This is a genomic window from Mesorhizobium sp. M1312 (genome assembly GCF_040318115.1).
In the GTDB taxonomy this organism is placed as follows: Bacteria; Pseudomonadota; Alphaproteobacteria; order Rhizobiales; family Rhizobiaceae; genus Mesorhizobium.
On record NZ_JAMYLQ010000005.1, the window covers coordinates 168,420 to 224,707 of the forward strand.

Annotated in this window: 51 protein-coding genes, 1 tRNA gene and 3 pseudogenes (2 of these 55 cut by a window edge); 26 read left to right on the forward strand and 29 right to left on the reverse strand. The window is 62.8% G+C overall.

Features of this window, described 5'->3' with window-relative positions; translation table 11 throughout:
- The 4 genes from NKH36_RS09190 to NKH36_RS09205 form a co-directional block, all read right to left on the reverse strand.
- On the reverse strand, positions 1–299 hold the 5' portion of the coding sequence (locus NKH36_RS09190; RefSeq protein WP_352961340.1) for a GNAT family N-acetyltransferase. 271 nt of this gene lie to the left of the window's left edge; only the first 299 of its 570 coding nucleotides appear in the window; the start codon lies at positions 297–299; its stop codon lies beyond the left edge, outside the window.
- A gap of 115 nt (positions 300–414) precedes the next feature.
- Entirely contained in the window at positions 415–1,194 is a 780-nt protein-coding gene (locus tag NKH36_RS09195) for a Bax inhibitor-1/YccA family protein (RefSeq protein ID WP_352961342.1), read from the reverse strand.
- A 241-nt stretch (positions 1,195–1,435) separates the two neighbouring features.
- Complete coding sequence (locus tag NKH36_RS09200) at positions 1,436–3,934, reverse strand: ABC transporter permease (RefSeq protein ID WP_352961532.1); 2,499 nt, start codon at positions 3,932–3,934, stop codon at positions 1,436–1,438.
- Between the two features lie 223 nt (positions 3,935–4,157).
- A complete protein-coding gene (locus NKH36_RS09205; RefSeq protein ID WP_352961344.1) occupies positions 4,158–4,853 on the reverse strand; it encodes an ABC transporter ATP-binding protein in 696 nt (231 codons plus the stop codon).
- 84 nt (positions 4,854–4,937) lie between these two features.
- Here NKH36_RS09205 and NKH36_RS09210 point away from each other — a divergent pair, with 84 nt between their 5' ends.
- Positions 4,938–5,582 (forward strand): arylesterase, encoded by a 645-nt coding sequence (locus NKH36_RS09210; protein ID WP_352961346.1) that lies wholly within the window; start codon positions 4,938–4,940, stop codon positions 5,580–5,582.
- Between the two features lie 139 nt (positions 5,583–5,721).
- Complete coding sequence (thpR, locus tag NKH36_RS09215) at positions 5,722–6,318, forward strand: RNA 2',3'-cyclic phosphodiesterase (protein ID WP_352961348.1); 597 nt, start codon at positions 5,722–5,724, stop codon at positions 6,316–6,318.
- Here the strand turns inward: thpR and NKH36_RS09220 are convergent.
- A complete protein-coding gene (locus tag NKH36_RS09220; RefSeq protein WP_352961350.1) occupies positions 6,222–6,740 on the reverse strand; it encodes a low molecular weight protein-tyrosine-phosphatase in 519 nt (172 codons plus the stop codon). The two genes, thpR and NKH36_RS09220, sit on opposite strands and share 97 nt — an antisense overlap.
- 52 nt (positions 6,741–6,792) lie before the next feature.
- Between NKH36_RS09220 and NKH36_RS09225 the strand changes: the two genes are divergently transcribed.
- From NKH36_RS09225 to NKH36_RS09245, 5 genes are all read left to right on the forward strand, one after another.
- The gene (locus NKH36_RS09225; RefSeq protein WP_352961352.1) at positions 6,793–7,089 is read left to right on the forward strand and encodes a 4a-hydroxytetrahydrobiopterin dehydratase; all 297 of its coding nucleotides are present in this window, start codon (positions 6,793–6,795) and stop codon (positions 7,087–7,089) included.
- Between the two features lie 165 nt (positions 7,090–7,254).
- Complete coding sequence (locus tag NKH36_RS09230; protein WP_352961354.1) at positions 7,255–7,617, forward strand: YkvA family protein; 363 nt, start codon at positions 7,255–7,257, stop codon at positions 7,615–7,617.
- 234 nt (positions 7,618–7,851) lie between these two features.
- Positions 7,852–8,355 (forward strand): invasion associated locus B family protein, encoded by a 504-nt coding sequence (locus tag NKH36_RS09235; RefSeq protein WP_135934121.1) that lies wholly within the window; start codon positions 7,852–7,854, stop codon positions 8,353–8,355.
- Positions 8,356–8,552: 197 nt separating this feature from the next.
- Positions 8,553–9,788: a dual-specificity RNA methyltransferase RlmN gene (gene rlmN, locus NKH36_RS09240; RefSeq protein WP_352961356.1), complete on the forward strand. Its 1,236-nt coding sequence runs from the start codon at positions 8,553–8,555 to the stop codon at positions 9,786–9,788.
- A complete protein-coding gene (locus NKH36_RS09245) occupies positions 9,785–10,264 on the forward strand; it encodes a hypothetical protein (protein ID WP_352961358.1) in 480 nt (159 codons plus the stop codon). The genes rlmN and NKH36_RS09245 overlap by 4 nt, the downstream gene beginning before the upstream one ends.
- On the opposite strand, the gene NKH36_RS09250 is transcribed toward NKH36_RS09245, so the two are convergent.
- Entirely contained in the window at positions 10,236–10,877 is a 642-nt protein-coding gene (locus NKH36_RS09250; protein WP_352961360.1) for a LysE family translocator, read from the reverse strand. The two genes, NKH36_RS09245 and NKH36_RS09250, sit on opposite strands and share 29 nt — an antisense overlap.
- A 184-nt stretch (positions 10,878–11,061) precedes the next feature.
- Here NKH36_RS09250 and NKH36_RS09255 point away from each other — a divergent pair, with 184 nt between their 5' ends.
- The 3 genes and pseudogenes from NKH36_RS09255 (at position 11,062) to leuB (ending at position 14,738) form a co-directional block, all read left to right on the forward strand.
- Positions 11,062–12,285 carry an argininosuccinate synthase gene (locus NKH36_RS09255; protein ID WP_352961362.1) on the forward strand — a complete coding sequence of 408 codons (1,224 nt, stop codon included), beginning with the start codon at positions 11,062–11,064 and terminating at the stop codon, positions 12,283–12,285.
- Between the two features lie 695 nt (positions 12,286–12,980).
- Positions 12,981–13,363: pseudogene (locus tag NKH36_RS09260) on the forward strand (RidA family protein).
- A 271-nt stretch (positions 13,364–13,634) separates the two neighbouring features.
- Positions 13,635–14,738, forward strand: a complete 1,104-nt coding sequence (gene leuB, locus NKH36_RS09265) for a 3-isopropylmalate dehydrogenase (protein ID WP_352961364.1) — start codon at positions 13,635–13,637, stop codon at positions 14,736–14,738.
- Positions 14,739–14,782: 44 nt separating this feature from the next.
- Here leuB and NKH36_RS09270 read toward each other — a convergent pair whose 3' ends face one another.
- A complete protein-coding gene (locus NKH36_RS09270) occupies positions 14,783–15,469 on the reverse strand; it encodes a DUF805 domain-containing protein (RefSeq protein ID WP_352961366.1) in 687 nt (228 codons plus the stop codon).
- A 435-nt stretch (positions 15,470–15,904) separates the two neighbouring features.
- Positions 15,905–17,764 (reverse strand): DEAD/DEAH box helicase, encoded by a 1,860-nt coding sequence (locus tag NKH36_RS09275; protein WP_352961368.1) that lies wholly within the window; start codon positions 17,762–17,764, stop codon positions 15,905–15,907.
- Positions 17,765–18,214: 450 nt separating this feature from the next.
- Here NKH36_RS09275 and NKH36_RS09280 point away from each other — a divergent pair, with 450 nt between their 5' ends.
- On the forward strand, positions 18,215–19,249 hold the full coding sequence (locus NKH36_RS09280; protein WP_292512599.1) for an aspartate-semialdehyde dehydrogenase: 1,035 nt from the start codon (positions 18,215–18,217) through the stop codon (positions 19,247–19,249).
- A gap of 187 nt (positions 19,250–19,436) precedes the next feature.
- Here the strand turns inward: NKH36_RS09280 and NKH36_RS09285 are convergent, their stop codons facing one another.
- Positions 19,437–19,844: an ACT domain-containing protein gene (locus NKH36_RS09285; RefSeq protein ID WP_352961370.1), complete on the reverse strand. Its 408-nt coding sequence runs from the start codon at positions 19,842–19,844 to the stop codon at positions 19,437–19,439.
- Positions 19,845–20,001: 157 nt separating this feature from the next.
- On the opposite strand from NKH36_RS09285, the gene NKH36_RS09290 reads away from it, so the two are divergent.
- The 3 genes from NKH36_RS09290 to NKH36_RS09300 all read left to right on the forward strand — a co-directional run bounded on the left by NKH36_RS09290 (position 20,002) and on the right by NKH36_RS09300 (position 21,859).
- Entirely contained in the window at positions 20,002–20,907 is a 906-nt protein-coding gene (locus tag NKH36_RS09290) for a bestrophin family protein (RefSeq protein ID WP_352961372.1), read from the forward strand.
- A 122-nt stretch (positions 20,908–21,029) separates the two neighbouring features.
- Positions 21,030–21,437 carry a DoxX family protein gene (locus NKH36_RS09295; RefSeq protein ID WP_352961374.1) on the forward strand — a complete coding sequence of 136 codons (408 nt, stop codon included), beginning with the start codon at positions 21,030–21,032 and terminating at the stop codon, positions 21,435–21,437.
- 158 nt (positions 21,438–21,595) lie between these two features.
- On the forward strand, positions 21,596–21,859 hold the full coding sequence (locus tag NKH36_RS09300) for a YMGG-like glycine zipper-containing protein (RefSeq protein ID WP_352961376.1): 264 nt from the start codon (positions 21,596–21,598) through the stop codon (positions 21,857–21,859).
- A 78-nt stretch (positions 21,860–21,937) separates the two neighbouring features.
- Here the strand turns inward: NKH36_RS09300 and rpsP are convergent, their stop codons facing one another.
- From rpsP to NKH36_RS09340, 8 genes and pseudogenes are all read right to left on the reverse strand, one after another.
- Positions 21,938–22,339, reverse strand: a complete 402-nt coding sequence (gene rpsP / locus NKH36_RS09305) for a 30S ribosomal protein S16 (protein WP_352961378.1) — start codon at positions 22,337–22,339, stop codon at positions 21,938–21,940.
- A gap of 44 nt (positions 22,340–22,383) precedes the next feature.
- Entirely contained in the window at positions 22,384–22,710 is a 327-nt protein-coding gene (locus NKH36_RS09310; RefSeq protein WP_352961380.1) for a chorismate mutase, read from the reverse strand.
- Between the two features lie 7 nt (positions 22,711–22,717).
- Complete coding sequence (ffh, locus tag NKH36_RS09315; RefSeq protein WP_352961382.1) at positions 22,718–24,355, reverse strand: signal recognition particle protein; 1,638 nt, start codon at positions 24,353–24,355, stop codon at positions 22,718–22,720.
- A gap of 341 nt (positions 24,356–24,696) precedes the next feature.
- Positions 24,697–25,662: a CPBP family intramembrane glutamic endopeptidase gene (locus tag NKH36_RS09320; RefSeq protein ID WP_352961384.1), complete on the reverse strand. Its 966-nt coding sequence runs from the start codon at positions 25,660–25,662 to the stop codon at positions 24,697–24,699.
- Positions 25,663–25,866: 204 nt separating this feature from the next.
- Entirely contained in the window at positions 25,867–26,466 is a 600-nt protein-coding gene (locus NKH36_RS09325; protein ID WP_352961386.1) for a DUF1236 domain-containing protein, read from the reverse strand.
- Positions 26,467–26,529: 63 nt separating this feature from the next.
- Complete coding sequence (locus NKH36_RS09330) at positions 26,530–27,621, reverse strand: zinc-binding metallopeptidase family protein (protein ID WP_352961388.1); 1,092 nt, start codon at positions 27,619–27,621, stop codon at positions 26,530–26,532.
- An 85-nt stretch (positions 27,622–27,706) separates the two neighbouring features.
- Positions 27,707–28,387 carry a flavin monoamine oxidase family protein gene (locus tag NKH36_RS09335; protein WP_352961390.1) on the reverse strand — a complete coding sequence of 227 codons (681 nt, stop codon included), beginning with the start codon at positions 28,385–28,387 and terminating at the stop codon, positions 27,707–27,709.
- A 335-nt stretch (positions 28,388–28,722) separates the two neighbouring features.
- Positions 28,723–28,950 (reverse strand): annotated as a pseudogene (locus NKH36_RS09340) (FAD-dependent oxidoreductase); the annotation flags it as partial.
- A 260-nt stretch (positions 28,951–29,210) separates the two neighbouring features.
- Here NKH36_RS09340 and NKH36_RS09345 point away from each other — a divergent pair.
- Entirely contained in the window at positions 29,211–30,005 is a 795-nt protein-coding gene (locus NKH36_RS09345; protein ID WP_352961392.1) for a lytic murein transglycosylase, read from the forward strand.
- Positions 30,006–30,122: 117 nt separating this feature from the next.
- Here NKH36_RS09345 and NKH36_RS09350 read toward each other — a convergent pair whose 3' ends face one another.
- Both NKH36_RS09350 and leuD read right to left on the reverse strand, forming a co-directional pair.
- Complete coding sequence (locus NKH36_RS09350) at positions 30,123–31,049, reverse strand: Ivy family c-type lysozyme inhibitor (RefSeq protein ID WP_352961394.1); 927 nt, start codon at positions 31,047–31,049, stop codon at positions 30,123–30,125.
- Between the two features lie 60 nt (positions 31,050–31,109).
- Positions 31,110–31,715: a 3-isopropylmalate dehydratase small subunit gene (gene leuD / locus NKH36_RS09355; RefSeq protein WP_352961396.1), complete on the reverse strand. Its 606-nt coding sequence runs from the start codon at positions 31,713–31,715 to the stop codon at positions 31,110–31,112.
- A gap of 153 nt (positions 31,716–31,868) precedes the next feature.
- On the opposite strand from leuD, the gene NKH36_RS09360 reads away from it, so the two are divergent.
- On the forward strand, positions 31,869–32,294 hold the full coding sequence (locus tag NKH36_RS09360) for a GNAT family N-acetyltransferase (RefSeq protein WP_352961398.1): 426 nt from the start codon (positions 31,869–31,871) through the stop codon (positions 32,292–32,294).
- Between the two features lie 139 nt (positions 32,295–32,433).
- A complete protein-coding gene (locus NKH36_RS09365; RefSeq protein WP_352961400.1) occupies positions 32,434–33,243 on the forward strand; it encodes a DUF72 domain-containing protein in 810 nt (269 codons plus the stop codon).
- Here the strand turns inward: NKH36_RS09365 and NKH36_RS09370 are convergent.
- The 4 genes and pseudogenes from NKH36_RS09370 to NKH36_RS09390 form a co-directional block, all read right to left on the reverse strand.
- The gene (locus NKH36_RS09370) at positions 33,162–34,328 is read right to left on the reverse strand and encodes an NAD(P)/FAD-dependent oxidoreductase (protein WP_352961402.1); all 1,167 of its coding nucleotides are present in this window, start codon (positions 34,326–34,328) and stop codon (positions 33,162–33,164) included. The genes NKH36_RS09365 and NKH36_RS09370 overlap by 82 nt on opposite strands.
- A gap of 64 nt (positions 34,329–34,392) precedes the next feature.
- Complete coding sequence (locus NKH36_RS09375) at positions 34,393–35,889, reverse strand: ATP-binding protein (RefSeq protein ID WP_352961535.1); 1,497 nt, start codon at positions 35,887–35,889, stop codon at positions 34,393–34,395.
- A gap of 59 nt (positions 35,890–35,948) precedes the next feature.
- Positions 35,949–36,644, reverse strand: a complete 696-nt coding sequence (locus tag NKH36_RS09380; protein ID WP_352961404.1) for a response regulator — start codon at positions 36,642–36,644, stop codon at positions 35,949–35,951.
- 3 nt (positions 36,645–36,647) lie between these two features.
- Positions 36,648–38,197: pseudogene (locus NKH36_RS09390) on the reverse strand (DUF4153 domain-containing protein).
- A gap of 298 nt (positions 38,198–38,495) precedes the next feature.
- Here NKH36_RS09390 and NKH36_RS09395 point away from each other — a divergent pair.
- Entirely contained in the window at positions 38,496–39,374 is an 879-nt protein-coding gene (locus tag NKH36_RS09395; protein WP_352961410.1) for an HpcH/HpaI aldolase/citrate lyase family protein, read from the forward strand.
- Positions 39,375–39,400: 26 nt separating this feature from the next.
- The gene (locus NKH36_RS09400; protein WP_292164902.1) at positions 39,401–39,607 is read left to right on the forward strand and encodes a DUF1737 domain-containing protein; all 207 of its coding nucleotides are present in this window, start codon (positions 39,401–39,403) and stop codon (positions 39,605–39,607) included.
- A gap of 296 nt (positions 39,608–39,903) precedes the next feature.
- Here NKH36_RS09400 and NKH36_RS09405 read toward each other — a convergent pair whose 3' ends face one another.
- Complete coding sequence (locus tag NKH36_RS09405) at positions 39,904–40,326, reverse strand: metallopeptidase family protein (protein ID WP_352961412.1); 423 nt, start codon at positions 40,324–40,326, stop codon at positions 39,904–39,906.
- Positions 40,327–40,501: 175 nt separating this feature from the next.
- On the opposite strand from NKH36_RS09405, the gene NKH36_RS09410 reads away from it, so the two are divergent.
- From NKH36_RS09410 to NKH36_RS09420, 3 genes are read left to right on the forward strand one after another with little or no spacing between them, the layout of a single operon-like run.
- Entirely contained in the window at positions 40,502–41,527 is a 1,026-nt protein-coding gene (locus NKH36_RS09410; RefSeq protein ID WP_352961414.1) for an ImuA family protein, read from the forward strand.
- Complete coding sequence (locus NKH36_RS09415; protein ID WP_352961416.1) at positions 41,469–42,950, forward strand: DUF6504 family protein; 1,482 nt, start codon at positions 41,469–41,471, stop codon at positions 42,948–42,950. The genes NKH36_RS09410 and NKH36_RS09415 overlap by 59 nt, the downstream gene beginning before the upstream one ends.
- Positions 42,947–46,234, forward strand: coding sequence for an error-prone DNA polymerase (locus NKH36_RS09420; RefSeq protein WP_352961418.1), 3,288 nt, complete (start codon positions 42,947–42,949; stop codon positions 46,232–46,234). Before NKH36_RS09415 ends, NKH36_RS09420 begins: the two co-directional genes overlap by 4 nt.
- A 39-nt stretch (positions 46,235–46,273) precedes the next feature.
- Here the strand turns inward: NKH36_RS09420 and NKH36_RS09425 are convergent, their stop codons facing one another.
- The 4 genes from NKH36_RS09425 to NKH36_RS09440 form a co-directional block, all read right to left on the reverse strand.
- Entirely contained in the window at positions 46,274–46,513 is a 240-nt protein-coding gene (locus NKH36_RS09425) for a Trm112 family protein (protein ID WP_352961420.1), read from the reverse strand.
- Between the two features lie 285 nt (positions 46,514–46,798).
- A complete protein-coding gene (locus NKH36_RS09430; protein ID WP_352961422.1) occupies positions 46,799–47,470 on the reverse strand; it encodes an LON peptidase substrate-binding domain-containing protein in 672 nt (223 codons plus the stop codon).
- Between the two features lie 153 nt (positions 47,471–47,623).
- Entirely contained in the window at positions 47,624–48,625 is a 1,002-nt protein-coding gene (gene trxA, locus NKH36_RS09435; RefSeq protein ID WP_352961424.1) for a thioredoxin, read from the reverse strand.
- Positions 48,626–48,719: 94 nt separating this feature from the next.
- Positions 48,720–49,217, reverse strand: coding sequence for a prolyl-tRNA synthetase associated domain-containing protein (locus tag NKH36_RS09440; protein ID WP_352961426.1), 498 nt, complete (start codon positions 49,215–49,217; stop codon positions 48,720–48,722).
- A 233-nt stretch (positions 49,218–49,450) separates the two neighbouring features.
- On the opposite strand from NKH36_RS09440, the gene NKH36_RS09445 reads away from it, so the two are divergent.
- The 3 genes from NKH36_RS09445 (at position 49,451) to NKH36_RS09455 (ending at position 52,501) form a co-directional block, all read left to right on the forward strand.
- Positions 49,451–49,525: transfer RNA gene (locus tag NKH36_RS09445), tRNA-Gly, on the forward strand.
- A 109-nt stretch (positions 49,526–49,634) separates the two neighbouring features.
- Positions 49,635–51,767, forward strand: coding sequence for a choice-of-anchor X domain-containing protein (locus NKH36_RS09450; RefSeq protein WP_352961428.1), 2,133 nt, complete (start codon positions 49,635–49,637; stop codon positions 51,765–51,767).
- 281 nt (positions 51,768–52,048) lie between these two features.
- Entirely contained in the window at positions 52,049–52,501 is a 453-nt protein-coding gene (locus NKH36_RS09455) for a hypothetical protein (RefSeq protein ID WP_352961430.1), read from the forward strand.
- A gap of 153 nt (positions 52,502–52,654) precedes the next feature.
- Here NKH36_RS09455 and NKH36_RS09460 read toward each other — a convergent pair whose 3' ends face one another.
- Complete coding sequence (locus tag NKH36_RS09460; RefSeq protein ID WP_352961432.1) at positions 52,655–55,120, reverse strand: adenylate/guanylate cyclase domain-containing protein; 2,466 nt, start codon at positions 55,118–55,120, stop codon at positions 52,655–52,657.
- Between the two features lie 74 nt (positions 55,121–55,194).
- Between NKH36_RS09460 and NKH36_RS09465 the strand changes: the two genes are divergently transcribed.
- Positions 55,195–56,288, forward strand: the 5' portion of a protein-coding gene (locus NKH36_RS09465) for a YcaO-like family protein (protein WP_352961434.1). The gene runs 160 nt beyond the window's last position; 1,094 of the gene's 1,254 nt are visible here — the first part of the coding sequence; it begins with the start codon at positions 55,195–55,197; the stop codon falls past the right edge of the window.

The window sequence follows — 56,288 nt, forward strand, 5'->3', positions numbered from 1 at the left end:
CCGATGCCATGGCCCTTGGCCTCGGGCGCGACATAGACAGAGTCCTCGACGACAAACCGGTACGCAGGCCGCGCCCGGAAGGGGCCGGCATAGGCATAGCCGAGCACAATGCCGTCTTTTTCCGCCACCAGATAGGGAAAGCCGCCCGCCATCAAACTGTCGAAGCGTTGGCCCATCTCGGCGCGATCAGGCGGCTCCATTTCGTAGCTCGCCGTGCCATGGGTCACCGCATCGGCATAGATATCCGTGATCCGATCGAGATCGGCCGAAGACGCAGGCCGTATCGTGATGCTGCTCATAATTTATGCAAGTCGTTCATCTGCCTTCCATCACAGCAAAGGTCGGCACAAAAGGAAAGGGCGGCCTTTGGGCCGCCCTTTCCAAAATCGCTGGTCCAGAGACGCAGGGACCGTTTTAACGGCGGTCGCCCATGAACTGCAGCAGGAACATGAACAGGTTGATGAAGTCGAGATAGAGCCTCAGAGCACCCATGATCGCCTTGCGGCCGGCGACATCAGTCTCGTCGCCCTCGAAATACATCTCCTTGATGTTCTGCGTATCGTAGGCGGTGAGGCCTGCGAAGATCAGCACGCCGATCGCCGAAACGGCGAAGGAAAGCGCCGACGACTGCAGGAAGATGTTGATCACCATCGCGATGATCAGACCAACCAGGCCCATGATCAGGAACGAACCGAACCCGGAAAGGTCACGCCTGGTCGTGTAGCCGTAGAGCGACAGCCCGCCAAAGGCGGCGGCGGTGGCGAAGAAGGTCTGCGAGATACTGGCGGTGGTGTAGACCAGGAAGATCGACGACAGCGACAGGCCGACGAGGCCGGCATAGACCCAGAACGTCGTCTGCGCAGCCGAAACGCTCATCGACTGGACACGGAACGACAGGAACATCACCGCTGCCAGCGGGGCAAAGATCACCAGCCATTTCAGCGGCGAGCCGAAGATCGCGTAGCCGAAGGAGGTCAACATGTCGCCATTCGGCAGCGTGGCGACCGCCGAAGCCGGATCGGTGGTGGTGGCCAGCATGATCGTTCCGACCGCGGCGAGGCCGGTGATGAGGAGGCCAAGCCCCATCAGATTGTAGACCTTGATCATATAGGCGCGCAGGCCCTGGTCGATAGCAGCATCGACGCCGGCGCCGGGCACGGCACGCGTCTGATAATTGCGAACGGGTTCAGCCATGGAAATCCTCATATTGCTTCTGCCCCGTCCGGTGTCCGGCCCATTTGGACCGCGGCGCCGCTGGCGGGGCTCCAGCATGCCTGCAGCGAAATATGATGGTTATTGGCGTCAAGAACAAGACCGTAACCGAGCGTAATGCTTCGTGAAGACCCGAAAATCCGCATTTATCGGCCTTCCGAAGCCCAACATTAACAAGATTTAACCGAATCTTGGTCGCGTTGAGCCTGGATATGCTTGCAGATCAAAGGTTGCGCAGCACCGGCGCCGCCTTGTGACCCAGCACCCGCCAGGTGCCGGCGAGGCCAATTCCGACCGTGACCACCAGCGCAAAGACGATGGTTGCCACCGCCACATCAGGCATGAAATGCGATGGCAGCGTCATCACGCGCGCGACAACGAACCACGCGGCAACCCCGCCTGCCGCCAGCGCGAACATCGCAGTGGCGAGGCCGATCAGCATGTATTCCAGCGAAAAGGCCGCGATCAGCGTTTTCCTGGTGGCGCCCAGCGTCTTCAGCACCACCGCGTCGTGGATCCGGGCCCGATTGCCGGCAGCCAGTGCGCCGGCCAGCACCAGCACCGAGGCGATCAGCGCCACGCCGGCCGCGGCCCTGATCGCGGTGCCGAGTTGCGCCACCAGCCGGTTGACGATGTCGAGCGCGTCCTTGACCCTGACTGTCGTCACCGCGGGAAAGGCACGGGTGACGGCGTTGAGAAGCCGGGCATCGTCGGCCGGCGACGCGCCCTTTTCGGTCAGCGTCGCCAGCCAGCTATGCGGCGCGCCGGCAAATGTGCTGGGCGAGAACACCATGACGAAGTTGATGCCCATGGTCTCCCATTCGACCTGGCGGAAGTTGGCGATCTTCGCCGTCACGTTGCGGCCAAGCACGTTGACGCTGATGGTGTCGCCGAGTTTCAGCCCGATCTCTTTGCCTTCCTCGGCCGAAAACGACACCAGCGGCTCGCCGGCATAATTGTCCGGCCACCATGTCCCTTCGGTCAGCGTCGCATTCGCGGGAATGCTGGCCTCGTAGGTCAGCCCGCGATCGCCGCGCAGCACCCAGGCTCCTTCCGGCGCAACCCTGACCTTGTCGACGTCGACGCCGTTCAGCGCCATCACCCGGCCGCGCAGCATCGGCACCTTGACCAGCGTGCCCTGCGGCGCTTGCCTGCTGACCAGCGCGGAGAACGCATCGACATCGCTGCTCTGGATATCGACGAAGAAGAAGTTCGGCGCCCGTTCCGGCAGGCTGCCGGAAATCTGCCGCCTGAGATTGCCGTCGATCAGCGCCAGCGTCACCAGAAGTGTCAATCCCAGTCCCAGCGACAGCACCACCGACGGCGTCAACGCACCTGGCCGATGAATGTTGCCGATGGCTAGCCGAAGCGCCGTCGAGCCAACGCGCGGGCTTCTTTTGGCGGCCCACTGCACCAGCGCGCCGACGATGCGCAGCACCAGGAAAGCGAAAATGGTGGCGCCGACGAAGATCGAGGCGATATAGCGGTCGCCGGAAAACAGAATGGCCAGCGCCGCCAGGAGCAGCGTGATGCCGAGCGCCGCCGCCGTGTAGAGTGGGCGCGGAAAACCGCGGCCCTCAAAACCCATTTCGCGAAACAGCGCCGTCGCCGGCACGTCGCGCGCACGGCCGAGCGGCAGCAAGGCGAAAGCCAGCGTCACCAGCAGCCCGAACAGCGCCGCCATGCCAAGCGCGCCGGGATAGAACCCACCTTCCGCCGGCACCGGAATGACCGACCGGGGTACCGCGCTCGCCGCAAACGGCATCAGCGCGCCAAGCACAAGGCCGAGCGTGATGCCGAGCGCGGCGATCATCAGTATCTGCACCAGGTATACGGTAAAGACGAAACCGCCCGAGGCGCCCAAGCTCTTGAAGGTGGCGATGACGCTGCGCTTGCCGTCGAGATAGGCGCGCACCGCATTGGCGACGCCAACGCCGCCGACCACCAGTGCCGTCAGCCCGACCAGCGTCAGGAACTGCGAGAACCGTTCGATGTTGGAAGACAACGCCGGCGCCGCGTTGCTGCGCGTGCGGATCGACCAGCCGGCCTCGGGAAAATCCTCGGCGGCCTGATCCTGGATCATCTTGATACGCGCTTCGCTGGCGCCGCTGGGCAGCCGGACCTTGTAGGCGTTCTCGACCAGGCTGCCGGGCTGGATCAGGCCGGAAGCGGCAAGTCCGTCCGTCGAGATCATCAGCCGCGGCGCAAAGCCGAAGCCGTCGGATATCGCGTCCGGCTCGTTGATGAGCCTGGCGCGCAGTTCGAATGTGGCGCTGCCGAGCTTCAACCGGTCGCCGACCCCCAGGTTCAGTCGTTCGAACAACAGGTCGGGTGCGGCGGCGCCGAAAACACCGGATTTTTCGCCGAACAATTCCTGCTTCGACAACGCCGGCTCGGTCATCAGCGCGCCATAGAGCGGATAGGCCCCATCGACCGCCTTGGCCTCGACCAGCGCCTGATCGGAACCGTCCTGGAGCCGCGCCATCGAACGCATGTTGGCGCTGTGCGAGACCGTGCCCAGCCGGTCGAGAAAGACGTGCTCGGCTTGCGTCGCAGCGCGCTGATTGAGCTGGAAACGAAGGTCGCCGCCGAGCAGCGACTGGCCTTCGTTGGCGACACCGGCGGTAATCGCCCGGGCCACGGAATTGACGCCGCCGATCGCCGCGACGCCAAGCGCGATGCAGGCAAGGAAGATCAGGAAACCGGACAGCCCGCCGCGCATCTCGCGCAGCGAAAAGCGGAAGGCGAGTGAAAAGGTGCGCGCCCAAGTGCCCCCCTCATCCAGCCGCGGAGCCTGTCCTCGGGCTTGCCGGAGGGAAGACCCGTGGGCGTCCACCTTCTCCCTGAGGGGAGAAGAGGTCGCCAACGCCGGCGCCAGCCTCTTCTCCCCGCCGGGGAGAAGCTGGCCCGAAGGGCCGGATGCGGGGGTCTTGTCAGCCATTGCGCTACGCCGTCACTTTAAGCAACGGCGTGTCCTCGATCCGGCCCGACCGCATCGACACCTGCCGGGAGCAGCGTGCGGCAAGCACCGGATCGTGCGTGACCAGCACCAGCGTCATGCCGCGCTCGGCCGCTTTGGCGAACAGAAGATCGGCGATCTGCCGTCCCGTTGTCTGGTCGAGATTGCCGGTCGGCTCGTCGGCGATCAGGATGCGCGGCGACGGCGCCAGCGCCCGGGCGATCGCCACACGCTGCTGTTCGCCGCCGGACAATTCGCCGGGATAGTGGGTGACGCGGTCGCTCAAGCCCACCGCCTCCAGCTCCCGCGCCGCTACCCCGAACGGATCGGCATGACCGGCAAGTTCCAGCGGCACTGCGACATTTTCAAGCGCCGTCATGTTGGGAATGAGATGAAAGGACTGGAAGACGATGCCAATGTTTCGCCCGCGAAACGACGCGATTTGATCTTCGCTCTTGCCGTTCAGCAATTCGCCGGCAATTCGTACCGTGCCCGAATCGACCCTTTCCAGGCCGGCAAGAACCATGAGCAGCGTCGACTTTCCCGAGCCTGACGGACCGACGATGCCGGTCGCCTCGCCATCAGCCACATCGAGGCTGACACCTTTCAGCACATGAACGGAAGACGCTCCCTCGCCGAGCGTCAGCGATACGTTTTTCAGCGCGATGACGGCTTCTGTCAAAATAAAATCGTCCTATATGGGAGAGGGGAGGCTGGAATTCCGCCTGCCGCCAAAAACGTCCTTTCGTCATATGGGGCCTGCCGCATGGCTTTCAAACACACACTTGCCGCAGTCTTCATCCTTTTCCTTGGAATTTGCGGCGCCATTTCGTCGGCGCGCGCCGAGCCCTTGGAGATCGTCGGTTTCGGCGACAGCCTGATGGCGGGCTTTGGCCTCGGACCAGACGAAGGTTTCACCCAGAAACTTGAGGCAGCACTTCGCGCCAAGGGCCACGATGTGACCGTCGCCAATGCCGGTGTCTCCGGCGATACGTCGAGTGGAGGCCTGTCGCGGCTCGACTGGTCGGTGCCGGACGGCACGCAGCTCGTCATCCTCGAGCTCGGCGCCAACGACATGCTGCGCGGCGTTTCTCCCGCCATCACGCAAAAGAATCTGGACGCCATGCTGGCGAAGCTGAAGCAGCGCAAGATCGCCGTGCTGCTGGCCGGCATGCGCGCCGCACCCAATCTCGGCGCCGACTATCAGAACGGCTTTGACGCGATCTTTCCGGAACTGGCGGAAAAATACGGCGTCCCGCTCTATCCGTTCTTTCTCGACGGCGTCGCCGGCGAGCCCGCCTTCCAACTCGAGGACGGTCTGCACCCGAATGCCAGGGGCATCGACCGGATGGTCGAGCGCATACTGCCGGATGTCGAAAAAGCCATTGCCGTAGTTAAGGGCAACTCTTGAAGGACTGAATTTCGATGAGGGTACGCATTCCCCGGACGATTTGATTTTAGGCCAGGTGCGACCAACAAACCGCTTGCCCCGCTCGATTTTCGATGATTCGCTAGGGACAAGAGTTCGATTCGAGGACAGGAGGCTTACCATGCCGCGTCTTTTCACCGCCCTCGAAATCCCGCGTGACGCCGCCCTTTCGCTGTCCCTGCTCCGGGGCGGCCTGCCCGGGGCCCGCTGGATCGACGTCGAAAACTACCATTTGACGCTGCGCTTCATCGGCGATGTCGAAGGCCATGTCGCCGACGAGATCGCCAACGCGCTCGACCGTGTCCACCGCCCATCCTTCGCGCTGACACTGTCCGGCGTCGGCGCCTTCGGCCAGAAGAAGCCGCACGCGGTGTGGGCCGGCGTCTCCGCCTCGCCCGATCTTTCGGCACTGCAAGCCGAAATCGAGCGCATCTGCCAGCGCCTCGGCATCCCCGCCGATCCGCGCAAGTTCATGCCGCATGTGACCTTGGCGCGCTTACGCAATTCGAGCCCGCTCGATGTCGCCCAGTATCTTTCGGCACGCGGCAATTTTTCGACGCTGCCCTTCCGTGTCAGCCGCTTCGTCCTGATGTCGTCGCGCGATTCGGTCGGCGGCGGACCCTACATCGTCGAGGAGGCCTGGCCGCTGTCGGACGCCGACAGCCGTGCCTCGAGCCGCGTCGCCAGCGCCTCCGACGCTTCGCGGATCATGCGGTAGACCGAGGCAAACGCCTCCGGCCCCTCGTGGTAGGGATCGGGCACGTCGCTCACCCTTCCCTGCGCGAACTCCAGGAACAGATGGACCCGGTCGCGCATGGCGGCGGGCACCAGCGCTTTCAGATCCCGGAGATTCGATCGGTCCATGGCAAGAAGCAGGTCGAAACGCGAGAAATCGTCCGGCGTCAGCTTGCGCGCCTTCTGTCCGGAAATATCGATGCCGTGCCGCTCTGCGATCGACATCGAGCGCGGGTCGGGTGCCGAGCCGGCTTCCCAGTCGCTGGTTCCGGCCGAATCAAGCAGGATATCCCGATCGAGACCGCGCTCCGCCAGGACGGCGCGCAACACGCCTTCGGCCAACGGTGAGCGGCAGATATTGCCGAGACAGACGAAAAGAATGGATTTTATCGGCTTTGCGCTCATCGATCCGGCACTATGCTGAAGACTGCGAATCCAGATAGCACGGGAAACGACTATGACGAGAGAGAAACTGAGCAAGGAGGCGGTCGCCGAGGCGCTGGCCGGGCTCGACGGCTGGTCGCTGGCCAGGGACGGCGGCTCGATCGCGCGCACCTTCACCTTCAGGAATTTTTCCGAAGCCTTCGCCTTCATGACCCGCGTCGCCCTGGCGGCGGAGAAGATGGACCATCACCCCGACTGGTCGAATGTCTACAAGACCGTGAACGTGACGCTGAACACCCATGATGCCGGCGGCCTGACCGCGCTCGATTTCGAACTGGCCAAGACGATAAACCGCTATTTCGGCGGTTGAGCCAATGCATGTCGCCCAAAACCTGCCCTCAGGCTTGACCCGGGTGCGCAGCGGTTGGGATAACGACATGATGAAAAGTCAGCATCTTGCAGCGCGGTTCGGGTTTCACCACATTTCCATCGCGGCCGCGCGTGGAGCCACGCGACGGCCGGCAAGGAGAGACTGATGGCGCAAAAATCCGGTTTTGATTTCTTCGGCTTTGGCGGCAAGCCCGGCGATGCGAGCGAAGTGCGCGAGAAATTCTGGCGCACGGCCAAGAGGGCTGCCCGACAGATCCCGTTCATGGAAGAGTTGGTCGCCGCCTACTACTGCGCCATGGACAAGAAGACGCCATTGCGCGCCAAGGGCATCCTGGTGGCGGCGCTCGGCTATTTCGTGCTGCCGGCTGACGTCATCCCCGACTTCGTCTTGGGACTGGGCTTTACCGACGACATCGCGGTGCTGACCGCCGCGATCACCACCGTCAAAGCCCACATCACAACAGCGCATCGGCGCGCCGCCAAGCAGGCGATTGCCGACAACAGCTGAGCCGGCGATAAGTCAGAAAAGTCAAACTCTTGCCGCTTTCGTGGAATCCAAGTCGCGAAAGGGATGTTGCAACTGCCGCTTTTGGAGCGACGGGCGCAAGATGGCGGCGGTTTCCTGGGTGTATCTCCTTTTCCTGAAGGGAAGTTCACCGTTTGGTAACCCAGATTAAATCAAAATGAAGCGACGGGCAGGACGCCGAGCCGGCCTGCCTCCGCACCATATATGGGAAAAGCGATGCGCGGATTGATTGCTACAATTTCGAGCCTGGTCCTGGTGGCCATGACAGCGCCCGCTCTGGCGCAGTCGGCGACCAAGATCGGCCAGCACAATGCCTGGGGCACTTACAGCTACCAGGCGTCGGGCGGCAAGGTTTGCTACGTGTTGACCGTGCCGACCGACAAGCAGCCGCCGACGCTTGACCATGGCGACATGTTCTTCTTCGTCAGCCAGCGGCCGGGACAGCAGGTGTCCTATGAACCGCAATTCATCGCCGGCTACAATTTCCAGGAAAACTCCAAGGCCACCGTCACCATTGACGGCAAGAGCTTTTCGATGTTCACCCGCGGCAAGTCCGCCTGGGTCGAGAACGCAGCCGAGGAGCCGGTGCTCATCGCCGCGATGAAGTCCGGCAGCGACATGAGGGTGCAGGCGAAATCCGGCCGCGGCAACACCACCACCTATGTCTTTTCGCTGAAAGGCATTTCGGCGGCGCTGTCATCCATCGCCAAGTGCAAATAGCCATAGGCGAAGCGGAGTTTGAGCAAGGGCCGGGCCGCAAGCCCGGCTTTCTGCTTTTTAGAACGCCGCTGGCCGGCACATTGGGCGCGCCTTGTATCGCCGTCACCATGACTCCGCCATCAACCTGTGCTATGCGCCGCGCTTCATTTCCAGCACGATGCTGTAATCGGCCGTAAATCGCTTATATCAGTGCAACAATGACCCTTTCATTTGATCTCACCACTGAGGGCGCCCGTGACGCGTTGCGCGCCCGCGCCACGCCGGCCGAAAAACCGTCGCTGATCGGCCTGACCCGGGCCGAGCTTGGCGCAGCCCTCGTTGCGTCCGGCATCGTGCCGGAGCGCCAGGCCAAGATGCGCGCCCAGCAGCTCTGGCACTGGATGTATGTGCGCGGCGTCTCCGACTTTGCCGGCATGTTTAACATATCCAAGGATTTGCGCGCCGAGCTCGACAAGCATTTCACCGTCGCCAGGCCCGAGATCGTCGAGGAGCAGATTTCCTCCGACGGCACGCGCAAATGGCTGTTTCGCTTTCCGCCGCGCGGCGCCGGCCGGCCGGTCGAGATCGAGACCGTCTACATTCCCGAGGAAGGCCGCGGCACGCTCTGCATCTCGTCGCAGGTCGGCTGCACGCTGACCTGTTCCTTCTGCCACACCGGCACGCAGAAGCTGGTGCGAAACCTGACCGCCGAGGAAATCCTCGCCCAGCTTTTGACCGCCCGCGACCGGCTCGGCGATTTCCCCGACCGCGACACGCCCGACGGCGCCATCGTGCCGGCCGAGGGCCGGAAAGTGTCCAACGTCGTCATGATGGGCATGGGCGAGCCGCTCTACAATTTCGAGGCGGTGAAGAAGGCGCTGCTGATCGCGTCCGACGGCGACGGCTTGTCGCTGTCGAAAAGACGCATCACGCTGTCGACCTCCGGCGTCGTGCCGGAGATCTTCCGCACCGGCGAGGAGATCGGCGTCATGCTGGCGATCTCGCTGCACGCCACCAATGACGATCTGCGCGACCTTTTGGTGCCGATCAACAAGAAATATCCGTTGAAAGAGCTGATCGCCGCCTGCCGCGCCTATCCCGGCCTGTCGAACGCCCGGCGCATCACTTTCGAATATGTGATGCTGAAGGACGTCAACGATTCGATCGAGGACGCCAAGGGGCTGATCAAGCTGCTCAAGGGCATTCCGGCCAAGATCAATCTGATCCCGTTCAACCCTTGGCCAGGCACCAACTACCAGTGCTCTGACTGGGAGACGATCGAGAAATTCGCCGACTACATCAACAAAGCCGGTTATGCCTCGCCGATCCGCACGCCGCGCGGCCGCGATATCCTCGCCGCCTGCGGCCAGCTCAAGTCGGAGTCCGAGCGCATGCGCAAGGTCGACCGGCTGGCGCTGGAAGCGTTGATGATCGCGGGGCACGGCGAGGCGTGACCCGTCTCGTGGCCTATCTCGTCCGCTTCGTCGTCATCCTGATCGGCTATGTCGTCGCCGCGCTGGCCGCCAGCGCGTTCCTCAACATCACGTTCCTGGCCTCTCTGGGGCTGATGACGGACGAGACGCAGCCGGCAGCGCAGGCCTCGCTGTGGTTTTCCGTTCCGTTCGTCGCACTGTTCGTCGCCTATTTCGCCTTCATGCCGGCAGCCATCGCCATCCTCGTCTCCGAGATCTTCGGCCGGCGCGACTGGCTGTCCTATGCGCTGGCCGGTGCTGCGGTCGCCGCGGTTTTCCTCGGCTTCGCCTACCAGACGGCCGATGCCAATTTCGAGATCACCGAGCCGCGCGTCGTCGCTGCCGTGATCGGCTGCGGTATGGTCGGTGGCATTTTTTACTGGCTGAGCGCCGGGCGCTGGGCCGGGAGCTGGCGCGAAATCGGAAACCCTATTTTGCCTGGGCCGTCAGGATCTTGAGCGCGAAGGCCGAAAACACCCCGGCGAACAGATAGTCGACGACGCGCGTCACCCGCGGGCTGGTCTTCATCGCCGTCGAGAACTTTTCTGCTGCAAAGACCATCGGGGCTGTCACCGGGATCGACAGCACCACGAACATTGCGCCGAGGAAGAACAGCTTTCCGGGCGCGTTCGGGTCGTGCGCGGAGACGAACTGCGGCAGGAAGGTCATGAAGAACAGAATGATCTTCGGGTTGAGCAGATTGACACCGAGCCCCGCCGCCCAAGCGCGGAACAGCGAAATCTCAGGCCCGGTCTTCTTCTCTGGTGAAAACGCCGACCCCTTGGTGATCGCCTGCCAGGCCAGGAAAACGAGATAGCCGGCGCCGAAGATCTTCAGGGCCAGGAAGGACATCGGCGAGGCGACGATCAGCGCCGAGATGCCGACCACGACCAGCGTGGTGTGAATCAGCGTGCCGCACAGCGCGCCCGCCATAGAGGCAAAGCCGGTGGCGCGGCCATGGCTCAGCGTGCGCGAGACGAACAGCGTCATGTCGGGACCAGGCGTGATCGCCAGGATCACGGTGGCGATGGCGAACTGGATCAGCGTGGTGGTGTCGGGAATGAAGGACATGGGCGGGCCTCTGGATGAAGAAGGCGCAGCCTATACCGCAAGCGCCTTCTCGGCACCAGCGACTGGCCGGCACCACGGCTGATCCAATATGCCAACAGCGACCGGGGGGCCGTTCGTCCCTTGCGCTAGCCGGAACCGGCGTGATACCTCGCCCGCGAAGAACCCCGTCGCGGAACCGCCCAAAATGTCAAAAGCAAAAGCCGTCAAGAAAGTCGTGCTCGCCTATTCCGGCGGCCTCGACACCTCCATCATCCTGAAATGGCTGCAGACCGAGCTCGGCGCCGAGGTCGTCACCTTCACTGCCGATCTCGGCCAGGGCGGCGAGCTGGAGCCAGCGCGGCGCAAGGCCGAGATGATGGGCATCAAGGACATCCGTATCATGGATGTCCGCGAGGAGTTCGTTTCCGACTTCGTCTTCCCGATGTTCCGCGCCAATGCCGTCTATGAGGGCACCTACCTGCTCGGCACCTCGATCGCGCGGCCGCTGATCTCCAAGCACCTCGTCGAGATCGCCAAAGAAACCGGCGCCGATGCGATCGCCCACGGCGCCACCGGCAAGGGCAACGACCAGGTCCGTTTCGAGCTCTCGGCCTATGCGCTCAACCCCGACATCAAGGTCATCGCGCCGTGGCGCGATTGGTCCTTCAAGTCGCGCACCGACCTGATCAACTTCGCCGAGCAGCACCAGATTCCGGTGCCGAAGGACAAAAAGGGCGACGCGCCGTTTTCGGTCGACGCCAACCTGCTGCACTCGTCTTCCGAAGGCAAAGTGCTGGAAGACCCGTGGAGCGAGCCGCCGGAGTTCGTCCACCAGCGCACCATCTCGCCGATGGACGCGCCGGACAAGGTCACCGAGATCGAAATCGAATTCCTGAAAGGCGATCCGATCGCGCTCGATGGCAAGAAACTGTCGCCGGCGACGATGCTGGCTGCACTCAACGATCTCGGCCGCGACAACGGCATCGGCCGGCTCGACCTTGTCGAGAACCGTTTCGTCGGCATGAAATCGCGCGGTGTCTACGAGACCCCCGGCGGCACCATCCTGATATCAGCCCACCGGGCGATCGAATCGATCACGCTGGATCGCGGTGCGGCCCACCTCAAGGACGAGTTCATGCCGCGCTATGCCGAGCTGATCTACAACGGCTTCTGGTTCGCGCCCGAGCGGCTGATGCTGCAGGCGATGATCGACAAGAGCCAGGAGGATGTCGAAGGCACGGTGCGGCTGAAGCTCTACAAGGGCAACGTCATCGTTACCGGCCGCAAGTCGAAGAAGACGCTCTATTCCGATGCGCTGGTCACCTTCGAGGACGACCGCGGCGCCTACGACCAGAAGGACGCCGAAGGCTTCATCCGCCTCAACGCGCTGAGATTGCGAACGCTGGCGGCGCGCAATCGTAAAAGCTAGCCAGTTTCTCTGTACAGAGGGATTTGGCTCTTTGACTGAGTCAGAGAGGACTATGGGCGGTCGCTGGCGACCGCCTGCCCCAGCCGCCAATCTCCAGCGTCTGCGATTAGCCGTAAGCCCCTGCGCCTTCGTCATCCTAGGGCGAAGCAAGGAGCGAAGCGACGCGGCGCAGACCCTGGGATCCATTCCGTGACTTCAGCCGTAGTATGCTGCGGCTCAGAACGGCGCTTGTATCCACCACTGCGCCAATGGAAGACCAATCCAGAATAGGTCGAGCTTTTTCGCGGAACGGGGTGGTAGCGTTCGGTTCCGCAGGAGCACTGCCGCGAGGTAACGGCATGGATCCAAGGGTCTGCGCCTCGTCGCTTCGCTCCTTGCTTCGCCCTAGGATGACGAAGTGGAGGATGTTTCGGCCAATCTCGAATGTCCTTGCGCCCTGCCATGGAATCGCCGCTGAAAACAATCGACGTTCGCTGTCGCTCGGCTTCCGGGACGAAGACCACTGCGTTGGCCGATGCCTGTTCCGCTGGTGGGCCTTGAGGAGTTCGAGCTGCCTCGCTCGGACCTCGCTGCGATCGAACGCAGGGCCGACATGCCTGCCCATCACGGTTTGCACTGTCGATTCGTCCCGCCTGGCCCCTAGCCGGAAGGCACTTCTTCAGCTCAATATTGCCTAAGGAATATGCGAGGGAACCATGCGAAAACTGATCTCCACCGGCTCGCCCTTCGAGAAGGCCGCCGGTTATTCGCGCGCCGTGGTACAGGGCGACTGGTGTTTCGTTTCCGGGACGACCGGCTACGACTATGCCACCATGTCGATGCCGGAGACGGTCGAGGCGCAGACGCGCAATTGCCTGGCGACGATCGCCAAGGCGTTGCAGGACGGCGGCTTCGAGATGGCCGATGTGGTGCGGCGCATTACTACATCACCGACGCGGCTTTCGTGGACATCGTCTTTCCAATCCTCGGCGAGGCCTTTGGCGACATCAGGCCGGCGGCAACGATGATCGTCTGCCAACTCAACAAGCCGGAAATGAAGATCGAGATCGAAGTGACGGCACTCAAGCGCACGGCCTGAGCGCGGCGGCCGTGCAGAAGCTTGCGCACCGGCGGCAGGACAGCGCCGCCTCTGTCCGGCAGGACTGATGGGGGCGCCAAGGTCGCCAAAGATGCTCTGAACCAAACGCTTGCGCGCCAGCCTCTTGGCGGTTAGCAAGGCCGCGGCTCACGACAGCGCCGCGCGTCCTTTTGGACACGCAATGGAGGCTGTAGCATTTTGGTTCTGCGCATGATCCTTTCCGAAATCGATTCCGATTTCGGGGTCATGCGCCACAATTGGGACGGTTCCGATGGCTTCGAAAAATCTTCTCCTGCTCGCCGGCGACGGCATCGGCCCCGAGGCGATGGCCGAGGTGAAGAAGCTGATATCAGCCATGAACGACAGGCTCGGAAGCGGTTTCGTCACCGATGAGGGGCTGGTTGGCGGCTGCGCCTATGACGCACATGGCGCGGCGATTTCCGATGCCGACATGGCCAAGGCGATGGCTGCCGACGCGGTGCTGTTCGGCGCCGTCGGCGGGCCGAAATGGGATGCGGTGCCTTATGAAGTGCGCCCCGAAGCCGGACTGCTGCGGCTGCGCAAGGATATGGAGTTGTTCGCCAATCTCAGGCCCGCCATTTGCTATCCGGCGCTGGCGGCGTCCTCCTCGCTCAAGCAGGAGGTGGTCGAAGGGCTCGACATTCTGATCGTGCGCGAGCTCACCGGCGGCGTCTATTTCGGCGAGCCCAAGCAGATCATCGATCTCGGCAACGGCCAGAAGCGCGGCATCGACACGCAGGTCTACGACACGTTCGAGATCGAGCGCATCTCGGGCGTTGCCTTCGAGCTGGCGCGGACACGCAAAAATCACGTCACCTCGATGGAAAAGCGCAATGTGATGAAATCCGGCGTGTTGTGGAACGAGGTCGTCACGCAGACCCACAAGGCTAGATATGCCGACGTCAAGCTCGATCACATGTTGGCCGATGCCGGTGGCATGCAGCTGGTGCGCTGGCCCAAGCAGTTCGACGTCATCGTTACCGACAATCTGTTCGGCGACATGCTGTCCGACATCGCCGCCATGCTGACCGGCTCGATCGGCATGCTGCCTTCGGCGTCGCTCGGCGCGCCGGATGCCAAGACGAAAAAGCGCAAGGCGCTCTATGAACCGGTGCATGGCTCGGCGCCCGACATATCAGGCAAGGGCATCGCCAACCCGATCGCCATGATCGCCTCCTTCGCCATGTGCATGCGCTATTCCTTTGGCATGGTGGCTGAAGCCGACCGCCTGGAAAGCGCCATCGCCGCCGTGCTCGATCAGGGCTTGCGCACCAGAGATATCTTGTCCGACAACATGACCGAAGTCGGCACCACTGAGATGGGCGACGCGATCATCGCCAAGTTCCTGGACTGAGCCTGTGGCGGTCGACGTCCGCTGGGCGACGACCGGGGATGCAGCTAGGCCCTGACGCACGCCGGCACCGGGCCCCACTGGTTTACACGAGCCTGCGTCGGGATCAGCGCAAAGACCAGGATGATCAGCCCGCCGATGGTCGGGATAAACACCACCAGAAAAAGCCAGCCGGTCAAGCCGATGTCGTGCAGGCGACGCACGTTCAGTCCGATCCATGGCGGGATCGTCGCCAGCACAAACGCGCCGCAAACACCGACCGTCACTGCCGGCAATTCGTCAAGATGGCCCATGGCGTCGTCGATGAAGAGGCCGACGCCGACGACCACGATCAGTGCGGTCGTCCAGAACAGCAGATAACCCCAATATTCCTTGCGGCGGGCACGGCCGGCGAAATTGAAGTAATTTTCAGTCAGGCCCCGCCAGAAGTAGCTCCACAGACTGGTGGCGCAACAATTTTCAGCGGACCGGCCGAAACGTTGCGGCGCCCCGGGCGCATTCTCGGCTTGAGACGGGACGACGGTTGCGGCGGCCGGCGGACTGGCGGTTTGGGCGCGGATCGGAAAAACGTCGCGTGCCCGTCCGCCAGCCGGCTGGAACTCGATGGCCGCGCCTCTGGCCATCGACGCCTCGCGGCGCAGATCCTCGCGCGCGAAAGTATAGCGGTTGCCGTCGGCTCCGGTAATGAAACCGAAGCCCTGGTCCTCGTCATAGTGAAGCACTTCACCGCGCATGCCTTGCCCCTGTTCCCGCTGCCCAGACTGTTCAAAGTTGCGGCAGACCGCAAGGGTGGGTGTGTGTGTGCGAAATGCAGGTGCTGGCCGCAGGCAGCCTATCCATGCCTTCGTCATCCTAGGGCGGAGCGAACGCGAAGCGGAGCGCAGACCCTAGGATCCATTCCGTGACATTAGCCGAAGAACGCAGCGTTTCGGAATGGAGCTTCCACCGGCTGCGAAGAAGCACCCGATTCTGGTCCGCCGGAGCACTGCCGCAGGGTAACGGCATGGATCCCAGGGTCTCCGCGACGTCGCTTCGCTCCTGCTCCGCCCTAGGATGACGAAGTGAGGATGTCCCGGCCAATCTCCAAGGGTTTGCGATCTGATACGGAACCAGCGGTCGACGTTCACTGTCGTTCGGTTCCAACCCGTCAAGATTACTGTGTCAAGGAACTACCCCGGCCGTTTCTTCGACTTCTTGTGCTTCGCCGGTGCGCCTTCGAACTTCGCCTTCGCTGCCTTCCCTGCCCACGGCTTTGCCTCAAGCGCGGCGGGGCGCTGCTCGGCTGACGGTGCGCGCTTCTCGAATTTCGGCTTGGGCGCCTTCTGGTCGAACGTACGCTTGCCGCGGTGTGGTTTCTTGTCCGGCCGTGGCTCCTGGTAGCCGGCCCGCGACAGGTCGGGCGTGCCATCCAGCCGCTTCACCGCGATATTGTTCTGCAGCTTGCGGTCGGGCCCGATCGCAGCGAGAAAGCGGTCGGCCCAATCGGCGGCGATCTGTACGAAGGTTTCCTCCGGCTGCATCTTGATGGCGCCGATCTCGCGCTTGCTGATGCCGCCAGTCCGGCACAGCATCGGGATCAGCCAGCGCGGCTCGGCATTCTGCCGGCGCCCCACCGACAGCGAAAACCAGACGCTGTCGCCGAAATCGTCGCGGCGGCTTGGCGCCTCGTCGCGACGAGCGGATCTGTCGCCGGAAGGCCGCTCGCCCGACGGCGTGAACGGCGCGACGTCAAGAAGATCCTCGGGCGCCGAGCGGCTGGAGCGGCACAAGCGCACGAACGCGGCGGCCACCTGTTCGGGGCCGTGCTGCTCGAGAAGCGCATTGATGAAGCCGCGCTCCTCTTCCTTCACCGGTTCGCCGAAGGCCGGGTCGGCGAGAATACGCTCGTCATCGCGTCGTATCACGTCGTCGGCCGAAGGCGGGCTTGCCCATGTCGCCGCAAGGCCAGCACTTTGCAGCAGCCGTTCGGTGCGCCTGCGGGCATTGTTGGGCACGATCAGCGCACTGACACCTTTGCGTCCCGCCCGTCCGGTCCGCCCGCTCCGATGCAGAAGCGTGTCCGGATTGGTCGGCAGGTCGGCGTGGATCACCAGTTCGAGATTGGGCAGGTCGATGCCGCGTGCCGCCACGTCGGTGGCGATGCAGACCTTGGCGCGGCCGTCGCGCATCGCCTGCAGCGCGTGGCTGCGCTCGTTCTGGCTCAGTTCGCCAGAGAGCGCCACGACGGAAAAGTTGCGGTTGTTGAAGCGCGCGGTCAGGTGATTGACGGCGGCGCGCGTGTTGCAGAACACCAGTGCGTTCTTCGCCTCGTAGTAGCGCAGCACGTTGATGATGGCGTTTTCCCGATCGGGCTGGGCTACGCTCAGCGCCCGATACTCGATGTCGAGATGCTGCTTCTCCTCGCCCGAGGCCGAGATGCGCACCGCGTCGCGCTGGTAGCCTTTGGCCAGCGTGGCGATGGAGCGCGGCACGGTGGCCGAAAACATCAGCGTGCGGCGCTCGGCAGGGGCGGCGTCGAGGATGAATTCCAGATCCTCGCGAAAGCCAAGATCGAGCATCTCGTCGGCCTCGTCGAGCACCACGGCCTTGAGCGCCGACATGTCGAGCGAATTGCGGGTGATGTGGTCGCGCAGCCGGCCAGGCGTGCCGACGACGATATGGGCGCCGCGCTCCAGCACGCGCCGCTCGGTGCGCATGTCCATGCCGCCGACGCAGGATGCCACGGTGGCCCCGGTCAGCTCGTAGAGCCATTCCAGCTCGCGCGTCACCTGCAGGGCCAATTCCCGCGTCGGCGCCACGGCCAGCGCCAGCGGTGCTGCGGCGTGTGAAAAGCGCTCGGCGCCATTGAGAAGTGTTGGCGCCAGAGCCAGCCCGAAGGCGACGGTCTTGCCGGAGCCGGTCTGCGCCGAAACCAGCGCATCGGCCTGCCCGAGTTCGAGAACCGCCTTCTGCACCGGTGTCAGCTCGACATAGCCGCGTTTTTCCAGCGCCTTTGCCAGCGCGGGGACAATAGCTTCGAAATTGGACATGTGCTTCTTTCGGAATTCGGATTCTTTTATGCCCGGCAATGGGCCACCTGCCGGCGGGCGCCAGGAGCGCCGCGAGCCAGACAATCCTTGCGTTCGTACTTCGCGGCGGCGCCATTGTACAGGGCAAGCCGCCTTGCTCGTCGCGATTGACTCTTTACGCAAACCGCGTAAAAACCGGCACCGAACGGGATAGTTTCGATGCGCGGCCTTTTAATGGCGCTTCTTGCCTTCGACATCCCCGGCCGCAATGCAAATCATTGGGCCGGGAGCGTCGCTGCGTTTCCTCGTTCCAGCACAATCACGTTCTTGGTCAAAACCCGCAAAACGACCGCTAAAACGGTCTGATTCCCTTGGCCTAGCCACCCTCTCCCGGGTCCGGCCCGGGGGTTGAAACCCGCATTGACCGGCGGGTTTTCTCCAAAAACCGAGCGGAGAGGACAGGAGATTTCGATGAGTTTCAAGGTTGCAGTCGTCGGCGCTACGGGCAATGTGGGCCGGGAAATGCTCAACATACTGGAAGAGCGCGGCTTTCCGGTGAGCGAGGTGGTGGCGCTGGCCTCGCGGCGCAGCCAGGGCACGGAAGTGTCGTTCGGCGACCGCACGTTGAAGGTCAAAACGCTGGACCAATATGATTTTTCCGACACCGACATCTGCATCATGTCGGCCGGCGGCAATGTCTCGAAGGAATGGTCGCCGAAGATCGGCAAGCAGGGCTGCGTCGTCATCGATAATTCGTCGGCCTTTCGCTACGACCAGGACGTGCCGCTGATCGTGCCGGAAGTGAACCCGGACGCGATTTCGCTGTTCACGCGCAAGAACATCATCGCCAACCCGAACTGCTCGACGGCGCAACTGGTCGTGGCGCTGAAGCCGCTGCACGACGTCGCCACCATCAAGCGCGTCGTCGTCGCCACCTACCAGTCGGTCTCCGGCGCCGGCAAGGAAGGCATGGACGAGCTGTTCACGCAGACCCGCGCCGTCTTCGTCGCCGACCAGGTCGACGTCAAGAAGTTCACCAAGCGCATCGCCTTCAACGTCATCCCGCATATCGACGTCTTCCTCGACGACGGCTTCACCAAGGAAGAGTGGAAGATGGTGGCCGAGACCAAGAAGATGCTCGACCCCAAAATCAAGCTGACGGCGACCTGCGTGCGGGTCCCGGTGTTCATCGGCCATTCGGAAGCGGTCAACATCGAGTTCGAAAAGCCGATCACCGCCGACGAGGCACGCGAGATTCTGCGCGAAGCGCCGGGCTGCCAGGTTCTCGACAAGCGCGAGGACGGCGGCTACATCACGCCGCTGGACTCCGCCGGCGAGGACGCCACTTTCATCTCGCGCATCCGCGAGGATTCGACCATCGACAACGGCCTGTCGATGTGGATCGTCTCCGACAATCTGCGCAAGGGCGCCGCACTCAACGCGGTGCAGATCGCCGAATTGCTGATCGAGCGCGGGCTGATCCAGCCCAAGAAGAAGGCGGCATAGTTTTCGCTCACGGCCGTATCGCCGCTATCGCGCCTGGCCTCCGCGGGGGCGCCGGAAAACCGGCGGCCCGCAACGCGGGCTCGGCCTTCGGCGGGTTAGCCCCTTCTCCCCGTTTTACGGGGAGAAGGTCCCGGCAGGGGGATGAGGGGCGGCACCGGCGTCTCAGGTAGGTCGCATCGTGCCGGCATCACCTCTGGCTCTCTTCCGCTAATTCCACCAAAATCGCTATCGCCTCTTCCGCCCGGTCGGCCGGGACAAACAGATGGTCGTGGTAGAAGGCCGAGACCGGATTGACGCCCATGCCGGCGGCGGCCAGACGCGTGGTGACGGCGGCGAGGAAGCCGACCGCCTCCAGCGACGAATGGACGTTCAGCGTCACCATCCGGCAGCGGAAGATGGTCTCCAGGCCAGCGGCTTTGGCTTCCTCCTCTAGCGCGATCACCGTCGTCCCCTCGCGCTCGCGAAACAGCATCACCGGCTCGAGTCTGGGCGGTACGGGCGCATCGGGCGGCAGTGTGGCGAAGACATGGATGCCGGGACGCAATTGCGGCGTCATCGTTGCCAGCAGTTTCTTCACATCGGTCTCGCCGGCCATCGATTTGCTCCTGAACGTCTTGTGGATTTTCGATAGCGTGCTCGGCCCCAGGCCGGCAAGACAACATCGCCATGTCGCTGGCGGCTGGGCCTACGCGTCTATTGCATCGCACAATGGAACCGATCAGGATCATTGCCGGTCCGTGAAAGGGGTTTCGATGATCGTTCGCCCGCGCCCGGGATTCTTCCGTCTGTTCTTCATCATGCGCGGCTCCGTGGTGCCGCGCATCCTGCCGCAGATCCTCGGCTTCGGCGTCTATGGCGCACTGGTGGTGCTGGCGGTCACGGCGCTGAAGCTCGACCTCGGCAATGCTGGCCCCGCGCCATTCGCCTTGCTCGGTGTGGCGCTGTCGATCTATCTCGGCTTCCGCAACAACGCCGCCTATGACCGCTGGTGGGAAGCGCGCAAGCTGTGGGGCCAGCTTGTCTTCGACATTCGCAATCTGGCGCGCGCTAGTACCGGGCTGATCGAGGATCGGGTCGAACTGCGCGGCTTGCTGATGGAGGCGATTGCCTTCTGCCACTTCCTGCGCGGCCTGCTTCGGCGGGTCGATGCCACGACCGAAGCACGCGCGTTCATCGGCGAAGGGGCCGAAAGTGCTGCCAAGCTGGCCAACCCGGCTGACGCCATGGTGCGGCGGATGGGCGAGCGAGCCGCGGCGTTGTACAGGGCCGGGGCGATCGATGTGATGGGCTACCGCATCCTCGACGAACGCCTGTCGGAAATCGCGGCAGCGCAAGCCGGCTGCGAGCGCATCATGGGAACACCGCTTCCGTTCGCCTATACGCTGCTCTTGCAGCGCACCGCCTATATCTTCTGCCTGCTGCTGCCGTTTGGGCTCGCCTCGACTGCCGGCTGGGCGACGCCGCTGTTCACGGCGCTGATCGCCTACACCTTCTTCGGCCTCGACGCGCTCTCGGAGGAACTCGAAGACCCGTTCGGCACCGAGGCCAACGACCTCGCCCTCGACGGCCTGTGCCGCGTCTGTGAAATCTCGGTGTTCGAGGCGCTCGGCGAGGCGCCGCCAAAAATGATCCCGGCCGAAAAGTACTATTTTTCCTAAGGTTTGTTCCCGGCTCATCGCAGCGCCGTGCGCTCAAAAGATCGCAGGCGTGTCGGATCGCCGCCTCACGCCGCGTCCTTGGTTCGACCCTGGCGAAGAGGGCTCGAACAACCAGAGGACCAATGACCATGTCTCAAACTGCATCCGTCACGCCGGGCGCGCTGTGGACCGGCCGAGGGCTCAGCGCCCTCATCGTGCTGTTCATGATCTTCGACGGCGTCATCAAGCTGCCGCCGCTCGATGTCGTCACCCAGACCATGGTGCAGCTCGGCTGGCCGGCCGATCCCAATGATTGGCGCATGCTCGGCATCATCGGGCTGGTCTCGACCGCGCTCTATGCGGTGCCGCCCACCTCGGTGCTTGGCGCCATCCTGCTCACCGCCTACCTCGGGGGCGCCATCGCGACGCATATACGTATCGGCAGCCCGCTGTTTTCGCACGCACTGTTCGGCGTCTATCTCGGCTTCATCTTGTGGGGCGGCCTTTTTCTGCGCAATCCCAGGATGCGCGCGCTGATCCTGTTCAACTGATAGCGCCGACTTCAAAAAAGCCGTCGATGGCGGTCGCGTCGCCAGAGAGGAGCACGGTCTGCCGCCCCCTTATTCTTTGACTTTGGATCAAATCGCCCGGTTGCGAGTTAGAAGATGTGGCGGCGAGGACGGAAAAACCCCGGTTGAGAGGAACGACAATGAAGAAACTGGTAGTCCTGATGGTACTAGTAACCTCGCTCGCAGCCTGTTCCCGGACAGAACAGGGCGCCGCGGTCGGTGGGCTAGGGGGCGCTGCTATCGGCGCTGCAGTGGCCGATGACGAAGTTGAAGGTGCGGTGGTTGGTGGTGCTGTCGGCGCCCTCGCCGGCGCACTGATCGGTCGTGCTACCGAACCCGGCCGGTGCCGCTATCGCGGTCGGGATGGGCGCATCTACATCGCCCGCTGCCCTGAAGGCTATTGATCGGCCCTCGTCATAAGCCGGACGAAACAGCAAAACGGCGGACAAAGGCGCCCGCCGTTTCGTAGGGGATAAAAGCGATTATTCGGCGGTCGCGGCTTCCGCCTCGGCCGGCGCGGATGCCGCCGCGGCAACAGCGGCGGCTGCATCGTCCTGCGCCTTCTTCAGAAGAGCGGCGCGTTCCTGCGCCTTCTTGCCGGGCTCGGCCTTCTTCGGGTTGGAGCGGGCCTCACGCTTGGCAAGGCCGGCTTCGTCGAGGAAGCGCAGCACGCGGTCGGTCGGCTGGGCGCCATGCGAGAGCCAATGCTTGACGCGGTCAGCGTCGACCTTAACCCGCTCGCCGTCCTTGGGCAGCAGCGGGTTCCACGAGCCGAGCGACTCGATGAAACGGCCGTCGCGCGGCGAACGGGCGTCTGCGACGACGACGTGGTAATAGGGGCGCTTCTTCGAGCCCGCACGGGCCAGTCGGATTTTCAGTGGCATTTCTTTTCTCCTAAAACTCTGATTTTCGGGTTTACGGCTGGTCCTCAGCCGGTTTTCGTTACGCCGTTGGATGCGGCGATATGCTCGTGATGCCGGATCACTTCACGGACGACGAAGTTCAGGAATTTCTCCGCGAAATCCGGGTCGAGATGGGCGTCCTTCGCCAGTTGGCGAAGGCGGGCGATCTGCTGCTGCTCGCGCGCCGGATCGGCCGGCGGCAGGCCATGCGACGCCTTCAGCTCGCCGACCGCCTTGGTGCAGCGGAAACGCTCGGCCAGCATGTGGATAAGCGCTGCGTCGATGTTGTCGATCGAGGCGCGGTAGTCGACCAGCGCCGCACGTGCGTCGGCCATGTTCTTTTCTTCGTTCATCGCGCCCTCACTTCTTCTTGCCGGGGCCGTTCTTGCCCAGCATTGGCAGACCGCCACCAGATCCCGGCAAACCAGGAAGCTTCATGCCGCCGGGCAGCCCAGGCAGGCCACCGCCACCTGGAAGGCCACCGGGCAGGCCCTTCATGCCACCGAGACCGGCTGCCTGCGCCTGCTTCTGCAAGGCTTCGAGCTGCTTGGGATCCATCTTGGACAGGTCCGGCATGCCGCCGCCCATCATGCCGCCCGGGCCACCCATGCCTCCCATACCCCCTGGCATCATGCCGCCGAGGCCCATCTTCTGGGCCAGGCCGCCCATCATGCCGCGCATCAGGCCACCGCCTTTGCCCTTGCCGCCCATCGCCTTCATCATGTCGGCCATGCCGCGATGCATCTTCAGGAGCTTGTTGATCTCGGCCGCATCGGTGCCGGAGCCGGCGGCGATGCGCTTCTTGCGCGAGTGCTTCAGAATATCGGGGTTGGCGCGCTCGGCCTTGGTCATCGACGAGATGATGGCGAGCTGGCGGCCGAACATCTTGTCGTCGAGACCAGCGGCAGCCATCTGATCCTTCATCTTGCCCATGCCCGGCATCATCCCCATGATGCCGCCCATGCCGCCCATCTTCGACATCTGCTGAAGCTGGCCGGCAAGGTCGTTCAGGTCGAACTTGCCCGACTGCATCTTCTTGGCCATCGCCGCCGCCTGCTCGGCGTCGATGTTTTCGGCAGCCTTTTCGACCAGGCTGATGATGTCGCCCATGCCGAGGATGCGGTCGGCGATGCGCTTGGGATGGAATTCCTCCAGCCCGTCCATTTTCTCGCCGGTACCAATCAGCTTGATCGGCTTGCCGGTGACGGCGCGCATGGAAAGTGCTGCACCACCACGGCCATCACCGTCCATGCGGGTCAGCACCAAACCGGTGATGCCGACGCGCTCATCGAAGCTTTTCGCCAGATTGACTGCGTCCTGGCCGGTCAGCGAATCCGCGACCAAAAGGATTTCGTGGGGCGACGACACCTTCTTGATGTCGGCCATCTCGACCATCAGAGGCTCGTCGATATGGGTGCGACCGGCGGTGTCGAGGATGACGACGTCATGGCCGCCGAGCTTTGCCGCCTGCACGGCGCGGCGGGCGATGTCGACCGGCGTCTGGCCCTCGACGATCGGCAGCGTGGCGACCTTGACCTGCTCGCCGAGCTGACGGAGCTGCTCCTGCGCGGCGGGACGCCGCGTGTCGAGCGAGGCCATCAGGACCTTCTTGTTCTGACGCTCGCTGAGGCGCTTGGCGATCTTGGCCGATGTCGTCGTCTTGCCGGAGCCCTGCAGGCCGACCATCATGATGACGACCGGAGCCGGCGCATTGAGGTCGATGGCGACGCCCTCGGCACCCAACATCTCGACCAGCTCGTCATGGACGATCTTGACGACCATCTGGCCGGGCTTGATCGACTTCAGCACGGCGGCGCCGACGGCCTTCTCGCGCACCTTGTCGGTGAAGGAACGCACAACTTCCAGCGCCACGTCGGCCTCGAGCAGCGCACGGCGCACCTCGCGCAACGCCGCCGCGACATCGGCCTCCGACAGGGCACCGCGGCCGGTGAGGCCGTTCAGGATCGAACCAAGGCGCTCTTGCAGTGATTCAAACATTCTTCTTCCTTTTCCCTGGCACCCGGATGATGCCCGAGAGGTAATGCGTTCACGCTCAGTGTCCAACCCAAAGCCTGTCCAGGCAAAAGCCAGTCCGGGCAAAGGCTCAAAGCCAAAAAGCACCCGGGGGCGCACAGCGCTGCCGGATGTTGGCCTCCAGGATCGATTTACAGCACGTCACCTCAAAGAGGCTTCGGCGTCCCGGTCGGCTTGCTCGGAGGGATACTCGTCGCGGAATTCGCGGCGTGTAGACAGGAAATCGGCCGCCGAGTCAAGGTGCGGACCGAATCCGCTGAACCGGGCCGGTTCGGTTTATGGCAGCACCCCCAGCGTGATGCGCATCAGCTTGGGCCGCCGGGGTGCGAAATATCCGGCTCGACCTTCAGCGGCGAGCGCGGATGCAGCAGCAGCAGAACAGTCAACAGGCTGCAGACGATGCCGGTCGCCGCGATGAGGACGGCATCAAGCGTCGTCCAGCCGGGGCCTTCGAGCGGCTTGGCGTTGAACAGGGCGAAGGAATTGTAGCTTTGCTGGTGCGAAATCAGCAGGAAACCGGTCAGATTGTTGCCGAGATGGGCGCCGAAAGCCGCGGCGAGATTGCCGGTGGCATAGACCATAAGCGTCAGGAGCAGCGCAAAAGCAGCGATCGAGGCCAGCACGCAGGCGTTGATGGCAGCGGTCGAGCTTGGGCTCCAATGCATCGCAGTGAACAGAAGCGCTGGCAGCAATGCCCAGATGACGGGGTTTTGAAACCGGTTGGCCAGGCCCCTGAGAAGATAGCCGCGAAACAGCACCTCTTCGGACGAAGTCTGCAGCAGGGTCAGCGCAGCGATCGGGATCAGAAACAGCAGCCAGGACGACAGGCCGATCGCACCGCGCGCAATGTCGGGCTGCAAGAGATAGAGCAGGATTTCGGAGAGCAGCGATGTGATCAGCACCGCGGCCAATCCCTTGAGGAATCCCGAGCGCGAAACGCGGCGGCTGGTGCCGATCAGCGCCATCAGCGGTTCGCGATGGACCCAGCGCATGGCAGCCCACAGGCCGAGCCAGATTCCGGCAAAGGAGGCGAGCGCGGCGAGGATTCCGGTGGGCGAGGCCATGAAATTCTGCAGCGCCCCTCCTTCTATCGGGGTGCCAGACGATGCCTGCCAGATAACAAAAAGATAGGTGCCGCCGAACAGCACTGCCATGGTTGTCACGACCCAGAACAGGATGACGATCGCCGTTCCGAGCAGGAGCCGCGGCAGGGTCATCTTGGCGTTGGGAGAGCGCCGATAATGCTCGAAGGCGGCAGGGTCTGTTATCACGCGGGTTCCTTGCCTGATGCATCGGGTCGCATGATCTAGAGCATCGGACCCAAAAGTGGAACCGGTTTTGGGAAAATCAGATGCTCGAACAAAAGGCTGGAGCGGCGGGCACGCCGCTCCAGCACGAAGCTCAGGTTAACGATATCGGACCGAGGCGGCCCGCTGTGGGCTCTTGCCGGGCGGCCGCCTGATTGCTTGCTGATGTCAGCGCTCGACGTACATGATGCGTCGGGTGCCGGGATCGACCAGTGCCGGCTGACCGTTCACATAGACATAGCGGTACTCATAGTCCGGAATCTCACGCAACTCGACGGTATCGGGCAAGGTCGCGCCCGTAACCACCTCGCCCTCGAGATAGACCGGGTCGACCCGGTTGGTCTCGATATAGGTGCGGACTTCGGCCGGCGGCCGCCTGATCGGCTCGATCGGCTCGCCAGCGACGATCGCTCCGGTATAGATGTCGGGATCGTCGACGTCGGCGGGCGCTTCGACGATGGTAATGTCTGCGTCGGCCGCGCGCCGGGTCAGGACGACCTCGTTGCCGCCAAAATCGGCCGTCACATAGTCGGAATAGATCCAGCCCTGGCCATTGGCCTCGGCGATGGTGCACCATTTGCTGTTTTGGATGCAGCCATCAAGCGTTGCCGACTGGCCGGCGGCGAGCACGCCAATGACCGGATATTGCGGGCCGGGGCCGGCGCGAATGTTGAGATCTGCGACAGCCGACACGGCGGTATCGGCCAAGGCTGTGCCGGACATCGCGACAAGCGCTCCGGCGACAGCAGGAAACAGTATGCGCTTCATGGTTTCGCTCCGTTTTGATGGTCCCTCGCGAACGAAAACGAAACAAGGCCTTATGCGTTCCGGCTAAAACGCCTCGGCCGGCTCACGTTTTGTTCCGGTTTCTTTCACGTCAGTCAGCAGTTCATGAACGAAGGCCAGCTTCCGTGCGGTCACCTCCGAGATGACGAAGGGATAAAGGTCCGGCAGGCCCATGCAGCGGTTGATCGAGTTGGACGCTTCCGACAGCACCAGCCAGCGGGCCAGGATGTTTTCGAACGGTTCGGGAACGGCGGCAGGTTCCGACGGCGCCGGTTGCAGCTCGCCGCCGGTGTCGCTGCGCGACAGCTCGTTGGCCTCTACCGTTTCCAGTCGGCCGAGCGGGAAATTCAGCGCATGCACCATCTCCAGCGTATCGGTGATGTGCAGATGGTGCGCCCATGTCTCGGCCCAGTCCTCCCAGGGATGAGACGTGGCATAGGCGGAAATGTGGTCCTGCTGCCAGTGGGGCGCAGCACCATTGGCATGGTAGGCCTTCAGCGCCTGCTCGTAATCTGCGCGCTCGTCGCCGAACAATGCGCGGAAGGCGGCAAGCCGTTGCGGGTCGTCGCGGATCAGGCGGTCCCAGTAATAGTGGCCGAGCTCATGGCGGAAATGGCCGAGCAACGTACGGTAGTTCTCGCCCATCTCGACGCGCCGTCTTTCGCGCTCGGCCGAGTCCGCCTCGGCGACATTCAGTGTGATCAAGCCGTTGTCATGGCCGGTCAGGATGCGCGCGCCCCCTGGGCCGCCGATCGGATCGGCGAGAAAGTCGAAGGCGAGGCCGGCCTCGTCGCCGGCGTTCCGCTTGGGCACGACCGGCAGTCCGGCGGCGAGCAGCGAATAGATTGCCCGCTTCTTTGCCGCTTCGACGCGAATCCAGCGACGGCGGTTGCCATCGACCGAAAGGTCCGGGATCAACTGGTTCAGCTCGCAGGCGCCGCAGAAGGCATGGCCAGGTTCCGCCATCCAGTTGCAGGCGCACTCGTCGGCATTTGTGCACTGGAAAACGCCGCCGGCGCCTGACAGCACGAAGCGCGCATGCCCGGGATCGTAGAGCACGGGGCTGGCGCAGTTCAGGCACTGGGCGTTCTCGAAATAGAGGCGGTGGCCGCAATGCGGGCAATCGAAGAGCTTCATCCCAATCTCAAATCATCAGGTCCGGATATAGTGCGGAGCGGCTTATCGCCCAAACGCCTGTCGGCGGCCGGCGTTCCTGCCGTTGCTATTTTGCCGCAAGCTGGGCGGCGACCATTCTCGCCACCGCCTCGCCCGATAGCCTGGCGCCGCCGCAGGTTTGCATCAGCGGACCGGCCAGATGCTCGCCGGCGAAGAAGATTTTTTCCGCCACCGGCTGCATCAGCGTGGCGCGCGCCTGCGAACGGCCGGGGCGGGCCGCAGCATAGGCGCCGCGCACGAACCGCTCGCCGCCCCAATTGGTCATCATGGCGCGACCGACATGTTTTCGCACGTCGCCCCCGAATATGGCGCACAGCCGGTCGACGACGAAGTCGACGCCTGCCGCCTCGCCCGCCGCCGACATTTCCCAGGCGAAATCGCCGCCGACGAAGCCGACCATCAGGTCGAGGTCGAAGGGAAAGCAAAGGAAGTAGATGTCGTGCCTGGCCAGCCGCTCGATCAGCAGGTCGAACGGCTCTAGCCCGAGCCTTGTGCCCCTGATTTCGACCGGCAGCTTGGTCAGCATGCCCATCGGCAGGTCGAATAAGGCAGCGAAGTGCGTGTCGGGCAGCGCCGGCGAGAATTCGATCTCCTCGAAGGCGAGCACCGCCGGCGAAGCGGTGACGATGGCCGCCTTGGCGCGGATGGTGCCGCGATCGGTGACGCAGGCGACGCCAGGCACGTCCCAGAGGATTTTCCGCACCGGCGTCGACAGCTCGACGGGCACGTCGGCGCCGAAACGGGCGACCAGTGCGCCGAACCCTCCTTGGTGAAATAGTTCGGATCGAGATCGGCGGCGGCCTGAAAGTCGCGGATCGATATCTCGTCCTCGTCGGCGCCGAAGTCCATCGGCCCAGCGAAGGTGGCGGCGGCGCGCGGCGCACGGCCCCTGGCGAGCAACGCCGAAAGACGGTCGTCGTCACCAACCTTGACCTCATGCGCCGCCAGAAGCTCGAACAGCCTGATATCGGCCGCCTTCATTGCGGCCTCTTCGTCCTCGCTCGCCTTTCGGTTGCGATAGTAGAGATGGTCGATATTCATGTCGTGATGGTGAAGCGTCCAGCGGGCGGCTTGCGCCTCAGGAAAGTAAGGATTGCGGTCGGTCGCGTGCAGCCAGGCGCAGCCGAGGTCGAAAGGAACGCCGAAATGCTGATCGCTGGTCCAGGCGCGGCCGCCGATACGGTTCATCGCTTCGACCAGCTTGAACGAGAGGCCAGCCGCACGCAGGGTCTTGGCGGCAGAAAGCCCCGCCGAGCCGCCGCCGATGACCACGACGTCAACGTCTTCCATGAATATTCCAGCCCCCGCCACAATAATTACTTGATCTTAAGCAAGTTCTCCGGCATCCGCCAGCGCTGCGGCGAGGATGCGTAAACGAGTTCTTAGCGCATCGACCCGAAAATCGGTTCCGATTCTCGGAAAGCACGATGCGCAGATTGTAAAGTGTTGGAGCGTACTGCGTCCGGCGCACGTCGCTCCAACAGTGACAAGCGGGCGTTTCGCTGGCAAATTCGTATTCGGGACAAGATCCAGGCAATCAGGAGAGCAACATGGCATTTTTTGCCAAGGCAAAGATTTTCGCGGCGGCGGCATCGATGATGCTTGCGGTGGCATCAGGTGCACAGGCCGCCCAGTGCGGCAATACGGGCGCGGGCTTCGAAGCCTGGAAGGCGGAGTTCGCGCAGGAAGCAAAGGCCAGCGGCGTAGGCTCGAAGGGTCTGGCCGCCCTGGCTCGCGCGACCTATGCAACAAAGACGATCGGCGTCGACCGCGCCATCCATAAGGCTTTCAGCGGCTCGGTGGAAGCTTTCATGAAGCGCCGCGGCGCGTCTACCATCATTTCCAAGGGCCGTTCGCTGAAGAAGTCGAACGCCGCCCTGTTCGACAAGATCGAACGGACCTACGGCGTGACGCCGGGTGTGTTGCTCGCCATCTGGGGTATGGAAACCGGCTTCGGTTCCTTCTTGGGCAAGCAGAATACGGTCTCCGCCATTTTAACGCTTGCCTATGATTGCCGCCGCCCGGAGTTCTTCTACCCGCATGCTGTTGCAGCCCTGAAGTTGGTTGATAGCGGCGCTTTGAGCGCCTCGTCGGTCGGTGCCGCGCATGGCGAGATCGGCCACACGCAGTTCCTGCCGGGAAATGTTTTGACATATGGAGTTGGCAACAAAAATCTGCGCGACAAGGCCACTGCGTTGGCTTCCACCGCCAACTTCCTCAGAGGTCATGGTTGGCAGGCCGGCGCGAGCGCGCAGGCGAATATGGGCGCAATTGCCGGCTGGAATTCCGCGAGCGTCTATCAACAGGCCATCGCCCGCATGGCCACGGCGATCGATGGCGATTGATAGAAATCTCTGTTCGACGGAAAGCCCGGCCATGCGCCGGGCTTTTTTGTTGTTGCTCTAAGGTTACGACTGCCGCCGCTCGGCCCCGCCTCGGGAACGAAGGCGCGAAGCAAGAAGCTAATTCGGCGAGCCGAGCGCTCTGTCCATCGCGTCCCTGACCTCGGCGGGCCACGTGTTCACAGCCGGCCAAGCGTCCGGCTCCGGCTTGTCGCCGCGCCTGGCGAAATAGAGCTTGTGGTTGGCCGGGTCGACCGCCATGAAGCCGTCATTGCCGCCGCAATCGTGCGGTACGCAGCCGCTGGCATAGAAGGCGCCTGAGGCGGTTTTCTCGGTGCCGCCGCCGACCAGCAGGCTGGTCGCCATCTCGGGCATCTCCTTGCCGAGCAGCGTCTCGGCTAGCCTGTAGATGGCCTCGTTGTGGAAGGCGTCGACGATGTTGTCGTATTTCGACGGATCGACGTCTTTCCACTCAGTGCCGGGCTCCGGCATATAGGTGAGATTGCCGGAAGTCGTCAGCCCATCCGTCGGCGACCATTGCAGCGCCGGCTTGGAAACGCCGGGCAAAAGATAAGGCACGAAATTGATGGCCCTGTCGGAGATCGCAGCCGGCGGTGCGCCGCATTCATTCTGCTCGACCGTGATGCTCTGGATGGTGCCGCCTTCCGGCTTCCACACGATCACCGTAGCCGGGCCGCACTGGTTGCCGCCATCGCCGACATCGACCAGAGCGACGTTGACCCCGCCAACCTTGACGATCTTGTCGAAGGACACCTCGTAATTGCTGGCCAGCTGCTTGCCGTCATAGGCCAGCACCTTCTCGCCATACTCTTCCTGCTGGGTGATGGTCAGCTGCCCACTCTCGAACGGGACCGGTGCTTGGCTGACATCTTCGCCTAGGGCCGCATTGCTCGACGCGCCCAGGTCGGCGGCGCCGGACGCATCGTCAGCCGGCACGAGCACCATGTCGGTCTGTGCATGCGCGCCGGCCACCGGCATCAGAATCCACGCCAACGCGCAGGCGCACGCAAGAAGCGAACGTGTCATGAATGTCCCTCCGTTCAGCAGCACGAACCCGGCGTGTCGCGGCCGGAGTCATCGTACCGCTCAGGCCCAGGGCCGCAGCTCGGCGTTCTTCTTCTCGAACGAGGCGATGGCGTCGGCCTTCTCCATTGTCAGGCCGATGTCGTCGAGGCCGTTCAAGAGGCAGAGCCGCTTGAAGTCGTCGAGGTCGAACTTGACCACGCCGCCGTCCGGCCCGCGGATTTCCTTGGCTTCGAGGTCGACCGACAGCGTCGCGTTGGAGCCGCGCGAGGCGTCGTCCATCAGCTTCTCCAGATCCTCGGGGCTGACGGTGATCGGCAGGATGCCGTTCTTGAAGCAGTTGTTGTAGAAAATGTCGGCAAATGAGGTCGAGATGACGCAGCGTATGCCGAAATCGAGCAGCGCCCATGGCGCATGTTCGCGCGACGAGCCGCAGCCGAAATTGTCGCCGGCGACCAGGATCTGCGCCTTGCGATAGGCCGGCTTGTTGAGCACGAAGTCGGGGTTTTCCGAACCGTCGTCCTTGTAGCGCATTTCGGCGAACAGCCCGCTGCCGAGCCCGGTGCGCTTGATCGTCTTGAGATAATCCTTGGGGATGATCATGTCGGTATCGACATTGACGATCGGCATCGGCGCGGCAACGCCGGTGAGCTTGGTGAATTTTTCCATGGTCTTTGCCCGTCTTTTCTTCGCTGCGGGGATGTGTTGGCGCCCGGTTTACACAAAGCTGCGGGCAAATAAAAGGCGGCTGTTTTCGGCTGGCCCTGGTCCTGGAGCACAGACCGCTTCAAAGTTGCCGCCCTATGGTGCACCTTGGCCGGCATGACAACACGTCCCAAAATCCTCTACGCCAGCGAACCGGCCCTCGACGCAGCCGAGTTCCGCCGCGTGCTGGTGGAATCCGGCCTCGGCGCGAACCGCCCCGTCGATGACGACGCCCGTTTGAAGACGATGCTTGCCCGCGCCGATCTGGTGTTGACGGCGCGCCTCGCCACAGAGGGCAAGCCGCTGGTCGGTGTTGCCCGCGGTGTCACCGACTTTTCTTGGGTCTGTTATATTTCCGAGCTCGCCGTTTCCGGTGCGGCGCAAGGGCTGGGCATCGGCAAGGGTCTGATGGATGAGGCACGCCGGCAGCTCGGGCCTTCCGTCGCCATAAGCCTGATCTCCATGCCCGACGCCGTCGGCTTCTATGAGCGGATCGGTATGGAACGCATGCCCGACGCCTTCTGGTTCGGCCGCAAGCGCTGACCACTGCCATTATTTCCTGCCGGCCGGAGCCAAGCAGCGGCCGAGGACGCGGAATAGTGGGGACAGGTGAGCGCTGGCCGTATGGTTTCGGCCTAGTAGACTCCCTTGACCTGCGCAGTGCCCTGTCCACATCTTCAGCATGGAAAAGCACCGGTGCTTCATAGGCACGGCCGGCTGGAGCATCCCGTCACGTTACAAGGATCTTTTTCCGGATTCCGGCTCGCACCTTGAGCGTTATGGCGACCGCCTCGGCGCCGTTGAAATCAATTCGTCTTTTTATAAGCCGCATCGCCGCGAAACCTACGAACGCTGGGCTGGTTCGGTGCCGCAAGATTTCCGCTTCTGCGTGAAAGTCCCCAAGGCGGTAACGCATGAGCGTCGGCTCGCTGACTGCGGAGACCTTGTCGAAACTTTCCGGCAACAGGCTGGAGGCCTCGGTCACAAACTTGCAGCGCTGCTGGTGCAGTTGCCGCCGAGCCTACCCTTCGACCCGCACGTCGCCAATGACTTCTTCGATCTGTTGCGAAAGCAGACCGACGTGAAATTAGCCTGCGAACCACGCCATGCCAGTTGGTTCGAGCCGGATGCCGATGCGCTTCTGACCGGCTTCCGTGTAGCGCGCGTCGCAGCCGATCCGGCTCGCGTTCCCGCTGCAGGCACGCCATCCGGCTGGCCGGGCCTCGTCTATTTCCGCCTGCATGGCGCGCCGCGCATCTATTACTCGGACTATGACACCGAAAGCCTGATCGAGATCAGGCAGCGGCTGGATGCCGCGAGTGCGACGGGCGCTGAGGTCTGGTGCATTTTCGACAATACGGTTAAGGGCCACGCGCTCGGCAACGCCCTTGCCGTGACCGCGATGGCGCCTCAAATCACATTCAGCTCCCTGAAAGCCCGGCCTTCGGCGACACGGCTATACCCAAACGCCGTGCAATCCACCGTGCGGTAGCCGCCATGCACGATCAGTTCGGCCAGCGCCTTGCCGACGGCCGGCGCCTGCTGCAGGCCGTGGCCGGAAAAACCGTTGGCGAAGAGGAAATTCCTGACCCGCGGATGCGGGCCGATCACCGCGTTCTGGTCGAGCGTGTTGTAATCGTAATGGCCGGCCCAGGCACGCGTCGGCTTGATCGCTTCGAAGGCCGGAATGCGGGTCGCCAGCACCGGCCAGATCACCTCTTCGAACAGCGGCCAGTCGGGCTCGAAATCGGCTGGGTCGGCAGGGCCGTCGCCCTCTTCCGGCTCGGCGCCGCCGGTGATGTAGACCGAACCTTCCGGCCTGACATAGATGCCGCTCGGATCGACCAGCAGCGGCATGTCATCATATTTCTCGCGCGCCTCGAAGATGAAGACGTTGCGCTTGCGCGGTTCCACCGGCAGCACCAGTCCGGCCATTGCAGAAACCTTGCCGGCATTCGGCCCGGCGGCGTTGACGACGATGCCGGTCTCGAGCCGCTCGCCATTGTCGAGGCTGACGCTGGTAACACGGTCGCCCTGCCGTTCGATGCCAGTCACATCAGCGGTGATGAAATCGATCTTTTTCTCGCGCAGCGCCTTGCGGAACAGCATCAGCATGGCATGCGCGTCGAACCAGCCCTCGCCCGTGCGGCCATAGGCACCGGCGGTGATGCCCTCTGTCGACAGCCATGGAAACCGGCGGACGAGCGCCTCCGCATCCTCAAGCACGATGTCGGCGCCCTCGGCCATCTGCGCCTCGTAGTTGGCCTTGAGAATCGGCAGCCCGTTTTCGCCGGCAAGGATGAGGTAGCCACCTTCGCGAAAGCCGATATCGGCACCCGCCCCGAACTCTTCCGTGAGCCGCCGAAACAGTTTCAGCGTGAACTGCGATAGCCGGATGTTTTCTGGGATGGAAAACTGCTGGCGAATGGAAGCGCAAGATAGCGTCGTCGCCGCATGAGCAAATTGCGGGTCGCGCTCGACCAGCGCGATCGAGCCCGAAAACCCTTCCTTGCGCAGGTAATAAGCGATCGAGGAGCCGACGATGGCTCCGCCGATGATGACGATGTCGTAGCGCACTTTTCCGCCTCTCCAGTTCCAGAGCCTGATCCCGAAAGCCGGTTTTCGGAAATCAGGCTCCAATTCATACAGCCGGCAAGATGATCTCGAAGCGCGTGCCGCGCTCGGAGTCAACCAGGCGGATCGTGCCATCATGCGCTTTCAGGAGGGCCAGCACGATGCCGAGGCCCATGCCGGTGCCGCCTGAATCGCGGCGCGTGGTGAAGAATGGCTCAAAGATGCGGGCCCGGTTGCTGGGCGAAATGCCGGCGCCGTCGTCGCTCAGTTGGACAATCGCCTTGCCGTCCGTACTCGCCGCCGTGATCGAAACGAGTGTCGCGCCATGCCTAGCCGAATTGTCGATGAGATTGGCCAGCACGATTGCCGCGTTCTCGGCCGACATGCGCAGGCGGATATCGCCGCCGGCCTCGACGCGCACCGCTATCCTTTTCTCGGCCGGCAGCAGCGCCAGTGCGGCAGCGATTGACGTGCTTTCGCCGCTGTGCGCAAGATTTTCAGCGCGCGCCAGGTCGAGCAGACGGCGCACCAGCAGATTAAGCCGCCCGGCATCGGTGACGATGTTGTCCGAAAAGCGCCGCCGCTCGGCCTCATCCATTGAGCTGCCGGAATCGCGCAGCAGTTCGGCCGCCCCCTGGATCGCCGTCAGCGGCGATTTGAGCTCGTGCGAGACGTGAGTGGCAAAGGTCTGGATGCTGTCCGAGCGCGCATGCAGCTTTTCGGCCATGTCGAGGAAAGTGTCGGAAAGCGCTGCCATCTCGCGCGTGCCGTGATGATCGAGCGGCCTGATGGCTGCGCGATCACCCGCGGCGATGCGTTTCGTTCGCTCCATCAGCGCGTAGATCGGCCGGCTGACGGTGCGCAGGAAGACCAGGGCGATGAGCAGCGTGCCGCCGAGGATGGCGATCGCCGCCAGCACCACCTTGCCGCGCTCGCCATAGAGATGCTTGACGATGTTGTTCGGCGTCCGCGACAGATAGACCACGCCGGCGACCTTGCCGTCGACTGCGACCGGCATCGCGACGAAGACGCGGACTCTCGTGCCGCGGCTGACCGAATAGAGCGATGGCGGCGGCTCGTCGGAGATCCTCTGCCGGAGCGCGCTGGCATAGCGGCCGGCAAGTGCTGCGCGAACCTCTGCAACAGCGCCGAGCGACAGGCCGAGCTCCTCGCGGCCGGCGATGACGACGCCTTTGGGGTCGAGCAGCCGAAAGCCGGCAAGCGTGGTTTTCTGCGTCTCGGCAAGAATGCCAGACAGCCGCGCCCCGATCGCCGCGAAGGCGGGATCGACGATGGCGGCCGTCGCCGCAGGCCGGGTCGCCAGAACCCTGTCGGAGGCAAGATCTAGGCTTGGTTCGATCGGCCGGTAGGGAGAGTCCGGATTGTCTCTGTCGGCAGGCATGGTCGCGCCGAGCCTCTCGGCCGGGATCCCGGCGGCGCGGACCTCTTGCGCATAGATGGCGGCAAGGGCGGCACCTTGCGCGATCAGCTCGGCCTCGGTCTGGCGGATCAGCTGGTTCTCGTAGAGCCTGAAGAAGAACAGGCCGACCAGCGGCAGCGCCATCACCATGATCAGGATGGCAACAACGACCGTAGCGAGGCGCGGCCGCCATTTCTGGGCCGTCACCCGCCGCACCGGCCCAGCCGGAAGCCGACGCCATGCACGGTCTCGATCGCATCCGTGCAGCCGGCCGCCGCCAGCTTGGCGCGGATGTTGCGGATATGGCTGTCGACGGTGCGGTCGGCGACATGGATATTAGCGGCATAGGCATTGGCCATCACCATGTCGCGGCCAAGCACATGCGCCGGGCGTGCCAGAAACCCTTTCAGGATGGCGAATTCGATCGAGGTCAGCACCAGCGGCCTGCCGTCGAAGCTGGCGGCGTGGCTGGCCGGCAGCAAAGCCAGTCTGCCGTGCGAGAATTGCCTGTTGTCGGCCTGTTCGGCCTTTGTCGGGCGAGCGCGCCGCAAGATGACATTGACGCGGGCGACCAGTTCGCGCGGGCTGAAAGGCTTGGTGACATAGTCGTCGCCACCCATTTCGAGCCCGAGGATGCGGTCGATTTCTTCATCACGTGCGGACAGGAACAGCACCGGCACATCGGATATGTGCCGCAGCCGCCGGCAGACCTCCAGCCCGTCCATCTCCGGCATGCCGATGTCGAGCACGACAAGATCAGGCGCGCGGCGTTCGATCGCCTGCAATGCGGCGGCGCCGTCGGCTACGGCAACCGTTTTCATGCCGGCCTTTTCGAGCGCGAAGCAGATGATTTCGCCGATGTGCGGATCGTCGTCGGCGACTAGGATGTTATGCGGCATCAATCAGGGACCCGGCGCGAAGGTTTCGGAGCCCTGAGGAACCACGAACGGGATACGTGTGTCGAGAGTACGAAGGAGCCGCCAGTCGCGAAAGCTCCAGGCGCGCCAGTTTTCTCGGCCGGCGCGGTAGCGGGCCTCGTCCTGCCCAAGCAAACGGGCGAGTTCGCGGTAGGAGGGAACGCTGGCCGCATTCGTCCTGCCCTGATGCTCGAGGAAGCGATCGAGCGCCGGCCAGGCGCTTGGACCGAGCGAACGCAGATACCAGAAATCGAGCTCGGTGCCCTGGCCGGTCATTTCGAAAGAGTGCTCGACATTGTAGTTGGCGATCAGCGCCGCGAAATTGATGAAGGAGCAGGCATAGAGCGTCATCGAAAGCGTCAGAGATTGGCGGAAAGCAGCCATTCGTTGGATTTTCCGAGCGCGATGCGGGCAATGATCAGGGCGAGGCCCGCCGCCACCAGCCCCATCCAGACGAAGGCGGCGACGCGCCAGTAGGTCAGCGCATAGATGCCGATATAGAGTTCGAGCCGCAGGATCGACGAGATGACCAGAGCGATGTTCTGCGCCACCCAGACATAGACCAGCCGGCGGATGAACGGATCGCCGGAGGTCGCACTTCCCGGCCTAAGCGCCGCCAGGACGAAACCGGCGGCCAGCAGCGCGGTGACGATCAAGGGATAGGCGCCGCGATGCGCATTGGCGGCATAGGTCAGCCCGTCGGGCAGCGCGACGCCGCCCCACAGATAGGTGGCGTCGAGCGCGGTCTGCATCGCAAACAGGATGTTGAAGACGACCAGCGCGCGAAGAATGGCGGCCTTGCCGAAGATGATGTCCTCGATTGTCGTGGCGGGTTTTGTCATCGTTACCCGGCCGACATGCACAAACGACACCACACGCGCAATGCGGCGGAAAAAGCGCGGCAGGCGCGGGCGCAGAAAGGCCCAGACGCCGGCAAGCACGACCAGCCAGAAGGCCAGCCGCGGCAGCTGGATGAGGTCGAGCAGTGAGAGGAGATCGATCAGCGACAACCAGTATTCGATGACCGGGTTGGCAGCGCCGAACAGCGCGAGGAACACCGCGCCTAGGGTCAACGGCATGACCCAGACGGTGATCGCCGCGAGACGGATGCGCCGCCCGCCAAGCCGCCGTACCGCCTTGCGCCAGCGGATGAAGTCGTGAACGAACCGGAAGGGTGCTGCGAGCAGGACGGCAACAAGCTGGCCGGCGATGCGGGCAAGCCCGCGTCGTAGCCGCCCGGCCAGCGAAAGCACGAAGACCGCCATAGCCGCCAGCCCGATCGCGACGGACAGAGCACCGACATTTTCGATGAGCGGCAGCAGCGCCACAAGCAAAGCTGCGGGTGCGAGCCACAGAGCGCGGGCGCTGAGCGTCGAAGACTGGATCGCCGCGGCGGCGGTAAGCGTAATGCCGAACAGGAAAAACGTGATGCCGGCGGGCTGCTCGTAGAAGAAGAAATCCGCCAGCGCGGCAAGCAGGACGGCAACGCCGAATCGCGCACAATAGCTCGGCGCAGCCGTAAGCAACGATGTCATGATCGGATTTTCTCAGCGGCTTTGATCCGGCCGGCATATCTTGGCGGAGATTTGCGGATGAAGGGGAAGAGGGTCGCCGAACCATACGGCCGGGGTGGATCGACGAGCCACCAACCGTCATTGCGGAGCCGATAAGGCAGGGACCAGCGGGGTTTTTCTCGCTCTTGCATACCGACTATATCGTCGATCGGCATGCAGGCGGCGGGGCGGATCCGAGGAGATTTTCGGGAGTTTTATGCAGTTTTTATGCAGGCGGAGACGGCTTGCCTCGACCGGCCGCAGGCGGCATAGATCTGAGATGACTGAAACCTATCGCCCGCGCCGCTCGGTCCTTTACGTCCCGGCCTCGAACGACAAGGCGCTGACCAAGATCTCGTCGCTGGCCTGCGATGCCATCATCATCGATCTCGAAGATGCCGTCGCCCCGGCCGACAAGGTTTTCGCGCGGGAAAAACTGGCCGACATCTTCGCCAATCGCCCCGGCCGGCGCTGCGAGATGGTCGTGCGCATCAACCCGCTCTCCAGCGAATGGGGCGCCGACGATTTGCTGGCCGCGGCACGCTGCGAGCCCGACGCCATCCTGCTGCCCAAGGTCGACACGCCGCGCGATGTTCTGGAAGCCGGCGACGTCCTCGACGACAATTTTTCACCTGACGAGGTGAAACTATGGGCGATGATCGAAACGCCCAAGGCTCTGCTCAACATCGGACCGATTGCCGAGCTTGGCCGCGATCCGGCATCGCGGCTGGTTTGTTTCGTTGCCGGAACGAACGATCTGGTCAAGGAGACCGGCACTCTCGCCACGCCCGATCGGCGCTATCTCACACCGTGGCTGATGCAGATGGTGCTCGCCGCGCGCGCCGGTGGCCTCGATCTGCTCGATGGTGTCTTCAATGATTTTCGCGATCTGGATGCTTTTGCGCGCGAATGCGGGGAAGCGGCCGCTATGGGGTTTGACGGCAAGTCGCTGATCCACCCGGCCCAGATCGATGCCGCGAACCGGGCCTTTGCACCTTCTGCCGAAGCCGTGGCCGAGGCGCGTGCGGTGAAGGATGCCTTCGCGCTTGCCGAAAATGCTGGCAAGGGCGTCATTGCACTGAATGGAAAAATGGTCGAACGGCTGCATCTGGCGCAGGCCGAAAAACTGCTGGCGAAGGCGGCCGCCAGCGGGGCATGATCGGCAACTCACGACAGGAATGAAAAATGAAACTCTACCGCTTTCTGTCCGGCCCGGACGATTCCAGCTTCTGCCACAAGGTAACCGCGGCGCTGAACAAGGGCTGGCACCTGTTCGGCTCGCCGACCTATGCCTACGACAAGCAGACCAAGAGCATGCGCTGCGGCCAGGCCGTGGTGAAGGATATCGAGGGCCAGGAATACGGGCCTAACACCAAGCTCAGCGATTGGTAAGAAGGTTCGCTGAAGCGCTCGTCCTTCGTCATCCTAGGGCGGAGCGACGCGAAGCGGAGGGCAGACCCTAGGATCCATGCCGTTACCTCTGCCGAAGAGCACGGCGGATCAGGATTAGTGCGATCAGACGGATTTATCGGGGATGGCCGCCCGATTGCCCGTTACCGCGGAACCGGATGATGAGTGTTCGGTTCTGCACCGCCGGAGCACTGCACCACCGTCACGGCATGGATCCCAGCGTCTCCGCGACGTCGCTTCGCTCCTGCTCCGGCCTGGGATGACGAAGCGTGGGCCCGTTACTCGGCCGCCTCTTCGATCCGCTCCATATCATCGTCCGACAGGCCGAAATGATGGCCGATCTCGTGGATCAGCACATGGGTGACGATGTCGCCCAGCGTCTCTTCGTTCTCGGCCCAGTAGTCGAGGATGGCGCGGCGGTAGAGTGTGACGCGGTTCGGCCCCTCGCCGGTCTGCGGATTCCAGCGCTCGGCAATGCCTCGCCCCTCGAACAGGCCGAGCAGGTCGAAAGGCGTTTCCAGCGACAGATCGTCCATGATCTCGTCGGTCGGGAATTCAGCGATCTGGATAACGATCTCGCCGGTCAGCTTGCGAAATTCCTCCGGCAGATGGGCGTAAGTCTCCAGCGCCAGGAACTCCATTTCCTCCATCGACGGCGAAAGCTGGTCGTGCCAGGTGCGGGTCTTGTAGATGCGGGCCATGCTTTGTCCTTCTGATCCCGGCATATAGGCTTTCGAGCCGGGCTCGGCAAATGGGCGGGTTGCGGCCTACGCGAGGACAGGAATAAATTCCCCATGACTCCGCTTGACTCTTCGGGCACCCTCTGGAATCCTAAGGGAACATAACAGGAACAATTGTGAGTGGAAGCTGACCGTCATGGCGACAAGCGCCGTGGCGCGGGAGACTGTTTTTGCCCTGCGCCGCCAGATCGCGAAGATCGAGGGAACGCTGCCCGAGCGCCTGGAGGCGCCGGCCGGCGCAGCCCCCGTTGATGCGGATGTCACCCCCCAGAATCCAGCGGATGTCACAATCGTCCGCCGCGGCCTCGCCGTGGCGCCGCCCGATGCGTTTCTGCGCACCGGCGCCGAAGGTCTCGATACCGCGCTCAGCGGCGGTTTGCCGAAGGCGGCGCTGAGCGAGATCCATGGCGCCGCGACCCGCGATGCCGGGGCCGTCGCCGGCTTCGCCCTGTCGCTCGTCAGCCTGATCCTTAAACAGGGGCCGCGACTGCCGGTCCTGTGGATCGGCACCGCGGAGGTCTTCCGGGAGGCCGGCTTTCCCTATGCCAGAGGGCTTCATGCCTTGTTCGGCATCGAGCCGGAGCAATTGCTGTTTTCCGAGGCGCCAAGGCTCCTCGACGCGCTGTGGACCGCCGAGGAAGCCGCGCGGATGACGGCGCTCGCCGCCGTCATCCTCGAAATCCGCGGCAGTCCGCAGCGGCTGGACCTCACCGCGACGCGGCGGCTGCACGCCCGGGCGCAGAATGCCGGCCGGCCGGTGTTCCTGCTGCGCCAGGCCGGCGAGCCCGAGCCGACGGCGGCACCCGTCCGCCTCGTCCTGTCGGCGGCGCCGTCGGCACCACGCGAGACGATCGCCGGCCCGCTCGCCGGCTCGATCGGCCGCCCCGCCTTCACCGTCAGCATCGGCAAGAGCCGCACGGCTTTGCCTGGACAATTCACACTGGAGTGGAACCCCGATGAACGCAGTTTCGAGGAAGGAAGGGCCGGGCAAGAACGGGCAAAGAATTCTGTCTCTGTGGTTTCCGCATCTCGCCGCGGAAAGGATCCTGCGGCAGCGTCTGGGGCGGTCCTGGCGTTCCCGGCCGTCGGATCACCTGCCCCTGGTGATCAGCCATCGCCAAGCGAACGCGCAGCGCATCGCCGCCCTCGACGAGCGGGCTGAGGCGCTTCATCTGAAGCGCGGCATGGGCATAGCCGACGCGCGCGCCATGCATCCGTCGATCGACGTCGCGGAAGCCGATCCCGAGGCCGACCGCCGCCTGCTCGAAAGCCTTGCCGACTGGTGCGACCGCTACACCCCGCTGGTGGCGCTCGACGCAGCCGATGGCCTGTTCCTCGACGTCACCGGCTGCACCCATCTTTTCGGCGGCGAACGCTCGATGCTGGACGACATCCTGTCGCGCTTTTTCCATCAGGGTTTTGATGTCCGCGCCGGCCTCGCCGCCACACCTGGTGCTGCCTGGGCGGCGGCGCGGTTTGCCAGTGACCGCATCGTCCCCGGTGGCGAAGAGGAAGCGCTTCTCGCACCCTTGCCGCTGGCGGCGCTGCGCATCGAGCCTGACATTCGCGCCAGCCTGGAAAGCGTCGGCCTGCGCACGGCGGGCGCCGTCATGGCAGCACCGCGCGCGCCGCTCGCCCGCCGCTTCGGTGTCTCGCTGCTGCTGCGTCTCGATCAGGCGCTCGGCCGCCTCGACGAGGCGGTGTCGCCGCGCCTGCCGGTCGCGCCGCTTTCGGTCGAACGTCATCTCGCAGAACCCATCATGCTGACCGACGAAATAGAGCGGCTGGTGAAAATGCTGGCGACGACGTTGAAGGCGGACCTCGAGCGCCGCGGTGAGGGCGCAAGAAGGCTGGCGCTGCTGCTCTTCCGCGTCGACGGCGCCGTCAGCCGCATCGTCGTCGGCACCTCGCGGCCGTTGCGCGAGCCGTTGCTGATCCAAAAATTGTTTCACGAAAGGCTTGCCGCGTTCGAACAGGACATCGATGCCGGCTATGGCTTCGATCTCGTGCGCCTCTCGGTCCTGTCGGCCGCGGCCTTCGACATGCAGCAGGCGGATCTCGCCGGCGAGACGAGCGAGGACGGCGCCGATATCGCCCTTTTCGCCGACCGCATCCGCGCCCGGCTCGGCGAAAGCGCGGTTTTGAAACCGGTTGCCGTCGAGAGTCATCTGCCCGAGCGCGCCGTCGCCATGCTTCCCTTCGCGGAAGCGCCGCAAAGGATCTCTCCGCCGAAGAAGCCGGGCAAGATACAAGACACGTCATCGAAGCCTGTGTTTCGGCCGGAACGGCCGATCCGGCTGTTCCGTTCGCCCGAACCGATCGAGGTGCCGGCCACCGAAATGCCTGAGGGACCGCCGATGAACTTCCGCTGGCGGCGCGCGCTGTACCGGGTCGCGCGCGCCGAAGGGCCGGAACGCATCGCCCCGGAATGGTGGCGAGAGGCACCGGGGCAGGAAGACGCACCGACCCGGGACTATTACCGCATCGAGGATAGCGACGGCCGCCGTTACTGGCTCTACCGCCAGGGTCTCTACGGCGCCTCGCAGGCCGCGCCGCGCTGGTTCATGCACGGGGTCTTCGCATGAACGCGCTGGCGGTCGTTCCCTATGCCGAATTTGGCATCCAGTCGAATTTCTCGTTCCTGCGCGGCGCCTCGAAGCCGGAGGAGCTGGTGGTCGCGGCAAAGTTCCTGGGATTTTCGTCGATCGGGCTTGCCGACCGCAACACGGTGGCGGGCGTCGTGCGCGCCTGGCAGCAGGCCAAGGTGGAAGGTCTTTCCTATCATCCCGGCTGCCGCCTGGTTTTTTGCGATGGCACGCCCGACGTTCTCGCCTATCCGCAGGACCGCAAGGGCTGGGGCCATCTGTGCCGCATGCTGACGCAAGCCAATATGCGCGACGAAAGCGAAAAGGGCGCACCGCTTCTCTATCGCGACGACCTTTTCGAATGGGGCGATCTCATGTCTCTGGCAGTTCTACCGGATCTGTCCGGGCCGGCGGAGGATGATCTCAGGCTGATTAGCCGGCTCGAGGATCGCTTCGGCAAGAACCTGCGGTTTGCCGTTTCGCCGGATTATCACGGCAACGACCGCTACCGTATCGAGCAGACAGCTGTCATGGCTGAGGTATCAGGCATTCCGCTGATGGCGACCAATGACGTTCTTTACCATACGTCCGAACGGCGCCGGTTGCAGGACGTGCTGACGGCGATCCGCCTCAACGTACCTGTTGCCGAAGCAGGGCTGGAACTGGCGGCCAATGCCGAGCGCCATCTGAAGCCGCCAATGGAGATGGCGCGGCTTTTCCGGCGGCATCCGCAAGCACTGGCGGAAACGCTGCGCTTTGCCGGCGAATTGAGCTTCTCTCTCAGTGACCTCCAATACAACTATCCCGACGAACCGACGGAATCGGGCCTCGGGCCACAGGCCGAGCTTGAAAGGCTGGCTCGAGAGGGAGCCGCGATACGGTATCCCTCAGGCGTTCCCGCCGATGTGACGAGGCGGATCCGGGAAGAGCTCGCCTTGATCGAGCGCCTGAATTACGCGCGCTATTTCCTGACTGTCTACGACATCGTCAAATTCGCCCGCAGCCAGGGCATACTCTGCCAGGGGCGTGGCTCCGCGGCCAACTCGGTGGTCTGCTATTGCATCGGCATCACCGAAGTGGGCCCCGAGAGGATCGACTCGCTTTTCGAGCGTTTCATTTCCGAGGAAAGAAACGAGCCGCCCGATATCGATGTCGATTTCGAGCATGAAAAGCGCGAAGAGGTCATCCAGTACATCTACCAGAAATACAGCGCCAAGCGCACCGCGCTTGCCGCGGCCGTCGTCAGCTACCGGGGCCGGTCGGCGATGCGCGAAGTGGCCAAGGCGATGGGCCTGTCGGCCGATGTCCGGAGCGCGCTGTCCAGCTCGATCTGGGGTTGGTCGACCTCGGAGCTCGGCGAAAAGGAGACCAGGGCCGGCGGCCTCGATCAGACCGATCCATCGACAAAGCATGTGATCGAATGCGCCAACGAGATCATGGGCTTTCCCCGTCATCTGTCGCAGCATGTCGGCGGCTTCGTCATCACCAGGGATCGGCTCGACGAGATCGTGCCCATCATCAAGACGGCGATGGACGAACGCAAGATGGTCGAGTGGGACAAGGACGATCTCGACGCGGTGAAAATCCTTAAAGTGGACGTGCTGGCGCTCGGCATGCTGACCTGCCTGCAGCGCGCCTTCATCCTGCTTCAGGATCATTATCCGGAGGCACGGGACGATTATGGTCAGCCCTATGTGCTGGCCACCCTCCCTGCCGAGGACAAACATGTCTACGACATGATCTGCCGTGCCGACACGATCGGCGTCTTCCAGATCGAATCGCGCGCCCAGATGTCGATGCTGCCGCGCCTCAGGCCGAAAACATTCTATGACCTCGTCATCGAAGTGGCGATCGTGCGGCCCGGCCCGATCCAGGGCAACATGGTCCACCCCTATCTGCGCCGCCGGCAGGGCAAGGAAAAACCCGAATACCCCAAACCGGAACTGGAAGAGATACTCGGCAGGACACTGGGCGTGCCGCTGTTCCAGGAACAGGCGATGAAGATCGCCATCGTCGCCGGCGGCTTCAGGCCGGGCGAGGCCGATGAACTGCGCCGCGCCATGGCCACTTTCAAGCGCACCGGCACAATCGGCAATTATCGCAAGCGGATGGTCGATGGCATGGTTTTGCGGGGTTACGAAAAGGACTTCGCCGAGCGCTGTTTCAAGCAGATCGAGGGTTTTGGCGAATACGGCTTTCCCGAAAGCCATGCCGCCTCCTTCGCCCTGCTGGTCTATGCCTCCTGCTGGTTCAAGACCTTCTATCCCGACGTGTTCTGCGCCGCGATCCTGAATTCCCAGCCGATGGGGTTTTACCAGCCGGCCCAACTTGTCCGCGACGCAAGCGACCATGGCGTCGAAATCCGCGAGGTCGACGTCAATTTTTCCGGTTGGGACTGCGCATTGGAGGACGCACCCTTCGACCCGGCCCGCATCCTCGGCCGCCATGCCCAGATGCGCGGCGTCATCCGGACCAATCATGCCGTCCGGCTGGGTTTTCGCCAGGTCAAGGGCCTGTCGAAGGAGCGCATGGAGGTGTTTGTCGCCAGACGCGGCGACGGCTACGCAACCGTTCGCGATGTCTGGCTGCGTTCAGGCCTCTACGTCGATGAGATCGAGAAACTTGCGCAAGCCGACGCTTTCCGTTCGCTCGGCCTCGACCGCCGTGATGCACTGTGGGCAGTCCGCGCGCTCGATGGCAAGAGTGCCGCTGAGACCCTGCCGCTGTTCGACCGGCCGGCGATCCGCTTGCGCGATCTCGAGCCCGAGACCAGGCTGCCGACAATGCCGCTCGGCGAGCACGTCGTCCACGACTACCGTTCGCTCGGCCTGTCGCTGAAGGCGCACCCGCTTGCCTTTCTGCGCCAGCGGCTGGACCGTTCCGGCGTCACGCCCAATGCGCGCCTCGGCCAGGTTCGGGACGGCAAGCGCGTTTCGGTCGCCGGCCTTGTCCTGGTGCGGCAGCGGCCGGGTAACGCCAAAGCGATTTTCCTGACGCTGGAAGACGAGCAGGCGGTGGCCAACGTCATCTTCTGGGAAAGAACCTTCAACCGCTATCGGCCCATTGTGATGGGCGCGCGGCTGGTGCGTGTCACCGGCAAACTGCAGTCGGAATCGGACGTCATCCATATCGTCGCCGAGAAGGTCGAGGATTTGACTCCCTGGCTGTCCGTGCTTTTGGAGGAGAAGCCCGATGTACCTGTCGTGCAAAACGACCGGCAGGATATCGCGACGTTATCGGGGAAGGCAGAAAGGGTCATGCCCAAGGGGCGGAATTTTCAATAGGGGATACCGGTGCGGCGGTGCGCGAAGGATCACCACGCTTCAGGACGGCCCACCCAACCGCGGCGGCGGCAATCCGTCGTCGAAGGGGAGCGAGCGTGCTTCCGAAGGCAGCATGATCGGGATGCCGTCACGCACCGGATAAGCAAGCCGTGCGACCCTCGAGATAAGCTCGCCGCGCTCCGGATCCCAGGTAAGCGGGCCCTTGGTCAGCGGGCAGGCCAGCAATTCCAGCAGCTTGGGATCGACATTGGCCTTCTTTCCATCACGCCCATCCACCATTCGGTCTGTCCTTCTCTCGGGGCAATCACTTCAGGTTCGCGTTCGCCCTCAGTCTTCGGCGTTTGCGCTGCCCCTCACCTGCCTGCCGGCATCCTCTCCCCGTATAGTGACGGGGAGATGGGTGCTCATCGATGGTTTCGCCAATCACCCGCGTAGCAGAATGTCCGCCAAGGTTGCCGACAGCCCCCTCTCCCCGTCCCTATACGGGGAGAAGTGCCCGGCAGGGCGATGAGGGGCGGCGCTGACTTCCGCAATTGGCTGAGTCCCTGCGTCCTTCTACTTTGCCTATTGCAGACTCGACCCGAAATCCTCGTTTTCGCGCGCCAACGCTATTTCGGTGATGGCGATCAGCGTTTCGGCGCGTGTCTTCAGGTCCGCCGCTTCGAGCAGCGCCTGTTTCTCGGCCGGCCCATAGGGAGCCATCATCGATAGCGCATTGACCAGCATGGCATTTTCGGCGCGGCTGACGCTTTCCCAGTCGGCTTCAAGATCGTTGGCCTGCAAATAGGCGCGAAACGCCTTGAGCAGTGCCGGCCGGTCGATCCCGGCCTCTGCCTGATCTTCATCGAGATCGGTGAGAAAGGGCGCAAACCGGCACTGGCGGAAGGGCGTCTTGACCGCGAGCTCCTGCACGATGCGGAACCGGCACACACCTTGCAGCGAAATCAGGTAGCGGCCGTCGCCGCTCTCGGAAAGCGCGATGATGCGTCCGGCGCAGCCGACATTGCAGAGTTCCGGCTCGCCATCGGCACGCCGCGCACCGTCGAGGCTGGGCTGTATGACACCGATCAGCCGCGATCCGGCGATCGCCTCATCCACCATCTCCAGATAGCGCGGCTCGAAGATGTTGAGCGGCATGCGGCCGCCCGGCAGCAGCAATGCGCCTTCAAGCGGGAAGATTGGCACCGTCGACGGCAAATCCGTATCGAGCCGGTAATGCGCGTTTCCCGCCTGCACTTCAAACCTCCGCTCGCTTCCTCAAGAAGCGCATCAAATCCGGATCCTCCCGATCAGCACAAGCGAGAGAGCCGACGGCCTGATCTCTGGCCCTAATCTGGCGCAGCCGCCGTCGACCGCAAGGCCATCAGGCAAAAACAGCTTGATGCGCGCTCAGGAAAACAGCAGCGACGACAATTTGCGCCGCGCCGCCAGCGTTGCTTCGTCGGTCATGCCCCATGCCTCGAAGAACTGCAGCAATTGCGTCTTGGCGCCGTCGTCGTTCCACGAGCGATCGGCCTTGACGATCGCCAGTAAATTGTCGGCCGCGGCCATGCGCTCGCCGTTGGCGTTCTGGATCACGGCAAGATCGAACCGTGCCTGGTGGTCTCCGGGGTTCTCAGCCAGGCGCCGCTCGAGCTCGGCCGGATTGCCAAGTGCTGCTGCCTGCGCAGCAAGCGCCATCTTGGCGCGCAGCGCAGCAAGCGGCGGCGCATCCTTCTTGGCTTCCGGCGCCCGCGCCAGCACGGCTTCGGCGCCCTTGCCATCGCCGGCCTCGAACAGCAGGTCACCCAGCCCGGCAATCGCATCGATCGTCTCCGGTGCCTGTTCCAGGATGGCGTCGTAGATGTCCGCCGCGGTCTGCACATCGCCGGCGTCGCGCGCCTCCGCGGCCGCGGCAAGCGCCTCGGCCACCTGCGGCGCACCATTGTTCTTGCCGCCGACCTTCTGGATGAACGCGGCGATCTGGCTCTCGGGAATGGCGCCCATGAAGCCGTCGACCGGCTGGCCATCCCTGAAGGCGATGACCGCCGGTATCGACTGGATGCCGAGCTGTCCGGCAATCGAAGGATGGTCGTCGATGTTCATCTTGACCAGCTTGACCTTGCCGCCGGCGGCCGTGACCGCCTTTTCCAGCAGCGGCGTCAGTTGCTTGCAGGGTCCGCACCACGGCGCCCAGAAATCGACCAGCACCGGCTGACGGCGCGATTCTTGGATAACGTCGGCGGCAAATGTGGCGGTCGTCGTATCCTTGATGACGTCGACAGCGACAGGCGGCTCGCTGCCAAGCGCGACTTTCGCAGGAGTGGCGTCAGCGCCGCCATACTGCACTGTGGTGGCATACTGTCGGCCATTGCCGACAAATGGGCCGCCAAATTGATTGTTGTCGCTCATCTCGTGCCCTTTCGGTCGCGCCGCCGGCCAGCGGCCCGGCGCAAGGTCCTTTAATTCTCAGTCAGAAGTCGGTTTATCGTCATCCATGTGGCGATCATGCCGAGACTTTCAAGATAACAGCATCATGCCCGGTTGCCTCGACGAATTTGACGAGGTCGGCGGCGGCGATCGATGTCGTTGCCTCATTGGTCAGCGGATGGGCATTGATGACCGCATGGCTCATCAACTCCTGGTCGAGAACGACCTTGACCCGCCGCTCCGTATCGTTGATCACGCCGAACACCGTGACCGCACCCGGTACGACGCCGAGAAGCTCCATCAGCATCTCCGGCTTGCCGAAGGAAACGCGCCCGACGGCGCCGATCACATGGTGGATCTGCTTGAGATCGACCACCGCCTCCTCGTCGACGCTGACCAGGAAGAAATTGTCCTTCTTGTCCTTGAGGAACAGGTTCTTGGTATGCCCGCCGGCGATTTCTCCACGCAGCGCCTGCGAATTGGCGACCGTGAACAGCGGCGGATGACGCAGGGTCGAGACTTCGATCCCGAGATCGGCGAGAAATGCAAAAAGCTCGGCTTCGGATTTCGGCATGTTGTTTCTTGTGGGACCTTCTTGTTGTCGCGGTTTGGATCATGCCGTTTACGGCCAATGACGCGGCCGAGACAAGACCGTTGCGCGGCAAGGCTGCCAATTGCGTTCCTATCCACACTAGGGAGGGCTCGTTTACGTCGCCGGGTGCGGCCAAAAAACCTGCGATTTCCCTGTTGCAATCGCCGCGCCCTTCAGCCATATAGGCGCGGCTTGCGGCCCAAAAAGCCGCGCGAGCGGGTGTAGCTCAGGGGTAGAGCACAACCTTGCCAAGGTTGGGGTCGAGCGTTCGAATCGCTTCACCCGCTCCAATTTTCTTTAGATTTGAAGCGCTTAGAGGCCCGGGGATCCGGGCCTTTTTGCTGTCTGGCGCCGGGCGGCGCCGTGCCGCTCACTGCACGATGCCCATTAGATGCTCACGTGGGCCTGCAGGGCGACCCTCTTGCAGATAATCATGCTTTGCGTGGCCAAGTACCGCGTCGCGGACCTCCTGGTTTAAGCCGAGATGCGCCAGTAGCAGTGCGCAGGTTACCAGAAAAGCGTTCTGCTCTAAGGCCTATTACACAAGCCGCTATCGCGTTGGTCAATCTTCAGATAGTCTGCAGAGCGAAAATGGCACAAGTCGGGAGCACTACGTTGTTGCCGCTGCTAAGGGAATGGCCGGGACTGTTCCTATCGTCGCTTCTATTGCTGGCGACGGCTGTCGCCGCCCCGACGCAGGAAACCAACATCGGATCGCCTTCCGATACTTCAGCCGCAACGCTGGCCAACAATGTCGCCGAGCTACGCATATTTTTGACGGACGATTCCGGGATGGTTCGGGGCGAGATAGCGACTGCTCGCCCATCCAATCTCGCGGAGCTCTCATTGGCGATGGAGGAAGGAACCGTCACATTTCGCGACGATGGCGCTGGGCCGGATCGAGTCAAGGGCGACGGCGTGTTTAGCGCGCGTTTCAAGTTTGACACGACGGCCGAGTTCGAAACGCTGCGCGCCGGCCTTAGGGCGACGATCGACGTTCTGCGCGATCCAGGCCAGGACATCCTAATCCGTCGAGGGCCGCGCGACATCGTGACCGCGGCTGACGCGATCCGGGATGCCGAGCTCAAAACGCCCGAAATCCTGAAGAAAGCGCGCCAGGAGGCGGAGCGGGCAGCGCGCCTGCTGGACTTCCAGGACCCGTTGAGGGCCGCAAAGGCCCTCGACATCAACGTCGCGACGACACCGTTCCAGCGTCTGCCGGGTTCCCGATTCGACCCTTTGGAGCGCAAGCAATTCAAGGTCGAATATCTCTTCGATTTCCCGATCTTCACCACGTTTCCGCCGCCCGCACCGCGCGTCGCCATCGACCGTGATCGCTCGCTGCTGATTACCGCGAAAGACGTGGTCGAGGATGACGAGCTCAGCTTCGATGCTTGCACCGGAACCGGCTCGCCCGGCGGGCCGTGGAGCTTCGGCCACCTGATGCGCGAGCTGGCATATGACACCGGCCTTACGCCCGAGGAATTCACACTGCACTGGCTGTTGAGTTGGCGACTTCCTCATGAGGTCAACGGCTGGATCGTCCCCGCGCGCCATCAGCAGCTGCAACATTTCATCGACGGGTGGCGCGGATTGTCCCCCAACGGGCTGCTCGATGTCGACTACTTCCCGGCGCGGCTTCTCGCCATAGTGAACCGGCCCGATCTTGCGGACCGTATCGGTTTCGGCGCCGGCGGCAGTGCCGGCGAGGGGCGGCTGGTATTCGGCTTGATGACCGGCTCCTGTACGCCAGCGAGCTTTACAGTGATCTTCGAATACGGCATCGCTGCCAATTCCTGCATAGAGGTCAAGGCATGGCAACAACGTTGGAAAGATCTTGACCAGTTTGACGTCGGCACTGCCGGCTACAATGAGGCGCTCGAATCCGTTACCCGCGCCTTCACCGATCATGGATCGAATCCGGGTCAGCGTCCCAATACGAGTTCGCTCAGTCAGATGAGGACCAACGAGAATGTGCTCGCCAGTGGTTGGCAAATGCGCGAATTCCGCCTTGAAGAGACCGGCCTGCTCGACGTTGTCCCGGTGAAGCAGACGCCGGATGACGGGTTCAATGGCAACGGGATCCTACTGGACTATTTCGTCATCAACGAAGCCGACATTCTCAACGACCGGCATGATGTTCGGGAGCGCTTTCCGGACGATCTCGACCCGTTCCTGGGTGGCGCGGCAAAGACCTTGTTTGAGAGCTTCTTCTGGTCGGCCCCGAATCTCGACAGCCTAATCGAGCCTTCCGAGACGCGCCGCAAGTTTTCGCTCGCCACCTGCAATGGCTGCCATGCAGGTGAAACGGGCACCCGATTCACCCATATCGGAAACGAAGGCAGACGCGAAATGGGCCAGCCTGTGGAACTCTCCGGGTTTTTGCGGGGCGAGACCGTCACCGTGCCGATGAGCGGGGGCGCCACGCGGCGCTATGAGGATTTGACGGAGCGCGAGACTGCCATGTCGGAGCTTCTCAACCGTTCCTGTTTCGGGCTCCTGGGCTTTCAGCGATCTCCTTTCGTCCACTGAGACGTCGGTCCGCCTTCAGTGATGCTCGGCCGTCACTTGATGGCAGTGTGCCTGGAATGATAGTTTGGCCGGGGCGTTGGCCTCCGCCCTGCGGACTAGCATGGTTAGTTTTGTCACCGCGGATGGGGAACGCCATGCTTATGTATTGGCGCCGCCGCGCGGTATGGCGGGGCAATCCTCTTTGCAGTGTTCGGAATACTCAAGTGTGCGTGGGACCGGACCGAGCCGGCTTGAGCTCTCGGACTTACTTGAAATCCAATTTTTTCAAGGGGAGGAAGCAAATGGCAAGGCTTAAGATATTCGACAATAATAATATCAGTGCTAACGTACCGAGCAAGCAAGGGTACATCAATGTTGCTACCGGTGTGATCAACGATTTCACCAATTTCGATAGTAAGTCTGATAAGAAAAAATCTGATTTACTCCAACAGTACGCGGGTAATAACTACATCATATATCAACTTACTAGGAATCCGGAAGCAAACGTCCAAATTGACAGCAGCAACTGCAAGGTGGATATCGTACCTGATGGGAGAAAGAAACCTGGCGTCACTTTCGGTAAGCATAATATAGTGTTGCCGGAGATTGAACCGGGCGATCCTCCGCTGGATACTGGCTACCTGTCTGAGCACGTTAAGGCAATTAGTGAGCTATACGGGGCCGGTACCTCGCCAGAAGTGGACCAAGCCTGCAAATTCCTGTTCGGATTGATGCTGCTCACCCGCTGCCGTTGAGGCGGCCTTAGATCAGCCGGCGGGACCTGCTTTTGGGGACCACCGGCCATTGTTCGCGCCACGGCCCACTGAGCCAGTCAACACCTCACTTGTCCCTAAAACGAAACGACCAGTCTCAAAGGTGAGCGCGGATCGCGCTATTGTTTGCGAGAATCATTCTGCCTGGCATAGTTGCTCCAGATCTCGCCGATCCTCGTCCCGCTTGATGGGGAAGGCTTCTACAAACCAGCGCAAGATCTCCTTCGGCGTCGGAGGCTTGGGCCCTGCCCAGGCCGCAGCAACAGACGTGTGCAATTGCATCAGCGCCGCACGAGCTTCATCCGTCCTCCCCAGCTTACGCAGGGCGGCAGTTTTCCAACCAGCGGTGTCGACGATTGCATTCCTCGACCGGTCGGCCGCCTCTACAGCGCCTTCGAAATCTCCGGCAAAATAACGGATTACCGCGATGTGAGACCACTGGTAGTCCAAAAACATGGATGTCAAATCCATTGCACGCTCCAGCAGGCGCGAGGCAGGATCGACGCGGCCCATGAACGCCATACCCAAGGCTGCCGACACCAGTGTCTTCGGACTGTTAGGGTTGAGTTCAGCGGCTAGTTCGTAGTGCACTTCCGACTGTTCGAAGTGTCGGGTCATGGCTGTTGACCAGGCGACGACCAAATGATTGCGTGCGTCCAGGGGATCGAGGGCCACAGCGCGCTGGGCCAGTTCAGCTGTCCGCTTCGTTATGAAAGGATCGGCAGCAATTCCCGGTCGGATGAATTGCCGTGCATTGTGGATGCTGGCCAGACTGGCATAGGCGGGAGCAAAGTTTGGGTCGGCAGCGATTGCGCCTTCGAACAGCCGTTCGGCCTCGTCGTCGGCATCTGGTGTCCAGCGGGTTAGTAAATCCTCGCCGCGCAACCAAGCATCATAAACACCGAGGTTTTGCGGGAGGCCCCTGACTTGCCGGGACAGCCTGTCATGTGAAAGGTAAACCTCTAGAGTTGAAGCGATCTTTCCGACTAATTGCTTCTGCAGAGATAGCCAGTCGCCGAGCGAAAACCTAAAAGACTCACTCCAAATGACCTGGTTCGTGTTGGGATCGCTTACCGATACGACCAGTTGCATATCATCTTGGTAGTCCACGCATTGGGCCGTCAGTAAATAGTCCGTGTCGGGACCTTCGACCGCGCCATCCTTCAACTCGACGACTGTGAACTCCCGAAATTTGGACAAATTGACGATTAGTTCCGAGCGGAATCCCCATACCAGAAGAGAGATTTTCTTAGTTCGCGTCTCGAATTTTCCGACCGCGAGCGTTGGCGCAGGTCCGCTCGGCCGCGGTGGTTTCCCTCTGCTCAACAATTGCGGGCCCGGACCCTTAAGCGCCTCTGCCAGAGCCGTCGTTTCCATGCTAGGCAGCAACTGATATCGTTCGCGCAGAAGATCGCGCAGATTTTCATAGACGCGCATTGCAGCGGCGACATTCTGCAGTTCCGCATGGTGGCGGATGAGACAGCGCGCAGCGCGTTCATGGCTAGGTTCGAGTACTAAGAGGGCATTTGCTGCCCTGCGCATTGCAGGTTCGGATATCTCGAAGCGTTCCAGCATGGCCTCTAAGGCCTCCAATGCGTGGTCACGCCAGTTGTGCCTGGTCACACTCAGCCATGCGCTGAATAGATCGCTGGTGTCTTCTAAGCCATATAAGATCGCCTCGGACCAATCCGATCGTTTGAGCAGCAGGTCGTCAATCTTGCCCTCTCCAAGATCGTTCAACATGCGGACGACATCGACGGTTATGCGCGAGGGGCTCAACCCGATAATATTTCCGCGTCTGAGAATTCCTGCCGCGGAGCCACCCGCAATTGATCTGTCCGCGATCTGTAGGCAGTTCGCCATCGCACGCCGAGCGGCTACCGGGCCACGTTCTGGCCAGATCAAGGTAGCCAGCCGGTCATGCACCTCCTGAAAATTGCGGGACAGTGCGAGGTATCCAATCAGTGCCTGCGCTTTCGGAGAACGCAATGCGATTGCTTCGCCATCTTCCCTGTAAAGGCCAAGCCCATCGATGACCGAAATCAGTCGCTGATGGCCGTTGTCCGGGACATCAGCAAGGTTGGAGGCAACCACGTTGTAGAGCGTCAGCGGCTCAGGCATGTTCTTCAAAGCGGGCCGCCCGGCGAACCGAAACCGCCACCGCCCGGTGTTGCGGGCCGCCCAATAGACGTCTTGCGTCACACACACACCGCCTGGCTCGGCCATAGCCTGCACCCGAGCAGCCACGTTTATCGCATGGCCAAACACGTCGCCCTCACGGCGATGAACCTCTCCAATATGCAATCCGATCCGGAACCGACTGCAAAACGCTCTCCTGTCTAGGAGGTCAGCTAGGCTACCCTGCATGAAAATGGCGTAGTCGATGGCGTTCGATACACCGTCGAACAGTATCAGGACCCCGTCGCCGGTCGTCTTAATGAACTCGGCGCCGAATTCCTCGCAATGGGTTTGGAAGAGTTGGAAACACTGCGAAACGAGATCCAGTGTTCCAAGTTCGTCGGCGGCGGTTAGCTGGCTATATTGAGCCAGATCCGCAAACAGGATTGATTTAAGGGTCGCTCGCTCCGATCTCGCTTGCATAGTCGCCGCTGATGCCCTGTCGAATGTGCTATTCTGCTCTCCAATGCGGGTTTAGTCGACGATACAACGAACTGATGGCAATTGCTTTCATAGATGGGTGTAGCGAGCTCGCCAGAGTCGGCGAGCTGTTCGATGTGATTAACCTGCCTGTGACGGATGTTCCGGCTCACTTCGCTATCGCGATCCCTAAGAATGCTTTGTTGCAAATGCCGGTAACGCCGCGCTCAGCAATGCCCGAAACTGGCAGGCTGGCGAGCGGCCGAGGATTGAGCATGGACGACTGCCGGGCGAGTTGCCTTGGCGAGGCAGCCGAACTCTTCAGTTGCTGCTCATGGGGTGATGAGCCGTTGATCACCGCTACAGTCGACGAGATCGGGTCAGCGGCAATCGCTCCTGAAAGCCTGAACGGCTTCAGTTCCCATCAGATCGTCGCCCGCGGTGTATGGAACAAAGAAAATATTGGCTTTGATTGGCGACCGCCGATCAGGGATGAATCTGCCGCGCTGGACTGGCTGAAGGTTGAAGATGCATTTGGGGGGGATGGGGCGTTCATACCAGCAGACTTTGCTTTCATAGGACGCAAAGAGGCCGGCGAGGAGGGCGCGGTCGCCATCGGCGATAGCAGTGGGTGCGCTGCAGGGCCGAGTGCGGACGCCGCGAAACTGGCGGCTATCTTGGAGCTAGTCGAGAGAGATGCGACAGGTCGCTGGTGGTATGGAAGAAGGCAGCGCCAAATAATTGATCCGTCCTGTCTCTCGGGCATCGATGCTCTTGTTGACTGGCTGTGGGATCGCGAACGTCGAACCTGGCTCTTCGACATTACCTCGGACATCGACATCCCGGTGATTGCCGCCGCTTCTGCCGAACCGGAAGGCAAAGACGTCTCGCTAGGCTTTGCTGCGGGCAAAAACCTACAGTCCGCTGCGACAGCTGCCTTGACGGAGATGCTTCAAATGGAGATTTCGCTCGGGGCTTCACGAGCGCTTGGCGACGAAGCTGGCGCTTGGTCGCGATGGCGAGAGAAAGCCTCTATGAAAACGCCACCCCTGAATATGGCCCCGATCCAACACGTCTCGCCAAGTCTACCTCATCCAGCGGTTGAACGTGACCTATCGGACGTGCTCAACGCCTTGGCGCATAGAGGAATCGATTTGTGGTTTGCCGAAAT

What these genes read in the sequence shown, in the direction of transcription:
- NKH36_RS09195 (WP_352961342.1), bottom strand. Translation starts at nt 1,194, where the DNA reads ATGGCTGAACCCGTTCGCAATTATCAGACGCGTGCCGTGCCCGGCGCC.
- NKH36_RS09200 (WP_352961532.1), bottom strand. Translation starts at nt 3,934, where the DNA reads ATGCGCGGCGGGCTGTCCGGTTTCCTGATCTTCCTTGCCTGCATCGCG.
- NKH36_RS09210 (WP_352961346.1), top strand. Translation starts at nt 4,938, where the DNA reads ATGGCTTTCAAACACACACTTGCCGCAGTCTTCATCCTTTTCCTTGGA.
- thpR (WP_352961348.1), top strand. Translation starts at nt 5,722, where the DNA reads ATGCCGCGTCTTTTCACCGCCCTCGAAATCCCGCGTGACGCCGCCCTT.
- NKH36_RS09220 (WP_352961350.1), bottom strand. Translation starts at nt 6,740, where the DNA reads ATGAGCGCAAAGCCGATAAAATCCATTCTTTTCGTCTGTCTCGGCAAT.
- NKH36_RS09225 (WP_352961352.1), top strand. Translation starts at nt 6,793, where the DNA reads ATGACGAGAGAGAAACTGAGCAAGGAGGCGGTCGCCGAGGCGCTGGCC.
- NKH36_RS09230 (WP_352961354.1), top strand. Translation starts at nt 7,255, where the DNA reads ATGGCGCAAAAATCCGGTTTTGATTTCTTCGGCTTTGGCGGCAAGCCC.
- NKH36_RS09235 (WP_135934121.1), top strand. Translation starts at nt 7,852, where the DNA reads ATGCGCGGATTGATTGCTACAATTTCGAGCCTGGTCCTGGTGGCCATG.
- rlmN (WP_352961356.1), top strand. Translation starts at nt 8,553, where the DNA reads ATGACCCTTTCATTTGATCTCACCACTGAGGGCGCCCGTGACGCGTTG.
- NKH36_RS09250 (WP_352961360.1), bottom strand. Translation starts at nt 10,877, where the DNA reads ATGTCCTTCATTCCCGACACCACCACGCTGATCCAGTTCGCCATCGCC.
- NKH36_RS09255 (WP_352961362.1), top strand. Translation starts at nt 11,062, where the DNA reads ATGTCAAAAGCAAAAGCCGTCAAGAAAGTCGTGCTCGCCTATTCCGGC.
- leuB (WP_352961364.1), top strand. Translation starts at nt 13,635, where the DNA reads ATGGCTTCGAAAAATCTTCTCCTGCTCGCCGGCGACGGCATCGGCCCC.
- NKH36_RS09270 (WP_352961366.1), bottom strand. Translation starts at nt 15,469, where the DNA reads ATGCGCGGTGAAGTGCTTCACTATGACGAGGACCAGGGCTTCGGTTTC.
- NKH36_RS09275 (WP_352961368.1), bottom strand. Translation starts at nt 17,764, where the DNA reads ATGTCCAATTTCGAAGCTATTGTCCCCGCGCTGGCAAAGGCGCTGGAA.
- NKH36_RS09280 (WP_292512599.1), top strand. Translation starts at nt 18,215, where the DNA reads ATGAGTTTCAAGGTTGCAGTCGTCGGCGCTACGGGCAATGTGGGCCGG.
- NKH36_RS09285 (WP_352961370.1), bottom strand. Translation starts at nt 19,844, where the DNA reads ATGGCCGGCGAGACCGATGTGAAGAAACTGCTGGCAACGATGACGCCG.
- NKH36_RS09290 (WP_352961372.1), top strand. Translation starts at nt 20,002, where the DNA reads ATGATCGTTCGCCCGCGCCCGGGATTCTTCCGTCTGTTCTTCATCATG.
- NKH36_RS09295 (WP_352961374.1), top strand. Translation starts at nt 21,030, where the DNA reads ATGACCATGTCTCAAACTGCATCCGTCACGCCGGGCGCGCTGTGGACC.
- NKH36_RS09300 (WP_352961376.1), top strand. Translation starts at nt 21,596, where the DNA reads ATGAAGAAACTGGTAGTCCTGATGGTACTAGTAACCTCGCTCGCAGCC.
- rpsP (WP_352961378.1), bottom strand. Translation starts at nt 22,339, where the DNA reads ATGCCACTGAAAATCCGACTGGCCCGTGCGGGCTCGAAGAAGCGCCCC.
- NKH36_RS09310 (WP_352961380.1), bottom strand. Translation starts at nt 22,710, where the DNA reads ATGAACGAAGAAAAGAACATGGCCGACGCACGTGCGGCGCTGGTCGAC.
- ffh (WP_352961382.1), bottom strand. Translation starts at nt 24,355, where the DNA reads ATGTTTGAATCACTGCAAGAGCGCCTTGGTTCGATCCTGAACGGCCTC.
- NKH36_RS09325 (WP_352961386.1), bottom strand. Translation starts at nt 26,466, where the DNA reads ATGAAGCGCATACTGTTTCCTGCTGTCGCCGGAGCGCTTGTCGCGATG.
- NKH36_RS09330 (WP_352961388.1), bottom strand. Translation starts at nt 27,621, where the DNA reads ATGAAGCTCTTCGATTGCCCGCATTGCGGCCACCGCCTCTATTTCGAG.
- NKH36_RS09345 (WP_352961392.1), top strand. Translation starts at nt 29,211, where the DNA reads ATGGCATTTTTTGCCAAGGCAAAGATTTTCGCGGCGGCGGCATCGATG.
- NKH36_RS09350 (WP_352961394.1), bottom strand. Translation starts at nt 31,049, where the DNA reads ATGACACGTTCGCTTCTTGCGTGCGCCTGCGCGTTGGCGTGGATTCTG.
- leuD (WP_352961396.1), bottom strand. Translation starts at nt 31,715, where the DNA reads ATGGAAAAATTCACCAAGCTCACCGGCGTTGCCGCGCCGATGCCGATC.
- NKH36_RS09360 (WP_352961398.1), top strand. Translation starts at nt 31,869, where the DNA reads ATGACAACACGTCCCAAAATCCTCTACGCCAGCGAACCGGCCCTCGAC.
- NKH36_RS09365 (WP_352961400.1), top strand. Translation starts at nt 32,434, where the DNA reads ATGGAAAAGCACCGGTGCTTCATAGGCACGGCCGGCTGGAGCATCCCG.
- NKH36_RS09375 (WP_352961535.1), bottom strand. Translation starts at nt 35,889, where the DNA reads ATGGCGCTGCCGCTGGTCGGCCTGTTCTTCTTCAGGCTCTACGAGAAC.
- NKH36_RS09380 (WP_352961404.1), bottom strand. Translation starts at nt 36,644, where the DNA reads ATGCCGCATAACATCCTAGTCGCCGACGACGATCCGCACATCGGCGAA.
- NKH36_RS09395 (WP_352961410.1), top strand. Translation starts at nt 38,496, where the DNA reads ATGACTGAAACCTATCGCCCGCGCCGCTCGGTCCTTTACGTCCCGGCC.
- NKH36_RS09400 (WP_292164902.1), top strand. Translation starts at nt 39,401, where the DNA reads ATGAAACTCTACCGCTTTCTGTCCGGCCCGGACGATTCCAGCTTCTGC.
- NKH36_RS09405 (WP_352961412.1), bottom strand. Translation starts at nt 40,326, where the DNA reads ATGGCCCGCATCTACAAGACCCGCACCTGGCACGACCAGCTTTCGCCG.
- NKH36_RS09410 (WP_352961414.1), top strand. Translation starts at nt 40,502, where the DNA reads ATGGCGACAAGCGCCGTGGCGCGGGAGACTGTTTTTGCCCTGCGCCGC.
- NKH36_RS09420 (WP_352961418.1), top strand. Translation starts at nt 42,947, where the DNA reads ATGAACGCGCTGGCGGTCGTTCCCTATGCCGAATTTGGCATCCAGTCG.
- NKH36_RS09425 (WP_352961420.1), bottom strand. Translation starts at nt 46,513, where the DNA reads ATGGTGGATGGGCGTGATGGAAAGAAGGCCAATGTCGATCCCAAGCTG.
- trxA (WP_352961424.1), bottom strand. Translation starts at nt 48,625, where the DNA reads ATGAGCGACAACAATCAATTTGGCGGCCCATTTGTCGGCAATGGCCGA.
- NKH36_RS09440 (WP_352961426.1), bottom strand. Translation starts at nt 49,217, where the DNA reads ATGCCGAAATCCGAAGCCGAGCTTTTTGCATTTCTCGCCGATCTCGGG.
- NKH36_RS09455 (WP_352961430.1), top strand. Translation starts at nt 52,049, where the DNA reads ATGGCAAGGCTTAAGATATTCGACAATAATAATATCAGTGCTAACGTA.
- NKH36_RS09460 (WP_352961432.1), bottom strand. Translation starts at nt 55,120, where the DNA reads ATGCAAGCGAGATCGGAGCGAGCGACCCTTAAATCAATCCTGTTTGCG.